Below are 54887 nucleotides of genomic sequence, written 5' to 3'. Positions count from 1 at the left end.
CTCCAGACGAAGACAAGTTGCGTACCTTGAGCGTTACTACCGAACGCAGGACCTGGTGGGAGCAGCGGGTCAGAGAGTGCTACGAACAATTGATGGCCCCAGAAAGCCACAATTAAGGTGTTTACCTCAAGTTAACCTGCACGTCGACGTTGGCTCATTTCCCAATGACAAGCTCAATTCGTTCGTTCCCCTGAACGTGAGCTAAAGAATGAGGAAGTGCCGCAGTTATGAATCCCATCCGTACCTTGTTGCCAATGCTGGGCCACACCCGCGGCGGACGCTCCGCAGCTACCTGCCACTTCAAATGTGGTGATGCTTGCGTCAAACCAGAGTGCAATACCTCGGGTAATAGCTACTTCAAGGATGTCGCAGATCAGGCACTATCTCGTCGAAACGTGCTGGGACTCGGTGCGGTTGGCGCCTCGGCATTGGTCATCGGCCCACAGTTGTTCGGTGCTCCGAACGCTGTAGCAGCACCATTGGTAGACACCGGCCGCGGCAGGGGTGGTCACCTGAAGTTTGACGCTATCGACCCGGTTTCACGTTCCGTGGACAATATGAGCGTCCCAGAAGGTTATGACTGGCACGCAATTATTCGGTGGGGAGATCCACTATTTGCTAACAGCCCGGAATTTGATTCGAAGAAGCAGTCGGCGAAGTCGCAGGCAATGCAGTTTGGTTACAACTGTGATTACCTGGACATCATTGCCGACAAGTACTCCGGACGCACCGGGGTGTTGGTAGCTAACCACGAGTATTCAAATGAAGACATGATGTTTGATGCAGCGTGGTTTGTCGCAAACACCGATGAAGCTCGCCGTATCGCCATGAACTCCCACGGCTTGAGCGTGGTTGAGATCAAACGCAAAAAGCATGATCAGCGGTGGACCTATGTAGTGGGCGGCGAACGTAACCGCCGTATCACGGCAAGCACCCCGTTTGCCGTTGATGGGCCGGCCGCAGGAAGCGACCTGCTCAAGACGGTTGCAGACCCTACGGGCAAGCTTGTCTTGGGTACCTTGAATAACTGCGCCGGCGGTACCACCCCCTGGGGAACAGTACTTTCCGGTGAAGAAAACTTTGATCAGTACTTCCAAGGCCGTGGAACCGCTGAAGAAGCACGCTACGGCATCGGTACCGGGGCAACAGACCGAGGCTGGGAACTAACCGACCCACGCTTTGGTTTGAACCATGCAGGCTACGAGAATGAAGCGAACCGTTTCGGCTGGATTGTCGAAATTGACCCGCAGAATCCGGATTCTACCCCGGTTAAGCACACGAGCCTGGGCCGATTTAAGCACGAAGGCGCGACCGTACGCATTGCCAAAAACGGCAAGGCAGTGGCGTACTCGGGTGATGACTCGCGATTCGAATACATCTACAAGTTCATTTCGAAGGATACCTACCGGAAGAACGATCGCCGGCACAATATGACCCTGCTCAACGAGGGTGACCTATATGTTGCCAAGTTCGCCGGAAACTCGCCGGCATCCGAATTTGACGGAAGTGGCCAGGTTCCTTCTGACGGTGCATTTGATGGCACCGGACAGTGGCTACCACTGGTACGCAACGGAAAATCCATGGTCGAAGGAATGAGTGTTGACGAAGTCTTGGTCTACACCCGATTGGCCGCAGATAAAGCTGGCGCCACCAAGATGGACCGTCCAGAGGATGTTGAACCAAGCCCGGTCTCGGGCAAGGTCTACGTCGCACTGACCAACAACACCGACCGTGGCAAGGACGGCAAGGAAGGCGCCACAGAGCAGAACCCACGTATCGCCAACCGCGATGGTCACGTACTGGAAATGACCGAGGCCGGTAATGACGCAACAAGCACCCGATTCACCTGGAATATCTTGCTTGTTGCCGGAGACCCACGAGTAAATGACTCCACCTACTTCTCCGGTTACCCCACCGACAAGGTATCTCCAATCTCGTGCCCAGATAACCTGGCCTTTGATTCGGCAGGTAACCTGTGGATCTCCACCGATGGTGCTCCCGGAGTCATTGGTCTGTCTGACGCTTTGCACAAGGTCAGCCTGCACGGCAAAGACCGCGGACGTGTTGAGCAGTTCCTCGCCGTTCCAACCGGCGCAGAAACCTGCGGTCCAGTGGTACACGATAAAGACAACTCGGTCTTTGTCTCGGTCCAGCACCCGGGTGAAGGCGGAAGCTTTGCCCAGCCAGCATCACTCTTCCCAGACTTCATCAAGTCGCCACAGTCTGCGGGTAAAGGCCAGTTCTACGGCCCACGCCCATCCGTGGTCCAGGTCTTCAAACAGGGCAAGGGCAACAACGGAAACAACGGCAATGGCAAGGGCAACGACAAGAACAAAGACTAGATAACGCCCTTCTAGACCCCGGTGCAGGAACTCAAGAACATCTTGAGATCCCGCACCGGGGTTTTTGTCTGTCACCTTCGGCATAGACTTGAACCGATACTTTCAAGGGATACTTCAGGGGTGAAGCACGGCGTGAGCGCACGGCACGAGGACGGACAACCAGCAATCGATACGGCCCGCCAAGTATTGGCAGGGCTCATCGTTGCAGGGGTGCGCGAGATTGTACTTTCACCAGGTTCACGCAGCGCACCACTGGCTTACGCCGCGGCCGAGGCTGAAGCCACCGGAGTGCTACGCATTCATGTACGTATCGATGAACGCTCCGCCGGTTTCCTCGCCTTAGGGCTCAGCCAAGGTTCACAGACCCCGGTGGCGCTTATCGCGACGTCGGGCACCGCCATAGGTGAGTTGTTACCTGCCATCATGGAAGCGAACCACACCGCAACACCGCTGCTGGTGCTCTCTGCAGATCGTCCCGACGAATTGTTAGGAACCGGGGCGAGCCAAAGCACCGACCAGAAACAACTTTTTGGTACTCATGTGCGTACAGTGCTCAACGTTCCCGCCGGGGCAGACCCGAGCCAAGCACTGACCGAAGCACTCTCAGCCCTTGCCGGGTCGGCAACGCGCCCAGGTGGTCCGGTACAGCTCAACTTACAGTTCCGTGACCCGCTGACCCCAGGGCCGACAGATACCGTGGCAAACCAGCGCTGGACCGAACTAGACGCTGCGTTGTGGCAACAGTCTGCGCAGCCGGTCAACTGGTCCGTACCTGAGGGGCTCGAAGAGCGACGTACCGTGGTGGTAGCCGGGCATGACACGGGCGGCGAAGCGCAGGCCTTTGCGCGACAGCTCGGACTTCCACTTTTTGCCGAACCATCTTCCAACGCGCGCTTCTCTGCCCACGCCATCGGGCATTACCGCCCCTTGCTCGCAGTGGGGGCAGCACAAATCGAGCGGGTAGTACTATTTGGACGCCCCACACTAAGCCGGCCGGTCGGCAGACTGCTGGCTGACCCGGCAGTGACTACCGCTATCTGGCAACCAACTCCGGTGTCCTGGTATGAGCCTGGCCGTCGCCGCGAAAGAATAATTAGCACTCCCACAGAGTTGCTCAGCTTTGCCGGCAAAGCACCAGAGCATTGGCTGCGCAGCTGGCAGGAACTTGACGCCCAAGCGCTCGCCGTCTGCGAAGAACTGTATGGCAGTGAGCAACTCACCGGGCCAAGCGTTGCTCAGACTGTGTGGAGCACCGTGAACGGGCCGCTGTTGTTGGGCTCATCTAATATCATCAGGGATTTTGACCTTTGTGCTGCCCCTGCTGCGGCCGCTTCAGGGCAGGTCTTTGCTAACCGGGGGCTGGCCGGTATCGATGGAACCATTTCTACGGGCTTAGGACTGGCGCTGGCCACCGGGAAACCAACGGTGAGCATCATGGGGGACATTACCTTCCTGCATGATGCCAGTGCGATGCTCTGGACTCCGGGGGAGCCGGCTCCAGATCTGGACGTGGTGGTCTATAACGATGGTGGGGGAGCCATCTTCTCCACCTTGGAACATGGGCAGGTCGCGGAGTCCGGGCGTTATGGGCAAGCGGTTGAACGGCTCTTCGCCACCCCGCAGAACGTTCAATTGCAGCCGCTGGCAATCGCCTACGGTTGGGACTATCAACAAGCAAGTACCCAAGCGGAATTGCGCCAAGTGCTACGTGCCCCCAAGCCGGGGAAACTGCGACTAATCGAAATCACCGCGGACCGCAGCACGCTGCGTAAAATGAACCTAGAACTGATCAGTCGCATCGCGGAGCTGCGCTGGCCGGCGGGAGCATAAAAAACTGTGGCGTGGAATCGGTAAACACCGATTTCACGCCCCAGTTTTTGATAGTTTCTAGAGCTTAGATATCCACGTGTGTTGGGTCAAGGACGCGTCGCAAGAAGTCCTGCGTACGCGGCTGCTGCGGGTTGCCAATAACTTCCACAGCTTTGCCTTCTTCCACCACTACGCCACCGTCCATGAAGACCACACGGTCTGCAACTTCCTTGGCGAAGCTCATCTCGTGGGTGACCACAAGCATGGTCATGCCGGATTTTGCGAGGTTCTTCATAATTGAAAGTACCTCACCGACGGTTTCTGGATCCAAGGCGCTGGTGGGCTCATCAAAGAGCATCAGTGTTGGTTCCATCGACAGCGCGCGGGCAATAGCAACACGTTGCTGCTGACCGCCGGAGAGCTGGTCTGGATAGCGGCCTCCAAAGTCACCCAGGCCTACCCGCTCCAGATTTTCCCGAGCCGTCTTTTCGGCGTCGTTCTTGCTGCGCTTGAGCACCTTGAGTTGTGCCACCGTGCAGTTTTCCAGCACGGTCAGGTGTGGGAAGAGGTTGAACTGCTGGAACACCATGCCTACATTTTGGCGCATCTTATCCAGGTTCACCTCCGGATCGGTGGTTTCGAAGCCGGCTACGTGGATGGTTCCACCATTAGGCTGTTCGAGCAGGTTGACGCAACGAAGCAACGTTGACTTGCCCGAACCTGAGGGGCCAATCAAACAGACCACTTCGCCTGGTTTGACGGTCAGATCGATGCCCTTGAGGACCTCATTTGAGCCGTAGGACTTGCGCAGTCCGGCAATGTCTACGCCGGAGGCTTTGACCCGAAGCTCATTGTTTGGAGTCGTCATTCTCTATTCCTAACTATCGCTGGGTCCGCGCGCTGCGTGACTCAAGTTTACGGGCAACCAGGCTCAACGGAATGGTGATAACCAGGTAGAACAGGCCTGCGACAACCAGCGGGGTGATACCGGCGTCAAGCGATGAAATGCCGTCGCGACCAAACTTGGTCATCTCGTACTGGGCGAATGATGCACCGAGAATGAACGCCAAGGAGGTGTCCTTGGTCAGCAGGATAATTTCGTTGGTCATCGGTGGCAGCACAATCTTGAAGGCTTGCGGGATCACGATGGTGACCATGGCCCGCCATGCTGGCATACCCAGGGACCGAGCAGCTTCAGTCTGCCCCTTAGGCACTGCCTGCAAACCTGCACGCAGGGTTTCTGCGATATATGCCGACGAGACCAGACCCAACGCGAACATCACGTTGACCGGCTGTGGCCAGTTAGTTCCGAATGCCTGAGGCAGACCAAAACCGAAGGCCAACAGCACCAGAATGGCCGGAATACCGCGGAAGAATTCAATAAATGCCGTGGCAAACCAACGGTAGGGTGCGAAAGACGCCATCTTCATCAATGCCAAAATCAAACCCAGAACGAGGCCGAAAGCAAAGGAGATTATGGTGTAGAAAATGGTGTTCTTTAGACCGATGAGGATCATGTCTGGGAACATCGGTCCCAATTTGTCGAAGGAGAAGAAGGCGTACGCCGTCTTATCCCAGTCCACGGCTGCGATGACGGCAACGATGGCGATGACAAAAATGCCTATTTGGATGGTCTTGCTCATGCGGGCGCGCTGACTCGTGGTCATTGCCATGCTGAATTACCTCTCATAAAGGGAGCGGGGATAGGCCCAACACCGTTGGTTTGCGGCCTATGCCCCGCTCGCTTTGAAAACTGTTAGTGGCGGAGGATTATTTCTCGCCGAACCACTTCACAGTTAGTTCTTCCATGGTGCCTGCATCGGTCAGACGCTTCAGGGTGCCGTTGACGAGGTCCAGGGTCTCGGACTTGTCCTTTGGAACCGCGACGCCTAGCTGCTCGCCGGTCTTGAAGTCGGCGACAACCTTGTAGCCTGGCTTGTCCTTGATGGTGTAGCCGAGCACCGACTGGTTACCCAGTAGTGCGTCAACCTGACCTGCAAGAAGCGCCTGGGTCTGGAGGCCCGCATCCTCGTAACCGATGGTGTCCTTCAGGCCCTGTTCCTTGGCGTACTTCTCGCCGGTGGTTGCCTGCTGAACGCCGACCTTCTTGCCCTTGGCGGACTCGATGTCGGTAACTCCGGACCCGTCGGCGGCGATCAAGACCAGATCATCGTCCATGTAAGGGGTAGAGAAGTCCATCTTTGCCTTGCGAGCATCGGTGATGGAGACCGAGGAGATTGCCACGTCGCACTGGACGCTGAACAAGCCGGATTCGATCGAGTCGAAGCTAGCATCGATGACATTAAGTTCCAGCTTGGCATCCGTGGCGATTTCTGCGGCGATGTCCATGTCGAAGCCGACGTTCTTGCCGTCCTTGACGAATTCGAAGGGCTCGTAAGGAATATCGGAGCAGACGGTGAACTTTCCGGCGTTGACCGGGAAGCCGGAGCTTGCCTCGTCGGAGGAGCTGTCGCTTCCGCCCGAGGAGCCGCATGCGGTCAGTGCTAGTAGTGCCACCGAGGAGACGGCGAGCGTTGAGACGAAGTTCTTCTTGATTCGACGCATAGGATCAGAACCTACTTTCGGTAATGCGAGTGGATCAGTGCGTAGGCACAATCATAACCACGGAGACACTAGACCGAGATTTCCATCACACAAGTCGGCTCAAGCGTAAGTATTACTTATGCTCAGAATCTGTGAAAAAACACCATGCACAAGACTCTATTCGGCCTGTAAGGCTTGACGCATCGGGCGCATTTTTGCCCAAGATTCGGCAAGTTCTGCTTCTGGCACCGAACCGGGAACGATGCCGCACCCGGCGTAGAGCCGCATCATGTTCTCGGTTTCCAGCATGCCGCCGCGCAAAGCGATGCCGAATTCTCCGTCACCACGGCTATCTACCCAACCCACCGGACCCGCGTAAGGCCCACGGTCTAGACCCTCAAGTTCACGAAGAAGCACCCCGGCCCGCTTAGTAGGGGTACCGCACACCGCTGCCGTTGGATGGAAAATCTCCGCGACGTCCAATGCGGAGGGCAGCTGCCCCTCGGCATCCGCGCGCAATTCGGCGCGCACGTCGCTGGCAAGATGCCAGACATTGGGTAGCTGCAAAATGAAAGGTTCTTCCGGGGACTGCATGCCGTGCGAGATCGGGTTCAGGGATTCGGTGAGCGAATCGATGGCCAGCTGATGCTCGTGGCGCTGCTTGGGATCTTCGAAGAGCTGCGCGTGGGCATACCCGGTAGCGTCTGCCCCGGCGGTGGCACGATCCAAGGTTCCAGCCAAGACACGCGCCTCGGCAAGTCCGTTGGTGACACGTACCAGCATTTCAGGGGTCGCACCTACCAAGCCATCTACGGCGTAGGTCCAGCAATTGCCGTACTGCTCGGTCAGCGTGCGCAACACGGAAGCCAGATCAATCGGGGAGCTGCTGCGGGCCACAATATCGCGCGCCAAGACCAGTTTGGAGATACCACGATCTTCAAACTGTCCCAGCGCCTTGGTGACGGCTTCCAAATAGGAACCTGCGGTGAGCTGTCCGGTGGTTAGTTCAATTTCACCCGGAGCGCTGGCCGCAATGGCGGCCTGCGCCAGCTTGACCTCGGCCAGCGCCAACGCGTCGGCAAACTGCATCCCGGCAAGCTTCTCGGCCGTGCCGGTCACGGTAATCCATGCATGCTCGCCATCTTTGCCGAGTACCACTTCGGGGATCACCAAACGTGAGGCGAAAGAGCTAGTGAAAGAAAAAGCGAAGGAACCGAAGGCCACCAGTCCACTGCCCGGTCGGGTGATCGGGTCCGTGATTTGTGCCAGCTTGATGATCTGCGCGAACCACGCCCGTGCCTGAGCGAAGCGCTCTTCACCTTGAGTATGGATTTGGGCGGCCACGCCGAATCCAACGAGGCCATTTCCATTTCGAGTCCACACCATCGCGTGGTGTCTTAAGGAGTCGGAAATAAGTGACTGCGCGGCATCCTGGAATTTGAAGGTGACACTGGTCAAAGCCGGTGCCGGGGATTGGTGCGCGGTGGGGGTGAGTGCGGTCGAATCGGCAGACATGATAGGGCTAAGCCTACCGCGGCGCACCCGCGTTGGTCAGCGCTAGGTGTTGCTGCTCACCCACGTGAGATGTAGCGGGTCGGTGCCGCACACTATGGATCAACCGGTAAACTCAGGGACAAATACAGTTCTGGTGCTCCGCCGGTCATCAACGGCGGTTGCGGAGTGCCCGAAGACGCTCAGTGGTAAGCATCGGCTAGAGTGAAGTTTGCGTGCATTTGGCATGCAAGGAGTCTTCGTTCTTTGCGATGACCAACCCGATGAAAGATAAGTAAGCCGTAAAACAGTGACTGATTCCAAGAGCAACTGGACCGCAGCCGGCCACGAGGTGTCCGACTCGATTGAGCTGAATCCTGAAACCGCGGTACTTGCTGCGGCCATAAGTCTTCCGTCGGGCTTCGCGCTGATTGCCGAAGACCCGGAGTTTGGCCCTGCCATCTCCGTGGGTATGGCCAAAGTTGAGAAGCTACTGCGAGACGCGATAGCCAACTCCGACCCGCTAATTGATGCCACCAGCCGTCACCTCGTCGAGGCCGGCGGAAAGCGTGTGCGCCCACTGTTGGTGCTGCTCACAGCACTTTTGGGCGACGGCATCAACGACGACGTGATCAAAGCCGCCGCAGTGGTCGAATTGACCCATCTGGCGACCCTTTACCACGATGACGTGATGGACTCCGCGCCGATGCGTCGCGGGGCACCCACCGCCCACGAGGTGTGGGGCAACTCCGTGGCGATCCTCGCCGGCGACTTGATCTTCGCCCGCGCTTCGGTCTTCGGATCCGAGCTTGGCCCAGAGGCCGTGCGCTGGCAGTCACGAACCTTCGAGCGGTTGTGCCTAGGCCAGCTGCACGAATCGATTGGGCCACGCGAGAACGACGATGCGATCACCCACCATATTCAGGTGATCAGCGATAAGACTGCCTCATTGCTGGCAACCTCCGGAGCCTTCGGCGCCAAGTTTGGTGGCAGCCCACAGTTTGTTGAGGTGCTGCGCGAGTATGGCGAAAAGGTCGGTGTGGCTTTCCAAGTTGCCGATGACGTCATCGATATCGCTTCCGAAGAATCAGATTCGGGCAAAACCCCCGGAACCGATCTTCGTGAAGGCGTCCCGACCCTCCCGATCCTGCTGTTACGTCAGGCAGCCGAGCACGGTGACACCCAGGCGCAAGCCGCGGTGAAGCTGGTCGATGCGGATCTAAGCACCGATGAAGCATTGGCACAGGCGGTCACCGCCGTAGCCGCGCACCCGGCAACTCAGGAAGCCTGGAACGTAGCCCGCCGGTGGGCAGATGATGCAATTCAGATTCTTGCGCCGCTACCCGAAGGAACTATCAAGCAAGCGCTGATTTCCTTCGCTGATGCGGTTGTCACCCGCGAGGCCTAAGTTTTAAACACCAACGCTGCCTGTTCTTCTTCCGAAGAGCAGGCAGCGTTTGTTTAAGTATTTTTAGCGAACCATGTCGGCGTCGGTCAGCCGGTAGGGGTGCTCGGCGGAGAATAAGGCGCTACGAAGCTCCAGAGCCTTGCGTGCGCGGTCTTCAACCGAGACCCGGTGGCGTAGCTGGCGGTACAGCTCATCGTCTGCGTAGCGCGGAAAAACATGCTGGTGATAATGCCAGACATGCTGATTGCCTGCAGGCTCGTTGTGTTGCCTGGTACTGGTGCCCGCGGGATTCCACGCCAACTTCATCGCCAAGGCAACCCGTTTGGTTTCCCACATGATGGCAGAACCCGTTTGCTCATCCAGATCATAGAGCGCCTCCAGATGGGCGGTGGGAATGATCATCACGTGACCGCCATAATTCCCGAAGCCATCACAAGCCATGATGGCGGCAACCAAGGGCGTGCGATAAATCAGGTCGCTTGGCGCGCACAGATTATCTGGGCTAAAAGGCTGGTCGTTGAGCAATTCGCAAAACGGGCACTGATAGTCCGTTGGTTCGTGGGAGCTATGGAGCACTAGTCATCCAGTTCAGCTGCTAGTTCTTCAAAGACCCAGCTGAACATGTCAAAGGTGAATTCGCTGAAGGTGCCTTCTTCGCTGGTCCATGTTCCCTTCGAGTTATTACGGCGGTAAACGATTGGATCTGGCACCGAAAGCTGGGAAGTTTTGAAACCCCACACGTATTTTTCTTCTTCGTCTTCTAGGAAGAGCAGGTATTCCCCGTCAATTTCTAGTTCTTCGGGATCAAAGAAGAAGTGGTAGGCCTCGGTGAAGTCTTCGTTGTTACCTACCGCGAGGTAGAACTCTTCGAGGACAAACGGAATCGAGACGCCGGACTGGGCTAGGCCCTCGGCCAGCTCCTCGGCGTTCAACCCGTCAGCTTCATTCCACTTGTCCTCAAGGTATTTCGGGACGAGGGAACGGAACTTCTCAAGAAACATGTCAGCCATGTCTTTATCCTATCGAGAATTAGCCCAGTTCAAGTGCGCTCAACGCGATCCACAGCTGGACCCGATCACTGGTGATGTTCGGATCGTATCCGGACAGTTCGGCGATTTGTTGCAATCGGTAGCGCACGGTATTGCGGTGCAACCCTAATGATTCAGCGACTGCGCCGACCGAACCATCACGATTTAAGTACTCGCGCAGTGTTTGTTCTAGATCTGAATCGTGAGTTGCATCAAATTTTCTGATGGGGCCTAAGGCCTCTTCGGCGAGGTCTTGGAGTGGCACATCACGTGCGGCAAGCAAGAGCGAGGTCAATGACAACTTATTTGGAACATTAACACGATCACCATGACTCAGTGCTTCCAAGGCCTCAAAGTAGCTCCAGCGGATGCCGGTGGTGTTTGGATAGCGTCCGCCATAACCTACCCGAGCGGTGATCCCGGCGTCGTCTAGATATGTATCCAAGCGAGCTACCGACGCCTGGAGCTGATTGTGCGCCACAATAATCGCTAGGCGATCCTCCACGATCACCGAAACCTGTGAGCTGAGTTCGGCCGGCAGCGGCAAGGCGTGTAATCGTTCTGGTTGAGCGGTGGTCTGGATGAGGATCACCGCATGCTCGCGCTTTGGGTTCAGCCCCAGGGCCCCGACGCGGACCGCCGCGTCCGCTCCGGTGAGGGTGCCCGCGGCGAGATCCGCTAGTACCTGCCCATTGGACTGACGTTCAGAGGAAAGTAGCCGGGCGTTATTGGCCACTTCCAAACCAACCAATGACTGCGCGTACTCGATGAGCGGGTCTGCCGCATAGGGCTTGGCGAGGTGCAAGACACATTTATCGCGGATGCCGGTGGCTACCGGCAGACTATTCCAATCGCGCTGTGGATCGAAGTCACCGCTGATGCATTCGCCATATAAGGTCAGTGCGACATGGGTATTGAGGATTCGCGCTAGTTCGCCAAGCATCGTTTGCAGATCTGAGGAGAGCAGCGCCCGCGTCAGTTTCTGGTGCGAACGTAGGAGGCGTTCGAGGCGTTTGAGGTGGTCGGCATTCAATGCCTCGGCGATCACCCGGGTGATCGCGGCAAAAGGAATTTGGTAGGGGACCTCAAAGACGGGCAACCCAACTTCATTTGCTGACTGTAGGATTGTGGCTGGAACATTTTTATGTCCCAGCCCGGTGCCGAATCCCAAAGCCACCACATCGTTCTCGGCAAGGGTTCTCACGAACTCGCGTTGACTTGCAGTAGTTTTTTGCCGGACACCCGTGGTGAGGACAATTTCACGGCCTGTGAGAAAATCCGCTGGGTTGAGAAGTTCGGTAACCGCGCCCCAGGTGATTGCGGTGTTGTTGGCTGTGGAATGATCGTTTAGTGGACGTAAGTCCAGCTCGTCAATAGCCAATAGGGCGCGTAAAGTGATTGCCATAAGGCAATTCTAGAGTGCTCGGTAAAGTTCCCGAAAAACTAACTTGTTCAGATACTGGACATTATTATCAAAAAATTGCCCATAATGTGAACTATTTAGGCTAGTTTAGTGCCATGAGCACTCCATCTTTGAAAAAGGGCGCTCCACTCGCTGAAGGCAAGCGCGAGACGTTCTCGTCGCGCAAGCTTTTTATTCTCTCGGCGATTGGTTCAGCCGTTGGACTGGGAAACATCTGGCGTTTCCCCTATGTCGCCTACGAAAACGGCGGCGGCGCATTCCTTATCCCATACCTTGTCGCAATACTTTGCGCGGGTATTCCACTATTATTTCTGGACTACGCGATCGGCCACCGCTACCGCGGTTCGGCTCCGCTGGCGTACCGCCGAGCCAGCCGCAAAGCAGAAGTGCTTGGCTGGTGGCAGGTTCTAATCTGCTTCGTCATCGCGATCTACTACGCGGCCATTATCGCGTGGGCCGCCATGTACTGCTGGTTCTCCATCACGAAGGCCTGGGGCGACGATGCCGCGACCTTCTTCATGGAAGACTTCTTACAGGTTGCCCCGGAGGCCGGTGTCTCCTTGGATATCGTCGGTGGCGTCTTCGGCCCAATGCTCGGCGTCTGGCTCGTGGCGATCATCATCATGGTGGCAGGCGTCAACAAGGGCATCTCGCGTGCCAACGGTATTTTCATGCCGTTGCTGATCGTGATGTTCGTGATCCTCGTAGTTCAGTCGGTCTTCCTGCCTGGCGCAATTGACGGCCTGAACGCATTCTTCACGCCGAACTTCGAAGCGTTGCAGAACCCAGGTGTGTGGGCTGCGGCCTTCGGTCACATCTTCTTCTCGCTGTCCGTAGCCTTCGGCATCATGGTCACTTACTCCTCCTACATGAAGCGCAAGAGTGACCTGACCGGTTCGGGTTACGTTGTAGCTTTCGCTAACTCCAGCTTCGAATTGCTTGCAGGCATTGGTGTCTTCGCAGCTCTTGGCTTCATGGCATACAACGCGAACTCTGCCGTTGGCGACGTAGCCACCAGTGGTATCGGCCTGGCGTTTATCGCCTTCCCGACCATCGTCTCGGCCGCACCATTTGGTTCGGTCATCGGCGTGCTGTTCTTCGGCTCGCTGGTCTTCGCAGGGTTGACCTCGTTGATCTCGATCCTTGAAGTAATCGTTGCCGCGTTCCAGGACAAGTTGGGCTGGAACCGCAAGTCCGCCACTTTGGTGGTTACCGTTCCGGTGGCGTTTATCTCGATGGTTCTCTTCCCGACAACCACGGGCCTCTACCTGCTGGACACCATGGACGCTTTCGTGAACCAGTTCGGCATCCTCGCATGCGCCTTGGTTATCGTGATTGTCTTCGGTGCCGGTCTGGGCATGTTGCCGCGTTTGGCTAAGCACCTGAACCGTCACAGCTCGATCAAGTTGGGTACCGGCTGGATGGTTCTGGTTGGCGGTGTGGGCCCGGCTGCGCTGGGTTACATGTTGATCAATGAAGTCCAGACCAAAATTTCCGAGTCTTACTCGGGCTACCCGGTCTGGTTCAACGGTGTCTTCGGTTGGGGCATGGCTGGTGCGCTGATTGTTGGCGCGGTATTGATGTCCTTGGTCCCATGGAGCAAGAAGTCTAAGCTGAATGATCCAGAATTTGAGGAACACCAGCAAAAAGTTGAGGCAGAAGAGTTGCCAGACCCAGTTGGAAAGGAGTACTAGCCATGAGTGGAATCGCAATTACCTTCATGATCATCTCCATGCTGACCATTTGGGGCGGCTTGGCGCTAAGCCTGTGGAATCTATCCCGCCATCCCGAGAAGCAGGATGACGATATAGAGCTCGCCCCAACGGGTAACGAGTAACCACAAAGTCATCTGGTCTCCACCCCGCGAATTCTAGATTCGTGGGGCGGAGACCTTTCTTGTGCAAGTGCACTATGAAGGTGGTTCATTTTTGTGCCGGTATTGGTAGATCGATACGAATCCCGGCCATAGTGTTCTATCTAGAGTCATACCGGCCGAACTAGAGCCGGATATTTTTTTGAAAGGAATCACGGTGGACGTTACTTACCGCATCGAGCAGAAGCGCCAGATTAATGGCGCCTTCCCAGGTCCAAAGTCCCAGGCACTGGCCGCCCGCCGTGCCAAGGCAGTCGCAGCCGGCGTTGCTTCTAGCCTGCCGGTCTACGCAGCCGATGTAGACGGTGGAATCATCGTTGACGTGGACGGAAATCAGCTCATCGACCTCGGCTCGGGTATCGCGGTCACTACCGTCGGTGCGTCGAACCCAGCGGTAGCCAAGGCAGTTGCCGAGCAGGCAGCTCGATTCACCCACACCTGCTTCATGGTGGCACCGTACGAGAATTACATCGAGTTGGCCGAAAAGCTAGCGACGATCACTCCGGGCCACTTTGAAAAGCGCGCAGTATTCTTCAACTCGGGCGCCGAAGCAGTAGAAAATGCGATCAAGGTTGCTCGCGTAGCCACCGGACGCCAGGCAGTGGTGGCCTTTGACCATGCCTACCACGGCCGTACAAACCTCACCATGGGCTTGACCGCCAAGGCCGCCCCCTACAAGCGTGGCTTCGGCCCGCTGGCTCCTGAGATCTACCGGATGCCAATGAGCTACCCATACCGCGAAGAAAACCCCAACATCTCAGGTAAAGAAGCCGCAGAGCGCGCAATCTTGGCCATGGAGAAGCAGATTGGCGGAGATCAGATCGCCGCGATCATCATCGAACCGATCCAGGGCGAGGGCGGCTTCATCGTTCCCGCCACCGGCTTCCTGCCACGCGTGGCTGAGTGGGCCAAGGAAAACGGCATCGTGTTCATTGCAGATGAAGTCCAGGCAGGCTTCGCCCGCTCGGGCGCATGGTTCGCCTCGGACATCGAAGGTATCGAACCAGATCTGGTGACCGTGGCTAAGGGCATCGCTGGCGGCATGCCGCTGTCGGGCCTGATTGGTCGCGCCGAACTATTGGACTCGGTCCACGGTGGCGGACTGGGCGGCACCTACGGTGGCAACCCTGTGGCCGTGGCTGCAGCGCTAGAGAGCATCAAGTTCATGGAAGAGCAGGATCTGGCCGGGCGAGCCCGCCAGATCGAAGAGCAGTTCTTCACTCGCTTTGGTGTTATCCGAAAGGAAATCTCCGCACTGGGTGACATCCGTGGACGTGGCGCAATGGTCGCCATTGAATTCGTCAAGGCTGGCGGCAAGGAACCAGACGCCGCACTGACGAAGAAGATTGCCGAGGAATGCCTCGCAGAAGGTGTTCTGATCCTCACCTGCGGTACCTACGGCAACGTAGTGCGCCTACTGCCACCATTGGTGATCAGTGACGAGCTGCTCAGCGAAGCATTTGACGTTCTTGAAGCGGCGATTCGCAAGCACGCCTAATTCTTGAGTAAATAATTCGGGGGCTGGTTCTAAACGAACCAGCCCCCGCGTTATTTAATGAATGAATTGTTCAGCTGACTTTTTTGGGTTCAGGCCCCGGGCCAACACGTGGGGTACGCACCATGTCCAAAACAATGAGTACTACCGCTACCCAGACCAGCGCGAAGCCAATCCAACGCTCCGCCGGCATTGACTCACCGAATACCAGTAGGCCCAGGATGAACTGCATAATCGGTGCCAAGAACTGCAAGGAACCTAAGGTGCTCAGTGGAAGACGACGGGCCGCTCCGCCAAAGAGCAGTAGCGGTACAGCCGTGATAATGCCACTGATGGCGAGCAAGGCAAAGGTTGGGACATCTACGGAGGTAAACACCGAGGTGCCGTGGAACATCGTCCAGCCCAAGAAAATGAGTGATAGCGGGGTCAGCAGTAGCGTTTCCATGGTGAGCGCACCCAACGCGGTGCCACTTTTGCCGACCTGATTTTTGACCAGTCCATAGAATCCAAAGGAGAAAGCCAAGCCCAAGGAGATCCAGGGGACCCGGCCCAAACCGACCGTCAATACGATCACTGCAAGCGCGGCAACGGCCAAGGAAAGCCACTGCAGGCGACTGAGCTTTTCCTTCAAGACGATCACGCCCAGGACAATCGCGACGATGGGGTTAATGAAGTACCCCAACGAAGCCTCTAAAACGTGGCCGGTGAGTATCGCAAAGGCGTACAGCGTCCAGTTCACCGCAATCAGAACGCTGGCAAGGCCGAGTCTGCCCACCGTTTTGCCGTCTCTGAACATGCTGATGAACAGACGAATCTGTTTGGTGGCTAGCAACAGCAACATACAGAAGATCAGCGAGAAAACGATCCGCACAGCAACAAATTCAAAGGCTGAGATCTGCGGTAAGAACAGGAAGTACAGGGGGAGTAAACCCCAAATGAGGTACGCTGCGGTGCCTTGGATCAGGCCCAAGGAATGTTCGGAGCGAACTGGTTTATTGCTGCCGGAACTCATGAGTTATTCGTGTCTTCTTCCGCCATGTCTTGAAAAGTTCACGCGATCCGCAGACCCGCGCATTATCTGTTGATCGTATGTCCCGCAGCGCCTCACAGTCACACTAGGTGATAGTAGTCACCTTAGGGCCCGCGCAGCGACTCGTCGGGGAACAAACCTTTCGGGCCGGTCGTTCAAATACACTAAAGGTATCGGGATTACGGACACGGGGAGTGGACCTAAGTGCATAAACATAACAATGGTTTTAAGACTGCGCTATTGCTCGGCGGCATGTTTGCCCTGTTGCTTGCGCTCGGCTCGCTCATTTCCGTCGGTAGCGGCAATAGTTCCTTTATCTGGATCTTTGCGCTGGTCGGTCTGGGTACCACTGCCTACGGATACTGGAACAGCGATAAGATCGCGCTGCGCTCTATGCAGGCCTATCCGGTCACCGAGGCGGACCAGCCAGGCATGTACCGCATTGTCCGTGAGCTGTCGATCAATGCGCAACAGCCGATGCCGCGCCTCTACGTCTCGCCAACTACCTCACCTAATGCTTTTGCCACCGGCCGAAACCCGGAAAACGCCGCGGTCTGCTGCACGGAAGGGATCTTGCAGCTGCTCGATGAGCGTGAACTGCGCGGAGTACTGGGCCACGAACTAATGCACGTATATAACCGTGACATCCTCACCTCCTCGGTGGCCGCCGCGGTAGCAGGCGTCATCACCTCTGTTGCACAGTTCATGTTGTTCTTCGGTGGACGCGATAACCGCAACGTTAATCCCATCGCGTTGATTGCTATGTCCTTGTTGGCCCCGCTGGCCGCCTCGATGATTCAAATGGCAGTCAGCCGTACCCGCGAGTTCGACGCGGACGAAGATGGTGCCAAACTCACCGGTGATCCACTGGCGCTGGCTAGTGCTCTGCGCCGCTTGGAGTCGGGCATCAGCGCCGCCCCGCTGGCACCCCAGGATCAGAAGCTGGTCAACAGCTCACACCTGATGATTGCTAACCCTTTCGGTTCGCGTCTGAAGCAGATGTTCTCCACACACCCGTCGATGGATGACCGGGTGGCTCGACTTCAAGCGATGGCACGCGGGCAGTAATAGCTTGTGAAACAGCAAAGGGCGTCGTTGCCAAGAGTGGCAACGACGCCCTTTATGCGTGTGGCTTAGAAGCCTTACGCGGTGTGCGTCTAGCGGAAGTTCACAAACTGTAGGTCTGCTTCGTCGAAACCACGAAGCAGCGTCATAGTGGCCTGCAAGTCATCGCGGGACTTCGATGATACGCGCAGCTCATCACCCTGAATGGTGGACTTGACTCCCTTGGGTGCCTCATCACGAATGAGCTTGTTGATCTTCTTGGCAACATCCTGAGCAATACCCTCAACGATGGATGCTTCGATGCGGTATTCCTTGCCCGATGCGTAAGGCTCGCCGGCGTCCAAGGACTTCAGGGAGATGTTGCGCTTGACCAGCTTGGACTGGAAGACATCCAGTACAGCCTTGACGCGCTCTTCAGAGTTCGCCTTCATCAGGATCTTCTCGCCGCTGAAATCAACTTCTGCGCCGATGCCCTTGAAGTCGTATCGCTGGACGATTTCCTTCTGAGCCTGGTTCATTGCGTTGGCGACTTCTTGACTGTCTACCTTGCTGACAACATCAAATGTGGAATCGCTAGCCATGTGATTTCTCCTTGGTGTTCTACGGGTCCAATTCGCTTCATAGCCTACCGGTTTAGCGAGAAGAATTTCGGCTGTGATCAGGCTTACATCAAAAATGCCCCTCTCGATTTCACAAGCTACAAAAACTCCTGTAGAGTTATTTCTCGTTCCGACGTGAACAAACATGGCAGATTACCCGAGTGGCCAAAGGGGGCTGACTGTAAATCAGCTGGCAACGCCTTCACTGGTTCGAATCCAGTATCTGCCACAGATAACTCCCAGATCGAAAGATCTGGGAGTTTTTTGCATCCCGGAGACATTACTTAAAAGTCTTGAATTTTGTGCTTTGCTACTGCGTCCAATCTCTCCAAGCTACGTACTTGCGGATAAATTCAGATACCGTGTAGGCATGGCAACTAAAAATGTGAGCGAAGCAGAATTCGCCCAGCTGATTGCAGACAATGACATTGTGCTCGTTGATTTCTGGGCAGCGTGGTGCGGTCCTTGCCGTCAGTTCGCCCCGGTTTATGAACAGACTTCGGAAAAATTCCAGGATGTCGTGTTCGCCAAGGTTGATACCGAAGCGGAGCAGGGTTTGGCACGAGCAGCTAACGTGACCTCGATTCCTACCGTGATGGCGTTCCGTGAAAAGGTCCTCGTCTTTTCGCAGCCTGGTGTTTTGAACCAGGCTCAGCTTGAAGATCTAGTCACCGCGGTGAAGGGCATTGACATGTCTGAGGTACACGCGCAAATCGCCGAGGAAGCTGCACAGGCGGAGTAATACACAAAGCACTATTAATAGCTTCGGGCTGCTAACGACCTCGGTGATCTAACGGGGCGTAGCGTGGCCCGAAGCTTTGTTTTTTCTGTCCCGAAAGCTGCAACAGCCGGATCACCCGTTGCCGATGATCCGAAAAAGGCTGAAGAAGCTCAAGCATCTTCAGATCATCAACCCGACGCCCAATAAGTACTTGGCCGACAAAACCAGCCAGATGGTAATCGCCAACGGAAATATGGTCGGGTGAACCATGCGAACGTTGCAAGGTTTCTGCCACAGTCCACGGTCCGACGCCCGGCAAAGATAACAGTGCTGACTCAATCGTTCCTGCGCCTGAAGTATGGGGCTTTTCTGCTCTCAGATCTCTGGCAGCCCACCATTCTAGACGGCTCGCCGCCACCGCAAGCCTGCCTAGGGCTTGTGCGCGTTGTTGTTCTACTCGGGCGGCCTGCCAGTCCCACCTTTTGAGCCTTGCAAGTTCTTCGGGGCGAGGAAAAAGCGCTAGTCCCTGCGGTGCCGGCCCCGGAGCAGGACGTCCATGGTGCCGGATCAGCCAACGCCAGGCATAGTTCGCTTCGATGCCGGTGACTCGTTGTTCGAGGATAGCCCCGGCGGCGTGGTCAAAAATTCTATTGGTTCGCGGCAGCACCAAGTCGCGGTGTAGTACACGTTGATGCTGGACCAACTCGGGCAAAGAAGAAAAAAAATCCGGCTCATCAAAGCCAGACCAATCATCGGAGGCACCCAGGAGATCCGGTGCGTGCTTGATGGCCCAGGGTGCCCCAGCACCCCACGCTTCACAGTGTGCGGCAGAGTTCAGCGAGTGTTTAGTGATGCGCAACGTGGCATCGCCGAACGGGCTGGCGAACGCCAGCCAGGCCTCGGCTTCGGTTAGCCGGATCGTTGGGTCGCCCAGACCACGACGCAAAATCCCTAACGACTTCTGCAGACTTACCGGACGCTGCGGGTCGTAAGAGCCGGTCATGGCATCAAAGTGCATACTGTCAAAACCCTTCCTCTCACTAACATTTCCCATACTTTCACGCTATTGCATGACGCAAAGCTACGTACCGCCACGACATGTGTGACAAGCGCCGGTAAAGTTCTTGACATGAAGTATGCGTCTACAGTTCTAGATCTGATTGGCAACACGCCACTCGTCAAACTCAATCGGGTGACCGACGGTATCAAAGCCACCGTGTTGGTCAAGCTGGAATACCTGAACCCGGGCGGATCTATCAAGGATCGCATTTCCTTGAAAATGGTTGAGCGTGCCGAACAAAGTGGCGAATTGAAGCCTGGCGGAACTATCGTCGAACCAACCAGTGGCAACACCGGTGTGGGGCTGGCGATGGTGGGTCAGCTCAAGGGATACAAAACAATTTTTGTCACTCCCGACAAGGTGGGCGAAGAAAAACGCGATGTTTTGCGAGCCTACGGCGCCGAGGTGGTGGTGACGCCGACAGCGGTCGCCCCAGAATCTGAAGAATCCTATTACGGCGTCTCGGACCGGCTGGTCCGCGAGATCGACGGCGCATACAAGCCAGACCAATTTTCTAACCCAGCAGCTCCCGATAGCCACTTCGAATCAACCGGCCCAGAAATCTGGAACGACACCGACGGCTTGCTCACCCACGTAGTAATTGGTGCCGGCACCGGCGGAACGATCACCGGCACCGGACGTTACCTGAAGCAAATATCTGCTGACCGAGCCAGCGGCCCGGTCAAGGTGATTGCCGCAGACCCAGACGGTTCGGTGTACTCCGGCGGTACCGGACGGCCATACTTTGTCGAAGGTGTCGGCGAGGACATGTGGCCAGGCAACTATGATCCGGCCGTACCCGATGTGGTGGAGCCGGTCAACGACGCAGAGTCCTTCGCGATGACGCGCCGTCTGGCCAAGGAAGAAGGGCTGCTACTTGGCGGCTCTTCGGGTATGGCGATTGTCGCCGCGCTACGTGTGGCTCAAAACTTGAGTGAAGACGACGTCGTGGTGGTCATTGCTCCCGACGGTGGACGCGGCTACCTGGCAAAGATTTTTAATGACTCGTGGATGCTGACCCAAGGCTTCACCGGAGAAGAAAACATGAAGCTGGCGCAAATTGCTCGCGCATTGGCCACTCAGCCACAGCCAACTGTGAGCGCAGAAACTACCCTGGCCGAAGCCGCAAAGAAGCTGCGCGAGTCCGGAGCCGAAGCACTAGTGGTTGGCACCGCGCAGTTACCTGCACGTATCGGAGAGATCCGTGCGGTGATCGGTGCAGCCACGCTCACCGACGCCCTATTGGCCGGGGCCGAAGCTACCAGCACATTAGCTGAGCTCGAACAGCTTCCCATCCCACTGCTGGGCGTCGGCGAAAGCCTAGACCGTGCCCAGGAACTACTTGCCACGCACCCGGCGGTCTTGTTGACCGACGGTGGCGAAATTCAGGCCGCGCTGACCGCGTCGGACCTGCTGGCCTACGTAACCCGCTAAACATTGACTCAACAGGACAGGAACGTCATGACCGAAAACATTCAGGGATCAAACACTCGTTTCGTACACGCCGGACAGGAATTTGAACCGCACACCGGCGCCGTCGTCCCACCGGTACATTTCTCCACCACTTATGCGCAGGAAGCCATCGGCAAGTTGCGCAACGGCTACGAATACGGCCGCGGAACCAACCCGACCCGTGACTCGCTGCAGGCACAGCTAGCCGGTGCAGAACTGGGCAAGCACGCTTTTTCCTTTAGCTCCGGTCTGGCCGCCGAAGATTCACTGATCCGTGCAATCCTGCGCCCCGGCGATCACATTGTCTTGGGCAATGACGCATACGGTGGATCCTTCCGCCTCATTGACCGCGTCCTTGGTGCGTGGGGCATTGGCAACACTCCGGTGGACATGTCCAATGAGCAGGCATTAACCGCTGCAATTGAAAAGAACAAGGCCAAGCTGGTTTGGGTTGAGACTCCTTCAAACCCAATGATGACCATCACCGACATTGCGAAGGTCGCACAAATCGCGCACGCCGCAGGCGCACTGCTGGTCGTTGACAACACCTTCGCCAGCCCATTCTTGCAGCAGCCGTTGACCCTGGGCGCAGATATCGTGGTGCACTCCACGACCAAGTACATCGGTGGGCACTCCGATGTTGTTGGCGGAGCGGTCATCGTGAAGGATGATGAGCTGGCCGAGAAGATCGGATTCATCCAGTTTGCCGTAGGTGCCGTCTCGGGCCCCATGGATGCCTTCTTGACCACTCGTGGTCTGAAGACTCTGGGTGTGCGCATGCGCGCACACAACGAAAACGCTGAAAAGGTGGCCCACTGGCTACGTGAACGCAAGGAAGTTGAGCGCGTGCTCTACCCAGGCTTCGAAGATCACCCAGGTCACGACATTGCCAAGAAGCAGATGAGTGGTTTTGGTGGCATGGTTTCCGTGCAGTTCTCCGGTGGTGAGGCTGCCGCGCGTAAGATCGCCGAAAGCACCAAGCTGTTCACGCTGGCAGAGTCCCTCGGCGGAATTGAATCGCTGATGAACTACCCATCGGAGATGACCCACGCGTCGGTCAAGGGCACCGAGCTGGCAGTTCCGGTAAACCTGCTTCGTCTGTCGGTAGGAATCGAAGATGTTGCAGATCTGATCGATGACTTGGATCGTGCTTTCGGCGCGTTGTAAGCCATAAAATACTGTGGGGCTCGTGAACCAATTGGTTCACGAGCCCCGCAGTTTTTAACGCCGGAATTATTTTTGTCTGGTTTTCGGTGAGGTGAGTTTGAAGTATTTGATACTTGCCGGGGTCCACATCAGCAGCACCGCGAGAAGCACCACCGCGGCGAGGATCGAATACCGTCCCATGCGCAGCAAAGTGGGTAGAGCCGCGATTAAGCCAATCCAAGTCAGTTGGGCGCGTGCGGAGCGTTCGCCCTTCCACAGTCGTACGGCTAAGAAACAGATAGTTATTCCGGCCACGGCCAAGAGCACTACTAGTGCCAGCGGGCCAAGATCTAAGGGCCGAACATCGAAGACATCGAAGGCCAGATTCGCGGCGAAGCCTAAAAAGAGCACCCCGGCCAAGATCCAAACGAACCGCGAAATGCGCAAGGCACCGGGTGTTGGCAGGGTATTTGGCGGGGGAGTTACGGGCTTTTTCACGTCTCCCAGCCTAGCGTCAAGACCTAGTGTTACGGCCCACTTTGCAAGCGGTGCCCGAACTCACACGGCACCCACGCTGACAAATGAGCCTACTTGTCGATAGTATTAGGTGTTCGCGAACATCAGGGTTTCCTTGCATCTAGCCCAATTTTTGAGGCAAGAGCCTTCTCGTGTTGTATTTCTTCCGCCAAGTGTGTGCGCGGTTTTTATGTCATAGGGGAGCGCTTGATGAGCGTGAGTAGTTTTCTTACTGTGTAGCCTATGCGTCGTTCTTAAATTGGGGACGGGTAGGCCCTCCCCAAACGAATGAGGTAATTCTTCGTGTCATCAGACATGCCCGTAAACACCAATGACGAAAAGACCACCGAAGAGCCGACCGTGCTTTTCAGCGAACTTGGTCTTGACGCCCGAGTGCTTGCAGCACTAGCCGACCTAGGCTACGAGAAGCCATCGCCAATCCAGGCAGCCACCATCCCACTGCTTCTTGAAGGCCGTGACGTAGTTGGTCTGGCACAGACCGGTACCGGTAAGACCGCAGCCTTCGCGCTGCCGGCACTGTCCCGCATGGCTGAGCTTGCAGACCTTAACGGTCCAGCTCGCACCCCACAGATCCTGGTTCTAGCTCCAACCCGCGAGCTGGCTCTTCAGGTTGCTGAGGCTTTCACTTCTTACGCCAAGTACCTGAGCGACTTCACCGTCCTTCCGGTATACGGTGGCTCGCCATACGGCCCACAGCTTAACGGACTGCGCCGCGGCGCACAGGTTGTTGTCGGTACCCCAGGCCGCGTCATCGACCACATCAACAAGGGTTCGTTGGACCTGTCCAACCTTCAGTACGTAGTACTGGATGAGGCCGACGAAATGCTTCGCATGGGCTTCGCCGAAGAGGTCGACAAGATCTTGGAGTCGACTCCAAAGGACAAGCAGGTTGCACTGTTCTCCGCAACCATGCCACGCACCATTCGCCGCATTGCTGCCGAATACCTGCGTAACCCACAGGAAGTTTCGGTCAAGTCGAACACCTCGACCGGCACCAACATCACCCAGCGTTACCTGCAGGTTATGGGAGCTCACAAGCTCGACGCCATGACTCGTATCCTGGAATCCGAACCATTTGAAGGCGTTATCGCCTTCGTTCGCACCAAGATGGCTACCGAAGATCTTGCCGACAAGCTGAAGGCTCGGGGCTTCACCGCCGCAGCTATCAACGGTGACATCCCACAGCAGCAGCGTGAGCGCACCGTCGAGAACCTGCGTTCGGGCAAGATCGACATCTTGGTCGCAACCGACGTGGCTGCCCGTGGCCTTGACGTGGAACGCATCTCCCACGTCATCAACTACGACATCCCACACGACACCGAGTCCTACGTGCACCGCATTGGCCGTACCGGCCGTGCAGGCCGTACCGGCGACGCGATCCTCTTCATGACCCCACGCGAGAAGTACCTACTGCGTGCCATCGAAAAGGCTACCCGCCAGCCAGTGACTCAGATGCAGCTTCCTTCCCTGGACACGGTCAATGACCGTCGTATCCAGCGTTTCACCGATCGCATCGATCAGACCATCAGTGGTCAGGATCTGAGCACCTTCCGTGAAATCGTGGAGCGTTTTGCTGCAGAGCACGAAGACCTAGACCAGCTTGAAATCGCTGCTGCACTGGCACTGATGGCTCAGGGTGGTCGCCCACTGCTGATGACCGAGCCAGTGATCCCACCTTCGAAGAAGGCTCGCATGGACCGCGAAGGCGGACGTGGCGAGCGTGAAGGCGGACGCGGCGAGCGTGCCCCACGTGGTCGTAAGACTGCAGCGGAAGGCAACGCAATGTACCGTTTGGCCGTGGGTCGTCAGAACCGCGTTCAGCCGGGCTCCATCGTTGGCGCACTTGCCAACGAAGGCGGCTTCAACTCCTCCGAAATCGGTGGCATTGATATCCGTTCGGATCACACCTTGGTCGAGTTGCCAGCAGAGCTGACCAAAGACCAGTGGCGTGCACTGTCTAACACCCGCATTGGTGGCGAAGCCATCAACCTGGAGCTAGACAACGGTCGCAGCCCAGCTGAAGATTCGGACCGCGGTGGCTACGGCGACCGTAAGCGTTCCGGTGGCTTCGGTGGCGGACGCGGCGGCGGACGTGGCGGCTTCGGCGGCGGCGGTGGACGCGGCGGCTTCGGTGGCGGACGCGGCGGTGGCGAAAAGCGCTTCGGTGGCGGAAGCCGTAGCGGTGGACGTCGCGACTACTAAGTCTTAAAACCTAAGAGCACTCCCTTGAATCGTGAAAACGGCTCGCGGGAGTGCTTTTTTGTGCCTAAAACGCGACATAGACAATGCCAGGAAAGTTCGCGCTGAGAGTCCCAATAAGGCCTGGACGAACTCTGGGCCTAGCCTCCTCGCTCTAACGCGTGCAGAGGCCACACACAGCGCCTCACAACGTTTGGGCAGGGGGATACCCTGACCATTAGTTTGATCAGTGTTGTCGTCGCAAGTCTGATTCAGGGTAGGCACGGTGATGAAACAGTGGGAGATGTCCCCTGGGCAGGTAGAGAATCTAGGTTCTCCGAGAACTATTCACGTTGCCACCGATATCCATACGGAAGAATCGGAGGGATCACGTCTCGTACTACTCCCGTTGCTGGTGGTGCCAAAGACTGATAAATAGCGCCATCTCCGGGATTGATTCGCATCGAGTGCGGTTGTTCGTGCACCACAATCTCAAACCATCCCGGTTGTTCCTTGGCAAGATTGCACCATTGACACCGACCGTCAGCATTTTTTACATTTGTCGGACCACCAAGATAATGCTGCATCACGTGGTCAACGTTTTCTATGATTCCATCGCAATATGGTGTCCGACAATGAACATCTCGGATCTTGATGAATTCCTTCATTGCGTCCGGGAACTCGCGTGCTTTGGAATCCATGGCAATTAAATCTTGATTTCCAGGGGCTGTATACAACCGCTGGATTTCAGGGAAGGTGAAGATTCGTAACGCTAGGTCGTCGTGTTCCGGATACTCATGGAAGTAATCGTTGACCCGTATCTGCGCCCCCGCCACTAGTTCGCGCGCATATTGGGAAGGAATGATCCCGTACCCGGGTAGATTTGCCGGTTCGCGATCGCCCATGAGCAAACTCTTATCCGTCATGATCAGTTTAATATCAACGAACAAGGGGAGCTTGGGAGGGAAACCCTCAATCTGACTGCAAATCAACATGTCAGCCATCAGCTGATCTTTTGTTCGTGGGTCTCCGCTACGACGCAGTTCGTTGACCCGCTGCTTGATTGACTTACATAAGGCGGTGCCTTCTGCGAGCGGGAGTTTAGCGCTGAGCATGACACAATTTCCGCTCTTGCGAAATCGTGAGTATCGCTTCGACGCTTCATCTTCAGCCTGGAACGCCTTCGTGGTGCTTTCAAAACGTTCGGTGAACTTGCGAACTGTGTCGCCGATTGCCTTGACGCCGAGCCCTTCAAACATTTCCGGATGGGTGCGAAACAGCTGGTCGAACTCCCTGCGATGTTCAGCATTAACTTCTTGCAAAGGGGACGTAGCGGCGAATATCTGTCGCTCCGAGAGATCACCTAGATCAAGAGCTAGTAAAAGATTCGGCATATCTTCTACCAGTATCCGACAAGATTTCATGTAGCTTCGGGCACCTGTCGGTGGCTGACGACGGCTCATTGCCACCGCAGAAGCGGCACCACGTTCGCTTTCATCTATGAAGACGCCGCGTTCCTCATGGTCGCGAACGACTTCTTTTTCGAAAAGGTAAGCCATCTTTATCTGAGCTGCGCAGAAACTAGCTTTGGTGCGTTCCAACTCATTCAGTGCTGCTGAGTATGCGGACCTGCCGCCATGAGCGATGAGCTGGCCCAGATTGTCGTTAACTTTCCCCACCAAGGCTTCACAGCCTTCGTGAAGTCCATTGTCTGGCGGCCACTTAGGAGCCTCGTTTTCGAAGTTATCGCGATCGTCGCATCCGTCTTCGTACATAACTCCATTTTATAGTGCGTTACAGACGTTTTAGAGGTAAATTTTCGACCTGTGGATTACGGAACTTCGAAAGTTTCGCCGGTTCTGGGTCTGGTCGAAAGGGATGTTAAATAAAGCAAGAGGGAGAGAATCTATCAAAGATTCTCTCCCTCTTATCTGAGCCCCCTGCCGGAATCGATCCGGCGACCTCGTTCTTACCAAGAACGCGCTCTACCACTGAGCTAAGGGGGCAACAGATAAATACTTTACACACATTCAAAGGGTTTTCAAAATCGCCCTAGGGTGAGTGCCAGAAGTCACAAAATCGGATCTCATTAGGCGTTCTGCGCCTCGAGCTCGGTGTCGCGGATTCATGGATTCTCGCGAAGTAGAGGAAAGTATTTGTAGCAAAGTTCGACTTTCAATCCATTGACGTTTGCATTTGAATCAATGGCCATCACGTTCCTAAACAAGTAGTGAAGTGTTGACTAACTTCGTGAGTAGCGTCACTGGCCAAGTTTTCTTTGAAGTTCAGAAACGAAGCACCAGTTCGAAATTCGTATCCGCTTCTGACTTGGCTATATAGGTGATTTGATGGATTTTGATTCGACGTGGACTGCGATTTTTCTTTGCTGAGAAATCCGTGTAGAGTATTTACTCGTTGCCCCCTTAGCTCAGTGGTAGAGCGCGTTCTTGGTAAGAACGAGGTCGCCGGATCGATTCCGGCAGGGGGCTCTGAGTGGGAAGTCATCTTGGCTTCTACAGGATGGTTTCCCACTTGTGGCGGCGTAGCTCAGCTGGTTAGAGCGCACGACTCATAATCGTGAGGTCCCGGGATCGAGCCCCGGCGCCGCTACAGCGATCTAGCCCCGGAATCTAGCGGATTCCGGGGCTATTTTTGTTTAACCAAAAGGGTGCCAAGTACCCCCAGAAGTACCCCCGATCTTTTATTTCGTGTGAGCGTAACGTAGCCCAAGCTAGCGCACGTTACAAAAGATTGAACTTCAAAGTGTCGCATGGGGCATGTAGGCTAAGTGCAACCTCTCAATCGAACATACTTTCGAACAATTGGAGAAGAAGTAGTGCCTCAGAGCATCGACGAGAAATTGGCTAAAGTGCAAACGAGAAGGGGAACCACGCTGACGGTTCAAGATCTGATCCGTCATGTGATTCCCCTGGGCGTTTCGGTGAATGAGCTTATTTCATCCGACGATCAGCCGTTGAGATAATGTCCCCCATGGTCGTTCCCAGTGCATCTGCGATGCGCATGAACGTCTTGAAGGGCATTTCTCTTTTACCAGATAGGTAGTTGCCTAAGGCGTCTCTACTTATCCCAACTGACTCTGCAAGCTTCGCCTGCGTGAGTTCATTGGCGGTCATCTCCATCTTGATAGCGGTGGAGATGGCTGCCCAATACGATTCTTCGTTAATAGGCATATGACCACTTTATGCCGTCAAACGTGAGTATGCAACTTACAAGCGAAGCTATTTCTTTTATTTTTGAGTTGACATGCCGTCGTATGACCGCATACGCTGTACATATGACCGCAACACAGAAGCCCACCGAGCTGGGCGCAAGCATCCTTGAAGCAATCAAGCTTGCCGGTGTTAGCCAGACCGAAGCGCACGACGCACTCGGGATCTCTTACGCAACTTGGCGCAAGCGACTGGCCTCCGACAAGTTCACCATGAACGACCTGATGAAAATTTCAGGCCTAACCGGGATTAGCCTCTACGCAATCCTCACCCGAGAAATGATTCAGGTGAACGCAGCATGAGCGCCGAAACCAAGCAAGCGTTTACCATCCAGTCAGCTGCCAAAGCATATGACGTATCAACGGATACCATCCGCGCAGCAATCAAGCGCGGTGATCTAAACGCCAAGTACCCAACCAGTCGGCCAGTAATCGGAGCGAAAGAACTAGACAACTGGTTCAACGCACTGCCGGACGAACCAAGCGCATAACCAGCAGCACCTTCGCCTAACTAGGCATCCCGCCCGATTCTGGGCAAACATCCCGCAGTATCTTTCGAACCCTCCCTTCCGTGTTGTTTGCGGAAAGTAAAGGACTATTTGTCATGCCCAAAAACAACCCGAAGCCGGACTTCCTCACGGAGCTTGCCCGTTATAACGCGATCAACGCCGTTCAGGCAACCTTCTCGGAGATGAAGAAAACTGCACGCCGGCTTGAGCGTGCGTTCAATGATCGCGCTGATAAAGCGGTTGAAGCCGCCGAGTTCTTGGCGCTCGCTTATGAGAAGGAGTACAGCGATATTACCGGCGAAACAGCTGTAGCGCATGCGATGAATCCGAAAGAGTGCGATCACCATAAGTCAGTAGAGAGAAGGTTGATGGCTGCATGAGCACCGAACCTATTGCCCCGCCCGCACGTCTTGTTGATCCGATCATGGCTGGCTATTTTCTGGCACTGCTCGAAAAGAACGGGCAGATCACCGTTGAAGGCTGGAATAAGGGTGTGGCGCTTGGCGAGAAACATTCGCCGGAGCCGCAAGTGCCCGCATTTCGCCCGAGGCCACCGGCTAAACGTAGCGACCTATTCTAATCAAAAAGTAAGGCCACCAGGTGCGAACTGGTGGCCTTTTGCATCCCTCGAAAGGAAAACACAACATGTCTATTCTAGCCCCGCCCGAACCAGTCCTTGATTGGGTGTTCGTTGGTGGTCTTCGGACTGCCCGCGTGAGCGTCAAGCCGACTCGGCATCATGAAGAGTTCGTTCTCTATATTGTCGATGCTGGCATGCGAATGTATGTCGCCGATAACTACATGGCTAAGGATTGGGTTTTTCGTCACCGTCTTTTTGGGCGGTGCGTTGAGAACGCTAAGCGTCGCGCTCGCGCTCATGTGAAGGCTGAGCTTAGGGCCATGAAGTCTAAGAAGACCCTCAATGGTTAGCGGGAAGGGTTTACCGGTTCCGATGCTTTTCGAGTCTTCGAAAGAAGATTTCTTTGAAGCTTTCCTGAACGCGGTTGGCGAGCTTGTGGGCGAGGCTAGTCCGTTCACTAACGATGACATTCGTAAGCGTTTGAGTAGTGAGCCGAGGCATTCGAATTGGTATGGCGCTGCTATGGGGCGCGCTGTTTCTGAGTTCAAGTTGGTTGAGGTTGGTTATAACCGTTCGCGTACTCGGTCGCGTAATGGTGGCCGGCTGATTCTTTGGGCTCCTAGTAAGGAGTCTGCTCGTGGATAACGAAACCCCCACCGGTTACTGGCTGGAAGGTATCGCCGTAGCATCCGCCTTGTTCATCTGGTCGATTCTCAGCCTGGTTGGCGCATGGATTACCTAAAGTTTGACTTCATCCTCGCCGGGCTGTGTTTCGTAGCATTCATGGTTTGGGCACTAATTGAAAGGAGCGCGGCGTGAAAGACCTAACCGAGCTGCGCAAGATCGCGGAAGCAGCAACACCGGGTAACTGGATTCCATTTGAACCTGGCGAAGAGCCCGGCTACTGGTGGGTCTGGCTAGAAGAGAAGTTGCCTTGGTACGGGGGGATCGCGCAGGTTAGCGAGAGCGACCCGGGGAGCGTGTGCCAGGCGATGATTACTGATAGCCGTGATCCGGCACAGGATAAAGCGGACGCAACCCACATCGCCACGTTCCAACCATCAACCGTCCTCGCCCTGATTGAGCGTGTGGAGGCGGCGGAACAGGCGTTGGACTTCCACACCCAGCGTGACCGCGAACTAAAAGCACTCTTGAGCATGTTGTCGGATCGACTGGATGAATTCAGCTACGACGAACTATCAAGCCTGATCGAGGACGAACCTATGAACCAATGGGGCGAGTCGTACAAATCCCGCCTCGAACAGGCTGAGCAGGAACGCAAGAACTTTTCCGATGCGTGCAAGACCCTGGCTCAGGTACTAGCGAAGCATTCCGACTGGGTTGTCGAAGCTACCGATTCGCAAGACATTATCGGAGAGGACGGTGACGGTGACTGGGATGTTGTCTGGGATCGCGTGACCGAACTCGGCGAGAGCAAGCGCAAGGCCGAGGCGTCCGTAGCAAGAGTGCGGGAGTTGGCTTTGGAGTCTCAGGCAGAAGTGGCTCAGATGAACATGCCGAATATTCGCACGTTGTCCGGCGAAATTCTCCGCGCCCTGGACGGTGATGACCGTGTCTGAGCATGTTTTCTGTGATGCGGGGTTTGACGTTTGGGGCTACGACCGGGACGGCAAATATGACTCCACATATGACCGCGCACATTTCCAGAACTCGCCCTACCCAAACGAACACCGCGCACTGGACGGTGAGTCGAATGAGTAACCTCTGGTTTGAGCAGCAGGAGCAGATGACCGAGAAACAGGTCAAGGCACTGTCGGAAGCTGACTCACGAGCCCAGAACATCTGCGGGCAAGACCTAGGCCGCTGGCACGTCGCATTCGAGGCAGAGACTCGCCCCGGACGTGGACAAGACCTAACTGCGTGGGCTACTGACGGCGAGTACATGGCAACCCAGTACCTCGATGTTTACGGCAACGGTCCGCTAATCGTGTCATCTATTGAGCTGATGCATAACGACGCTGACGAAGAACACTTTGACGAGTACGGCGACTGTGAACACGAGGTGCAGCCATACCAGGCTAACTGTGGTTCGTGGGAATGCCGAGCCCCAGAATGTGGAAGGAAAAACCCATGAGTGAGAACGGTCTACACCGCATCCCGGTCATGCGCACCGCGTTGGAGCAGATCCAAGAACTGCACCCAACTCATCTTGAAGATTGGGGAATCTTAGGACGGATGAAGGCATGCAGAACATGCCACACCGCCTACCCCTGCAAAACCCGCAAGCTGGCCGACGCAGCGTTAGACCGTATGGCACGCACCAACCAAGGAGACAAGTAATGACTAGCAAGACGTTCAAGAGCGCGAAAAGCTTACTGGAACTGCACATCGTCAGAACCAATGAAGACCTTGTGCGATTCATAATCTGCACTGAAGGTGAATCTTTCGCTTCACTGGACATTCACCCAGCAACCATCCCCGCCCTGGCCCTCGCAATCCTCGAAGCGGCGGGGGTGGAAGCGCGGTCGATTCCGTCCGCACGGCTTGGAACTTCTGAGCACCTATCGGATACCGCTTACGAGTTGTCCACCTATATCGAGAAGCAACAGCGCGCTACCGCCGAAGCCAAGGAACAAGCCGAACTGGAAGCCGAAGCGCTGGAACTCGCGAACTCTGCGGTGCTAGTAGTAGGCAATCCGCCTTACCGGTCAATTGAGCACATGAGTGATACATCTTTACGCAAATGGCTCGCTGTTGCCCGTAAAGCCCGCGAAATGAGGAAATCATGAACACCCCGCTAAACCCGGACGCGAGTGCCGAAAGTTGCCGGGATTGTTCGGCAACATCTCGGATCGTAGAGCAAAAGGATCAGCACTTCGACAGGTTCTTCGGTATGTCCGAGGACATGTTTAACGTTGCGACTGCATCAGTGCACACGGATCAGGGTAAATGTGCCGAGGAAATCATTCGTATTTGGGAGACAAGGAACCAACGATGAATAACAATCTGCTAAACCCGGACGCTTTTGAACTCGCGTGCAAAGAGCTGTTCCTGACCATCACAGCCCACAAGTCCGCCGCGGATGTTCTCGGCTTTGATTGGAAGTCGCTAAAGGCATCCACGCGTAAGCCGTGGGAAACCGCGACACGGAAAGTCCTGACCGCGTACCTTGAAGCGGAGGGCACGGCAGAAGAGTTGCATGAAATCAATACGCGCCTAGCACGGATTCTGACCGATACCGCGAATGCGCTAAAGGGTGAACCAGAACCGCATGTCATGCATTCATGGCACGACCTCGCAGAAGTGGCCAAGCGTGCAGTCGATGGGCTGAAAGAACAGACAGACGTGCAGTCAGTCGATAACTACCTCGCCGTCGCCCAGCCGGTAGTGAACCGTGTGGAGTCCTTGCCAGCCAAGATGCGGATGCTCGCATGGGAGGGCGGAGAGATCGAAGTCGGGGAAATTCCAGAAGGTCACGTGCTCGTCGGATTCGAAATGGCGACCGACCGCGCATGGTCTATGGCCGACAAGGTGACCATCCACATCGAACGCCCGGAGGTGCCTGGTGCCTAGTGTTGGGCGGCGGGTTATTGCACGTAAGGCGCACCGCTGCATGACATGTGACCGCGCTGGGCGTATAAAGTCCGGCGACGTTTACTATCAGTCCACAATATTTCCCGGTGAAGACCCGAGCGGTTGGGACGTGCCAGTTGTATTCAAAGAATGCGCGTTCTGCTCCGAACGATATGAACGGCTCTACATCCTTGAGCCACTGCCGGAAGATCAAGCGCACGCCGTCTATATAAACGCAATGCAACACGGAAGAGGTTAGACCAATGGGCGCTAATGAGAAGTATGAAGCGGCATACCACGGCGGGGAGTATGGGGAGATCCTAGATAGTAGCCGCTTGAATTACGCCTTATCAAAAGACCCTGGCAATGGCCGAACAACAGAAGAATGGTGGGCAGTCAAGGATGAAGCGTTCAAGGAATTTGACCGTGCCATCGCCAAGATCCGCGCCGAAGCGAAACGAGAAGCACTGACCGATGTGGCGCATGTTCTCGAAGCGGATATTCCTGGGCACGCTCACGAAAACGGCCAGATCATCGCAGGTCGAAACATCATACGGATAATCCGTGCCCGCGCTAACCAGTACAAGGAGGCCCCTAATGCCTAACTCCGGTAAATCACGCAGTTTTGAGACTGCACCATTCATCCCGGTCACTAGCAAATGCGTTGCGTGTGGTGAACAGTTTGAGGCCGCGTTCATGGCGCTCGCGTTAGACCGACTCGCCACACACCAAGACACCAGCAAAGGATGCGGGTTATGAGCAACAATCCATGGATTGACAATCTGACTCGAAAGCATGATCGGTGGCTCAAGATGACCGCTCGCAAGGCTTTCAAGATCAGATCCACCAATGGCCGTATCCCACGTAAACGGAAGAAGTACATGTACAAGGTGGAACGGCAAACATACATTGAACTGTTGCGTTCTGTCGCTGAGCATCTAGCTAGGCAAAAGAGATGAGCAGTTATCCGCACCCCTACCAGAGACACTGCGACCAGAACTGCGGTTGTTGCGCCCCGATCACCGACCAAGCCGAATCAGACGATTCGGCTTTTCTTATGCCAGAAAACCTGACACCCGAAGAACGCCTACTCTGGGCAATCTTCGGAAAACAACCACCCGAAACCAAGGAGAACAAAAATTGAGCACCATCGAATCGCTCGAAATCACCAACTTCCAACGCATCAGCGCAGTGAAGATCGAACCAACCAACAGCGTCATCCTGCTATTCGGGAAGAACGCGGCAGGTAAGACCAGCATCCTAGATGCTATCGAGACCGGGTTCTGCAAGTTCAATGCGAAGTTCATCAAGCGCCCGATCCGAGACGGTGCAGGGCGAGCAGATATCAAGATCAAGCTGACCGACGGCACACAGCTCCACCAGAAGTTCACCCCGTCCGGCCCCACGCTTACGGGCAAGAAAGCTAATGGTGACAAGCTAGGGCAGCGTGACCTTGACCAGGCGTTGAGCGTTCTCGGTGTTGATGCTGCATCGTTCATCATGGCTGGCGAGAAGAAGCAGCTTGAAACGTTGCTGAGTATCGTGGAATTGCCGTTTGTTCCTGCTGAACTTGATTCTGAAATCAAGGCTCTGGAAGCTAAGCGACTATTGGCCGGACAGCAGGCCAAGGTGATCGGTGACTTCGATGTGGACGCGAACATTCCAACCGATGAAGTCAGTCTGAATGAATTGATCATCCAGTACCGCGCCGGACAGGAATCCAATGCACAGCTCGATGCTGCACTTGATGGTGTGGAAGCCGCTACCGAATACGTGACGGTTCTTGAGCGCCAATTGATCAAAGCAAAGGAAAGCTTGAAGACGGCTGGCGAAGTATTGAAAGCCGCCCCTGACCGCGTGGAGCTTGAATCTCTCCAAGCGCAGATCAACAATGCCGAGGCTTCCAACTCGGCTATCCGAGCAAACAACTCGGCTCGTGAACAAGTTGCACGCAAGGACAAATTGCTCAGCGAATGGGCTTCATTCGATGCGCAGATTAAGGAAGTGCAGAAGCGTAAAGCCGATGGACTCGCAACTGCAGAAATGCCCGTCGAAGGACTGTCTTTCGATGAAGAAGGCGTGCTGTACCAAGGCGTGCCGTTCTCGCGGGCATCCGGCGCTGAGCAGATCATTGTCAGCGCGGCAATGATTATCGCCACCGACCCAGAAGTGCGCACGATGGTTATCCGCAACGGCAACGTCATGGATGAGCGCTCATTGCAGGTGCTCCAGTCCATGTGCGAAGAGAACAACTTCCAAGCATTTGTTGAATTCGTGTCTGATTCCGAAGACCACGAGTTCCGACTAGTAGACGGAGAACTAGCGTAATGGTTATCAAGACAGGGGCTCGGGTGGCAACTCCAAAACCGGAGACACCACCCGCAGTCGTATCCAAGACGTTCACCGAACCGAAGCCAGCAAAGGTTGCAGTGAAGTCGCAGCCTGTGCCAGTAGTAGTCAGCCAGGAACCGGTAAAAATGGAACCCGGAATCTACTTGGATATGACGAATGCTGATTACCACTCGCACAAGGACGTAATCAGTTCGACAATGGCGAAAACCATCGTTCAAGATGGTGGCCCCGCATTGTTGCGCCACAACCTCGACAAGGGCCAAGAACACAAAAAGGTGTTCGACATGGGCACAGTTTTCCATTCGTACACGCTCGAAAGCACATTCGGTGCGGTGGTCGAACTCGACTATGAAAACTACCGAACCAAGGCAGCGCAAGAGGAACGCGACGAAGTTATCTCGGCTGGAAATATCCCGATGCTCGCTCATGAACTGACCGTCATCAAGGAAATGCGCGAATCGGTCATGGCTGATTATGAAGCGCGCCAAATCATCGAGAGCGCGGCGCAGATTGAGGCATCAGTATTCGGTGAACTCAACGGCGTGCCGGCTCGATGCCGCCCCGACATTTGGGGCAATGGTTTCCTCGCGGATTTGAAATCAGACAAAGACGCTTCACGCGAAGGCTTTTTGAAGTCCGTCGAAAACTACGGGTACTACCAGCAAGATCCGTTCTACGCCGACATTGTGGAATCAGTGACCGGCGAAAAGCACGCATTCAAATTCATTGTGTGCGAATCGTCGGCACCCTACCGCGTCGCAGTCTATTCAATCACCGAGTATTTCCGAGGACTAGGCCGCGGGATGAACAGGAGAGCCACCGACCTTTGGCAGCAATGCCATGAGTCAGGAATCTGGCCGGGGCATCAGCGGCGCGAACCTCTGGATCCGCGACCATTCACCGAAGCAAAAATTCTAGAAACAGTGGAGGGCTAAATGGCTATTCAGACACGCCAACCAACAGGCAAACCGCCTTGGCCGATCATGCTTATTGCGGGCATCGAAAAGGCCGGAAAATCTTATTCATGTGCTGTAGCGTCCTCATCTCAACTGATCGACCGAACTTTCTGGATCAGCATTGGCGAGGATGATCCCGACGAATACGGTCAACTGCCGGGCGCTCGATTTGAAATCGTTGTTCATGATGGAAGCTACAAGAGCATTCTCGGCGCAGTGCAAGCGGCTGTTGCTGAACCGTCCAACCCGGCTCGACCGAACATGATTGTCATCGACTCCGCTTCAATGATCTGGGAACTTCTCACAGAGGAAGCGCAGCGAGTAGCGGATGCTCGACAGTTCAACACCGGGCAAATCACGATGGAGCTGTGGAACAAAGCTGGCAATAAATGGAAGCGCGTAATCGAAGCTTTGCGCGCTCACAACGGGCCGGTGGTTCTTACCGCGAGGCTCAACGAAGTGACAGTAATCGTGAACGGCAAACCAACCAAGGAAAAAACTTGGAAGCCCCAGGGGCACAAGACCTTGCCGTTCGATGTGGGGGTGATTGTTGAGTTCCTAGCTCGCGGTCGTGCCGAGGTTACGGGCGCTAGATCTCTTCGGCATGACATTCCTTTGGGGGAGCGTCGCCCCATTGAGAACTTTACTCTTGAGGACTTATGGGTGAAGTTCGGATTTGCGGAACCTCAAAACGTGGCACCACGCCAGCATTCGGCTACGGCACCCACTGAGGCCAGCGAAGCCAACGACCCCGACCATTGGTTGAACCGGGCGAACAGTGCCAGCTCAGTTGACGAGCTACGCGCACTCTACGGGGAAGCGCAAGCCGCCGGAGCGACTGGCGATGTACTGCAATCTATCCAAGGGCAGTCAGCCCGGTTTGGAGCAAACTAATGGCTGAAATAGTTGCAACAGGCAACCTTGGCGCGGATTCAGAAATCAGGTATACGCCAAGTGGTTCGCCTGTGTTGAACTTTCGCATGGCTGATTCGAAGTCCAAGAAGAAGGGTGACGATTGGGAAAAAGTTGCCGAGCAGTGGCTAAACGTCACGGTGTGGGGGAGCCTCGCCGAATTCCTTGGCGACAAACTATCTAAGGGCGTTCGCGTCAAGATCACTGGCGAATTCTACATGCGCCAGTACGAGGGCAAGAACGGGCCGGGCGTGAGCTTAGACGTGACCGCGTGGGGTGTCCAAATCCTTACCCCTCCAAGTGGTCGTAGTGCCGGCGCGACTAATCAAACGAGCGCGAACACTCATCAGCCAGGACCCGGCTGGGGCAACAACACGCAACAGCAGCCACAGCAAGGTGGAGGCTGGAACGCGCCAAACAATGACCCGTGGAGCACAGGAGGTGGTCAGTCGCAACCACAACAGAACAACGGTGGCGGTTGGGGCAACCCAGGCGCAAATGAACCGCCGTTCTAACAGCAAGTATTCAAAACCAAGCCGGTCTAAACAGATCGGCTTTCCTTATGCCCGAAAGGCAAAAACATCATGGACATCATCCAAATCATCCTCGTAATCGGCGCAGTCATCGCAGGCCTTTTCATCCTGTGGGCAATCATCGCCAGCGTCTTAGCAGTAGCGGCGAAGAAACAATTCGATCAGGCCGTTGCTAAGCAGGATGCCGAGTACGACGCTTTCCGCAAGCGCCACGGACTCCGCTAAACAACCTCACCTCCACCTCACGCCCGAAAGGCAACCATGAAGAAGAAAAGCATCATCGCAATGTCCGCACTCGCAATCGGCGCGCTCACCCTCGCCGGATGCACCAACGCGGAAACTGCTTCGTACAACCTCAGTAAAGACGCTGACCACTTCGAAGTGAATCGACGAATCGTCATGTTCAACGGAATCACTGACAAGTACCTCCTGAGCATCGAAGGCCGTTGCTCGATCAAGGATGCGAACGAGCAACTTGAAGTGACTTGCCGGCTGGGTGATGACCAGTATAAAAAGCACATTCTTGGTCTGAGCGATAACGTCTCGTACTTCGTTGAACAACTGGAGCCTATCGACGTGAGCGTTTATCACTACAAGGTCATCTTCAAGCCGGAAACGATCGTGCCTGAGTTTGAATTGCAGACCGGCAAGCAGTAACTCCACAATCCCGAAAGAAGGAAAGCATGTCTGAGAACTACATCAAAGCAGAAATTGTTCAACCGCATTGGGAGCCCGAAAAGTGGTTCGCCAAGATTTTCGCCGCTTTCTTCGGCGTGGCATTCCGAACCCTTATTGTGTGGTGGTTTTTCGCCGCATGGTTCCCTGAAATCGGCTTGACATTCTGGCAGCTCGTTTTGCCGGTTTACGCAATCCGAACGCTTCTCGGCAACACGCCATTCACGCCGAGGATGCTAAAGAAATAACACTCCAAGCCAGTGCATAACGTACTGGCTTTTTTAGTACCCAAAACGGGGCTGGCATCCATCACGGATGCCAGCCCCAACCCATCCCCAAAGGAACTTATTTTGCGCGCAATCACCGTACACACCACGGCCTCCTGCCAGAAATGCCGGATCACCAAACGCAAACTCGATGACGCAAAAATCCCATACGCAACCATCAACGCATCAGAGAAAGGCAACGAGCTCCTAGCCGACGCGATCCGGGCAAGAGCAGACGAACTCAACTCACCCGCCGAAATGCCTTACGTGACGGTCTACGACGAACACAACGTGCTCATCGCCGACTGGTTCAGCTTCCGGCCAGACCTCATCAACGAACACATCTTGGAGGCGAACTAGCGTGCCAACCAAGAGGAAAGTCATCACGCCGCGGCCCTCCCACGAAGAAAACCTTCGGAGCGCCAAAGCATTCCAAGACAAGCTGGCCGCAACTCGAAACAAGGATCGACGCAACCAAAAAGTGCGCATGGTGACCAAATGATGACAGACACCCCGCCATGCTGCTCGCTCTGCAAAGGCAGAGCACCCCACATGTTCTGCCGTTCTGGATCCTGCCTATGCCACAGCGCAGCACGACAGAAACAATCCGGGCGCGAACTCTACCGCGACCCAGTAGCCGAACAAGCCATCGGACGCACCATGCGAGACCGCAACGGCATCGGCTACCAAGGCCGCCCCATCTACCTAAAAGGAACCAGACGATGAGCACACCACAACAGCAAGCCGAAGCACTCCGAAAATTTGCCGCCATCCTCGAAGCCGACAACCTACCAGGCCGCGAATACCAAGAAGTGCCCTTGCACATCTGCATCTACTTCCGCACCGAAGCACAACGGCAATCCGCAATCTTCAAACTCAAAATGGCCGGACACCACCTACGAACAAGCGAATCCGGCAAACATTTCAGCATCACCATTGACCACGACATAACCAAAACCGGCTTGGAAATCTCACTCATCGTTCCAACCATCGACCACGAATAGGAAAACGATCATGAAGTTCTCTATCGACCCCGCAGACCTCAAAGAAGCCGTACGCTTCGCACAAACCGCAATCGCCTCCCGGCCCACCTCGCCAATCATGAGCGCCGTACTGCTCGAAGTTCAACCGCACGAGCTACGCGCCAGCGGATCGGATTACCTACGCTATTCAAGAGTTGCCGTGACAGTAGACGTTGAGCAGCCTGGCCGAGCACTTCTATATGGGCAGATGCTTGGACTAGCCGTCAACAAGTTCAAATCGAAGAAGCCGGTGACTGTGCGCGTCGAATCAGACCGTGCGTACCTTTCTCAAGGCTCAATGAAGTTTGAAATGCCAATAATGCCCGCCAGCGAATACCCGAAGAACCTCAACGGCACCCCCGAAGATATCGGCACCATCAACGGCAACGAGTTCTCCAAACTCATCCACGCACTCGAAGGATGCGCCTCAACAGACGAAGCCCTGCCGGTGTTGAAAAGCATCCACCTTGAATTGGGGGAGCGGATCGACGGTATGGCTACTGATCGGTACAAGATCGGTACCGACTACACCAACTGGGAACCAAACGCGGAAATGAAAATCTCCGCAACCGTCTCAACGGACTGGCTCAAAAACATATCCAAAACCATCGCAGGGGAAACCACCCTACACATCAGCATGGACGGCGGCGAGCCATCGCGGATCGGTGTCACCTCTGGCCCGTACACAAGCAGTATCAGCCTACTCAGTGGCGACTACCCGAAGGTTCGGGCGCTCTTCACCAACGCGAGCACCGACACCCACACCATCGACCGCAAAGAACTCATCGACGCTGTTGACGCGGTAAGCGTTATAGCTGAACGAAACACGCCTGTGCGCCTCACTGCCAAAGATTCGATGATCGTGCTCGACGCTGGCGGCGGCGACAACGCCGCGTCAGTAGCTATCGAAACTGACTCTTACGAAGAGTTCATTCTTGCATTCAACCCAAGATTCCTCCTGACCGTTCTTCGATCCATCGACACGGATCAGGTGAAGCTTTCGCCAGCAGGCGCGAAGCCAGCGACTATCGAGCCAGGCGACGGCACTAGCCGATACCTACTCATGCCGATACGCCTACCAAACCAATAGGAGCTTCTAAGTGTCCAGAGATACGCGGCCATATATTGCGGTCACCAACGAACTCTTTCGACACCCAAAGTTCCGGCGACTCAACTTTGAAGCACGTGTGACGTTGCTGGAACTTTGGGCGCATTGCAACGAGTTCATGACCGATGGGCACGTGGACTCATGGGTGTTCGACGAATACCCGCAGAAGGTGAAAGAGCAGCTTCTCAAAGTGGGTTGGGTAGATAAAAAGGGCGAAGACTACGCAATGCATGACTACTTGAAGCACCAGAAATCGAAGAAGGAAATTCTGCAACACAAGTCGAACAAATCTGTTGCTGGGGCGCTTGGTGGGCACACGAAAAACCATACAAATCAAGGGATCGTGAAGCCTGGGTGTTATTGGTGCGAGAACCCTCAAGCCTAGCAAACGTCTAGCAGGTGCTACAGCAGGACTAGTAGCAAGCCACGTAGCAAACGTCTAGCAAAAAGTGGCACCAACACCAACACCAACACCAACACCATTAACTACTTACGTAGCGTCGATAGCTTAGTAAGTTTTTTGGTCATCAATTCAAAGAAAGTCAGCAGCAAATCGTTGCGTAAGTTAACGCGACGGACGCAACAAATTGCTGCTGATTATTGGAGACAAAAATGATACTCACACGCTCACAAGGCGAACGGCTGGCAGTGATCATCAATGCATCAAGACCTGAATGGGCAATCGCAAGCATCTCGAAAATCCTGCAAACCGCCAACCAAGGAAACGGACTACCCGCACACGATTTCAACCATGCGATCAGAGCGGCAGTTGCATACGCCACAGCAACCAGCGGTGGAGGTGAATACGTCAAGCAGACACCGGGATTCATCCACGAGCCCTCGCGGTTCTGGGATGACACTGCACCCGCTGGCAAGGGCTACCAGAGCGCACCTCGCCCATTGTGCGAAGAACACTCAACGTTCGAAGCGCATAGCTGCCCATGCTGCTGGGCCGACATAAAAACCGGCCTACGCCCCGACAACATGCTAGGCAAACGGATGACCCCGGCAACGCCAGCGAATCCAGCGGGAGTCGAAGCTGTAAAGCAAGCAATCAAATCACTGCAAGCCGCTCAACACTGAGCAGCTTTTCTTATACCTAGGAGACAACAAATTGAGCATCACAATCACGGACATGTTTTGCGGCGCGGGAGGATCATCCACCGGCCTACTCGAAATCCCCGGCGTGACCGTGAAGACCGCGATGAACCACTGGGAACGCGCAATCGAAACGCACAGCCTGAACCACCCAGCAACGGATCACGTGCTAGCTGACATTCAGGTAACCGACCCACGCTACATCGCCAGCTCAGATATCCTCTGGGCCTCCCCAGAATGCACCAACCACTCGGTAGCCAAGGGCAAGCGCCGCATCACAAACCAGCCAGATATCTTCGGTGATTCCATCGCCGACGAAGCTGCCGAGAAATCACGGGCAACCATGTGGGATGTGCCCAGGTTCGCAGAACAGCACAAGTACAAAATCATCATCACAGAGAACGTCGTAGACGCAGCCAAATGGATCATGTTCGATGCCTGGCTCATGGCAATGAATTCACTCGGCTACGAACACCACATCGTGTACCTGAATTCGATGCACGCCCAGCTCGGCGGTATGCCGGCCCCACAATCACGTGACCGCATGTACGTCATGTTCTGGCTGAAAGGTAGCCGCAAACCAGACTTCGACCGGCTACGCCCAATGGCCTACTGCCCAACATGCGACGAGACAGTGCGAGCATTGCAGGTCTTCAAGAAGCCAAACGAACGTTGGGGCCGCTACCGTGCCCAGTACAACTACCGCTGCCCAAACGCCAAGTGCCGAAACGAAATCATCGAACCGGCATGGTTGCCAGCATCATCCGCAATCGACTGGTCAATTCGTGGGCAGAAGATTGGCGAGCGTCCGCGACCACTGGCCGAAAAGACCATGGCGCGAATAAAGATCGGCTTGGAAAAATACGGTGCGCAACGAATGGCGCTTGATGCTGTACGTAGCGCACCAATAATTTCAGCGGTCGATCGTCAGCCCTTCGCGACACAAACCACAAGCTACACGCGGAGCCTACTTACCCCACCAGGTGAACACATGATGATGGAGTACTACGGCAACGGGGTTACCCACCCTGTATCGAAAGCGATTCCAACGATCACCACGACAGACCGTTTTGCAATGATTACGACACTACGCGGCACAGCGCCCGCGCAGGTTGCGAATAGCACGAAGCTGACTAGCGAACCTTTCGGCACTATTACAGCCGGGGGAACTCATCATGGCCTGGCCGAATGGACTGCAGCGGACATCAACGAATGCGAATTCAGGATGATCGCACCGCACGAATACATGGCAGGCATGGCATTCCCGAAGGACTACATCATGACTGGAAACAATCGAGAAAAGGTCAAGCAGTCCGGGAACAGCGTCACCCCGCCAGTCTCACGCGACCTAGGAATGATCGCAGTAGAAAGCCTGATCGCCGCATGATCACTTTCCATGTAGCCGGTATCCCTGCCCCTCAAGGATCAAAAACGGCGATGCCGGTTAGGAAGAACGGGAAGCTGATCGGCAAAACGAATCTAGTTGAGTCATCGAAGGCGCTGAAACCTTGGCGAACACTTGTCACACACCAAGCCCGCCGCGCTAAACCGAAAGGATTCACACCATACGCCGACGCAGTTCGTGTCGAAGTGATATTCAGATTCCCACGACCCAAAGGCCACTACGGCACCGGACGCAATGCCGGAACACTGAAACCATCAGCGCCAGAGCACCACACCACCAAACCGGACGTAGACAAGACCCTAAGAGCAATCCTCGACGGGCTAACCGCTGCCGGGATCTACCGCGACGATTCCCAAGTAATCGAAACCTACGCAGCCAAACGATACGCACACGGCGACAACCCAGGCGCAACGATCAGCGTGCAATCCATCTAGCCCCACCCCGGGGCTTTTTTTATGTCCAAAAACGAAAGAGGAAACCGCGATGGCAACCATCGACTATGAAGCGCAAAGGCAACTTGAGTACGCGGTTGCTTGCCTCAACGGACTAAACCCAAGAACCACGCTCAGGGGCAGTCTACATATCGACTACGAGGCGAATGTCATCACGGCTGAGGAAATCATCGTAGATAACTTCGCGATGTTATTCGGCAACGGAAAACCGGAAATCAAGACACGAATCGTCACCCGCGAAATCATCGCTTTACCACACCAGCTGAGAGGGATGAGGAAGTGACCGCACGATTCTTCTGCCGACGTGACCCGCTCGGCTACTTCACCATTCGATACCGCGACGGTGGACTACTCGCACAAGGCGAATGGCCCGACATGCTCGCGATCATTCGGGCGATACATGGGAGATCTATCCACTCAAAACCGCACCTGACAAGCCCAAAAGCTTGTGAAACAAAGTACAAGGGCAGTCGATGATCCACATCTACTCAATCATCGACGAACTACTAACCGCCGAACGCATGATGCGCGAATCCTTCCGGCGCTCATTCAACGATTACGCGATTGCATACCAGCTCACCCGAAAGGCAATAACCCCAAATGGCAAACATCACCCGCACCGCGGCGCTAACAGTAACAAGCAAGCTCACCGCCACCGAAATGCAAGAGTTCCTAACCGGCGTTCCCGATGGCGCTGAAATCTCATTCAGCCACCAACAAGGCGACCGACGCGACCTCCGCGAAGCAGGACGCTCAGCAACCACAATCAAAGCCACCTGGACGGACAGCAAATCATGAAACATGACCCGCGCTATATCAAGCGAATCGGATTAGCCGTCGAAATGGCTGACGGAGAACAGATCATGTTCTTCACCGAAAGCCCAGGCGCTGAAATCCAGATCGAAACCAACACCGAATTTGAGCGCTTTTATGACGGCATGATCGTCAGACCCATGCGCATCGACCAGCAAACCAAAATCACCATCAGCGGCATCCGCGGATACCAAATGCACACCCGCGCACCCGAATCCACCGCGCAATCCATTGACCGCATCCACGAAATCACAGGAGGCAACCCCGATGACTACCGATGAACTGATCACCCAAGCGATCCACTCGATCAAAACGAACCAACCCCGCATGGCAAACCTCTACATGAAAAACGCCCTCGAACAGACCGACAAGCACCGTCGCGAACTCAACCCGCTCGCATGGCAGATCCGGCAGATGGGGAAATCTTTCGCCATGATCGGCGCGAGCCTATCCGGAATCTTCAAATCATTCGAACTTGGGATCGCCCGAGCAATCGAGCTAGAAGAAACGCAACGCAAAATCGACTACGCACTAGTGGGGCCGAGCAAATGACCTTGCCCCCAGTTCTTGACCCAGCATCAGGCAGCCGAATGTTCTACTTCGATCCCAAGGATGAACGTGTGCTGTTCGGTGACATTCGAAGCGAAGAACATGTGCTGTGTGACGGGCGTGCACTCAATATCAACCCGGATGCGTATACGGATTTTCGTGACCTTCCGTTCCCGGATGAATCGTTTCGGGTTGTCGTATTCGACCCGCCGCACCTTGTGAACGCTGGCCCTAATTCATGGCTGGCTGCAAAGTATGGACGGCTTACGAAAGAGACTTGGCGTGACGATTTACGCGCCGCGTTCGCTGAATGCTTCCGCGTACTTCAACCATCAGGCGTGTTGATCTTCAAATGGAACGAAACGCAGATCAAAGTCCGCGAGATCTTGGCGCTAACCGATCAAAAGCCACTCGTTGGGCACATGTCCGGAAAAGCCATGAATACCCACTGGATCACATTCATGAAGGATGCCAAATGATCTTCACCCGCCGCACGTACCGGGTAGCCATCGCAAGGTCGATCCGCAAAGAAAGCCGACTGCGCGCCAGCTGGCATCGAGCAACACCCGGGTTTGAATCAACCGACGCTCACTTCCGATGGCTCGACCAAACCAACCACACCCGCCGACTACAGCAACGAAAGCGCAGGGAACGGAAATGAAGTTTAGCCAACTACTCGCGCCACTCATCAACCTATTCCGCAAACCAGACCCACCCAAAAACTGGACAATCGTCGAATGGATCTACGACGGCGGTATTGAACAGGAAGTTCATGTAATCCCAAACAATGACCACATCATCCACGAAATCCCATCAGACCACTGCCCATGCGGAGTGCACTGGGAACGCGAAAACGGAATCAACCTCTACACCCACCACTCACTCGACGGACGGGAAAAACACGAATGACCCAATGCACAACCGCCGACTGTGGCATGGATGCGATTCTCTACCTGTGCCCGCAATGCATCCGTGACCTTGACGCATGGATTGAAAAGTGCCGGGAGATCCTGCCTGAGCTTGATACGACCATCGCCCGACTCGACAACGTACGAGTAGGAAATGTGGAAGGAGGCAATGGCTCCAAGAGCGCAGGGAGTTCGGCACCCCTCAACCTCGACGCGATGCAGTTGAAGATCAACCTCGCATCCCTCACACAGTCGGCTGAGCATTACGCACACGACCAATTCGCAGCCGGTATCGCCTGGACAATCCAAGACTGGTACACCAAAGCCGAACTCTTGATCAGCGGGCCGGAAGAAGAACACATCAATCATCAGGAGATCCGCGAAAGGATCGAAAAGCAAGCACCACCAATGGTCACAAAAGACCTGCGAAAATGGCTGCGAGAAAACGCAAAGATCACCGTAACCAGCATGGACATACGAAACTGGGTACGGCGCGGAAAACTAAGGCCAGCCGAACGAGAACCACAACCAACCTACTGGCCGCATGAGGTCCTACAAGCGCGCCGAGAAGTTGGAGATAGGAGATTTTAATTTAGGAAAAAATCATGTAAAGTGTGTCAAGAACGGCGTACAACTGTACCCAGACACTGAGTCAACCTTTATCAGGTGGCTCATTTTTTTATGCCCGAAAGGCGGCCACTCCCCAAAGTGACCGCCTTTCTTGCGTTAACGCCCTCGTAGCTCAACGGCAGAGCGGGCATCAATAAACTTTCAAAGAATCCCGAGGTAGCTCCTCGGGTTAGAAAACCTCGGCGTACTCCTGCGCCGGGGTTTTCGTGTTTCAGGAGACAAAATGGATTGGAAAACAGCCGAAGGACGTTCGGCATATCGCGCACGACGCTATCAAAGCCGAATGAAAGCAATGATTCGCTTACTCGGCGGGCATTGCGCCAAATGCGATTCCCAAACGAATTTGCAATTCGATCACATCGACCCGCGAACAAAGAAATTCACTATCGCCGAGCGATGGGATGCAAGCCCCCTTGTCCTGATTCCAGAGCTCGCCAAATGCCAATTGCTTTGCGAACCCTGCCACATTCAAAAGAGCGCTGAGGAAAAATCGGTAGAACACGGTGGCGGCGAATCTGGCAAGCGAAATTGCAAGTGCGCGCCTTGTCGAGCTCGCAAAAACGAATACATGCGCCGCTGGAAAGCGGAGAGACTCAAACAGCTCATAGCAGCGTAAAACTCAGCCTGGGCAAGCTGCCAATCTGCCCAATGCCCTTGTAGCTCAATTGGTAGAGCAACCGTTTCGTAAGCGGTAGGTTCCGTGTTCAAATCACGGCATCGGCACGGCGAAAGCCCCTGCGTACTTGTCTGGCAACGGGCAAGGGCAGGCAAGGCAGTAGAAGAGTCGGAGTGACAGGGCTGACTGTAAATCAGTCCACGGCGGGTGCAACTCCTGCTGCTGCCACGTTGAGGAATGAGCGACACCTATCGCTGGGTGCATTCCTCAGCTCCAAGGTTATTAGCTCAACGGCAGAGCGCGGGATTGTTAATCCTGAAGTTGCAGGTTCGAATCCTGCATAACCTGCGACATCGTATAGAGCTGCTACCCGCTAGACGGATAGCCGAGCCACTTACCCGAACGGTGAAAGTCCGTCGATGCGATGCCAGCGCTGTAGTGCAGAGGCCAAGCACACTGTGATCGGAGCAGGGATCGAGGCCCGCTGAAAAGCAAACGGCACCCCTCACAGTAACGTCGGTTCGAATCCGACCAGCGCACGATGTGGAGTCAAGCATGCCAAGACGTGCAAGGCATCCAAGACGCTGTGGCTGAGCAACTGCTCAATCTTCAAACAGCCGAGATCAACCTGCTCCACACACCGACCTGATAGCACCCCCTGGCCAAACCTCTATGCGAGCAGGGCGAGGTGCTATCACATACTTACACCCCCAGGGGCAACACAAAACAAGCCCCCCAACCCCACACTGAGCCCGCACCCCCAGTGCAAGCCCAGCCCCCACAAGCCCCCGGTCAAAGCCACTGCCAAGCGCCCTGATGACACGCAACCGCAGAGCCAAGGAAGCACAGTCCAAGACAAGCCCACCAACTCCTTACGTGGTGAGCGTGCAACCTGCCGGGAACAACTCAGCAAGCGGTGATCCAATGCCACGCGCACCACGCAAATGCTCCATCATCGGATGCGAAAACAGGATCACACACGCACGCTACTGCCCAGAGCACACAGTGCATGGATGGACAGGACGCTCACACGCACAAGGCGCAGAGCACCGAGCATGGCGAACAGCAGTACTCAAACGCGACAAAGGCTTATGCCAAATCAAACATGCCGGATGCACACACAGAGCCACCGAAGCCGACCACATTACCAACGTCAAAAGCGGTGGAGCCCAATACGACGTGGACAACGGACGCGCAGCATGCACACACTGCCACAAAATCGAGACACAACAGCAATCAATCGAAGCGCGACGCAAGATCAGACGAGCACAACCCGAATGACCCGAAGTTATCCACACCTTAGGGCGGCTTATCCACAAGGGGAGGCCTCCATCCCCCTCCCCGGGGGCTCGCACGGATCGCCGTAGAGGTGCTGTTCATTTTGTTCTGCGAGAGTCTGGGGTTTTTGGCCTTAGGGGCTTTTAGGGCTTGATTTGAGGGCGTTTTGAGCTTTTGGGGATCATTTGTAACCCGGTTTCGCTAGATCGAATTCTGTGGGTTCTTTGTTTAGGTGAAACCTCATACTTCCGCGTAATATCAATGATTATCGCGTACAACTCGTGATAAAATTGAAGCATGGAAAAGAAGTCTTGCCTGTATTGCGATGGGCCAATGAACATGCCGAGGCGTGATGCTAAGTTTTGTTCGCAGAAATGTGGCACCTACTACCGTCGAGAGTTGAAGCGTTCTTCGATTCCTGCAGAGTTGACCTCGCGTGCGCGCTGGGTTCGTCGTAGTGCCCTCAAGCGTCCTTTGACGGTTTCTGGCAAGGCTGCTTCTTCTACGGATTCGCGAACCTGGTCCACTTATTCAGAGGCTTTGGCTTCTAAAGCCGGCGTTGGTCTTGGCTTCGTGCTTGGTGACGGTATCGGCTGCTACGACTTGGATCATTGCTTGACCGGTGGCGTTCCTGATTCTTGGGTTCCTGAGTTCATTGCTTCCATCCCTGAGCGCGTGATCTTCGCGGAGGTCTCGCAGGGTGGCGATGGCGTTCATTTGTTCGTTGAGGCTCAAGAGGGGCCGGGGCGAAAGATTCGTGATGGCCGAAATATTGAGCGTTACACTGCCGGTCGGTATATAGCCATGACTGGCAAGAGTTTCATTATCTAGTTTTTCTTCGGAGGTGGTTTCACATGGCAGGACGTGGGCCAGCTCCTACGGGCCGAGGTGGCCGAGGTAGCAACAATGGAAACCTTCGGGTAATTGTTGCTGAGTCGGTGGATCAGCCTGACCTTCCCGATTTTGATGTGCAAATCGAAATTGACGGGGAGATGACTTATCAATCCTTTGATTGGCCTGCGCGCACGCGTGAGTGGTGGCAGATGTGGGCTGATTCGCCGTTGTCGAAAGAGTTCACGTCTACGGACTGGTCTGAGCTTATGGATACGGCTTTGCTTCACGCCAAGTTTTGGTCTGGTGATACGAAGCTTGCTGGCGAACTTCGTTTGCGTGTCGCGAAATTCGGGGCTACTCCGGAAGACCGGGCACGTTTGAAAATACAGTTTGCTGCTGCTGATGAAGCAGAGGATCGGCGGGATCGTCGCAAACAGGGTGTTCGTAAGCCTGATGGCGATGATCCGCGTTTGAAGCTTATGGGGTGATCTGGTGGCGGTATTGATTGTGCCGCCGCTGGATTTGTCTTATCCGACGCTTGGCCCTGCTGTTGCGCAATTCATTGAAGAGCGTTGCGTGTTCGGCCCTGGCTCATTGAAGGGCGAGCCTGCCGTTCTTGATGATGAGTTCGTAGGAGCGCTGTACCGCCTGTATGAGGTTTATCCTCAGGGTCATCGGCTTGAAGGTCGTAGGCGGTTCTCTCGTGGCGCTATTGAGTGGCGCAAGGGCATGGCGAAGACGGAGAAGGCTGCTTGGATTACTTTTTGCGAGTTGCATCCGGAAGCGCCGGTTCGGTGCGATGGCTTTGATGCTTATGGGGAGCCGGTTGGTCGTCCTGTAACTCAGCCATATATTCCGATGATGGCGGTGAACGCTGAGCAGGTTTCTGAGCTTGCTTATGGTGTGCTCAAGACTGTGATTGAGGAAGGTCCGGATTCGCATCTGTTTGACCCTTCCTTGGAGCGTATCGTTCGGTTGGATTCTCGCGGTCGTGAGGATGGCAAGGCTGTTCCGGTTGCTAACTCTCCTGGCTCTCGTGACGGTGCTCTAACGACTTTTCAGCACTTTGATGAGCCTCACCGTTTGATCTTGCCGTCTGCTAAGGCGGCGCACGAGACGATGAGCGCGAACCTGACTAAGCGTCCGATGGAAGATCCGTGGGCGTTCTATACGTCAACGGCTGGTGCTCCGGGTGAAATGTCCATTGAAGAGGACGTGCGCGCTGAGGCTGAAATGATCAGTCGTGGCGAAATGGAAGCGCCGGCCTTGTTCTTCTTCGCTCGTTGGGCGGGGGATGAGCACAAGGATTTCATGCCGCGGCCTGCTGCGCCGGGCATTGAGGAAGTCACCCACGCCAAGGCGATGGAGAATCGTATTGCGGCGGTGACTGAGGCTACGGGCCCGGTTGGTGAGTTTGGTACTGGCCAGTTTGAGAGTATCGCTAAGCTGTGGGATCGCCCGCGTGCGGACACTGCTTATCTTGAGCGTGTTTGGCTGAATCGTTGGCGGCGCTCTGGTTCGATGTTCTTTGATTCGATCAAGCTGCATGGTTTGGCTAAGCCTGGGCTGCGTATCCCTAAGGGCGCGTTTGTGTCTCTTGGTTTTGACGGTGCGCGGTTCCGTGACTCGACGGCCATTGTTGCTACGGATATCAACACGGGTATGCAGGAACTTATCGGGTTGTGGGAACGCCCAGAGTTTTCGGATGATTGGGAAGTTCCCGAGAGTGAAGTTACGGCTACTTTCGAATGGGCCATGACTCATTACCGCGTCTACAAACTCTATGCCGACCCACCGCACTGGACTGAAACTATCGGCTCTTGGTATGCGAAGTACCCGGATCAGGTTGAAGAGTTCTATACGAAGCGTCACGCAATGATGGCGTACACGTTGCGCGAGTATCAGGAAGCGATTGATGCTCGTTCAATCTCGTTTGGCGGTTATCAAGATCCATTGTGGAAGCCTGGCGAAGTGGTGTCACCTCACGATGACCTTTTGAGGCATCTGGGTAACGCTGGCAAGAAGAAATTGAACATGCTTGATGACTTTGGCGAACCGCTGTATGTCATGCAGAAGCAGGACGGCAAGATGCATCTGAAATTCGATGCTGGCATGGCTGCTGTTTTGTCGTGGAAGGCGCGCCTTGATGCGATCAAGGGTGGCGCTAAGCCGAACAATGAACGCAAGAAGAAGCGCGTTATTCGTCGCTTGACACCGAGAGGGGGGTCTAATGCCGCTGGCTATAGATAGGGTAAATTCTCCCGGATGGTGGCTCGCTAAGGCCTTTGCTAAGCGCGAGGATCGCCTAGATAGGCTTGATGATCTGAACGCTTGGCATATCGGAGAACCTCCGACGCCTGCTGCTGTACGCGAGGCTCGTGAAGCATTTCGGGAGTTTGAAGCAGAAGCTACGACTAACTGGGCTGAGCTCATTGTGGGGTCGATGCGAGAGCGCCAAGCAGTTCGCGACGTACGAACTTCGGTGTCCGGCGATGATCCTGATGATGTTGCGTGGAAATACTGGCTGGATAACAATCTTGACGTTGAGTTTTCGACGTTCGTTGAGACTTTCCTTTGGGCCGGCGACGCATACGCGATGATCATTGACGATGAAGATGGGCCACTGGTAACGCATGAAGATCCGCGGGAGTGCGTGACGTTCCACGATCCCGTACGACAGTCTCAGTTGCGCGCCGCTGCAAAGTTCTACTCCGACCCTGACGAAGATCGCGCCTACGCAGTTGTCATGGTGGCCGGGTCTTACTATGACGATGGTTTGGCGCGCACGTACACGGCTTCGATGGATGGCGAAGGTGAGCTTGCGACTTCGTTTGATCCAGAATCCTGGTCTTGGGATGAAGATTCCGGTGGAGTCAATGGCATGGCTTTGAAGCATGGGCTTGTGCCGGTGGTTCGTTTGCGTAATCGCCGAGGTATGGGTGAATTTGAGCCTCATTTGCCTCACATGCGCCGCATCAACCGACTGACATTTCAGTTATCCGTAATTGTTATGTATCAGGCATATAAACAACGTGCCATCATTTCCGATGTTGACGATCCCGAAGATGCGGCTCAGGAGGAACTTGCCGAGGCATTCAATGCCGACAGCTTGGAAGATGTTCTTACATCAGACCCTGGTTCATGGTTCATGCTTCCATCTGGCACGAAGGTGTGGGAGTCCACGCCAACTGATATTCAAGGACTACTAAAGGCCCTTCATGATGAGCAGCTGGCTTTGGCTGCTGTTGCTCGCCGTCCGATGGGTATGTTTGCCCCGGATAATCAGTCTGCTTCGGGTGCGAATTTCACGCGTGAAGGTTTGCAGTTCGCGGTGGAGGATAAGCAAGCGCGTTTGCGTCGGTTCTTGGTTGATGTTTTCCATCTGGTGTTCTTGACTGCTGATGATTCAGAGCGTGCCGAGAAGTCGGGTATCAACGTTTCGTTTATGCCGGCTGAGCGCTACACGATCACGGATAAGGCTTCGGCCACTTCGCAAGTGTCGCAAAAGTTCCCGTTGCGTACGATTCTCCGTGAAATTTGGCAGATGACTCCAACTCAGATTCAACAGGTGGAGGCAGAAGCGGACACTGAGGCGTTGATGCTTGGCGAGTTTGCGGAATACCAAGGCGCGGGGAATGAACCACGAACTCCGGCGATTGAGTCCTGATGGTAACTCGCTTGGATCTTGCATATGACCGCGAGGTGCACAATGTGCGCACTCGTATTATTGCGGTTGCTGAGCGGACGTGGCGGGGGCTTGGCTCTTACCGTGATGCCGACTTTGATCGGATGCTTGCGAGTCTGATTCCTCGTGTTGAATCGGCTCAGCAGAAGATCTCCAATCTGACTGATGCGTATATCCGAAAACAGGCGCTCGCCGAGTTCGGTACTGCTCGTGACGGTGCGGTATTCAATGCGAGTACACGGAATTTGCGTGGTGTTGATACTGAGACGGTTTATCATCGTCCGTTCGCGTCAGCTTATACGGCGTTGTCTTCCGGCAAGGCTGTTCAGGCTGCGATTGCGGAGGGTGAGCGTCGGCTGGTTGACATTGTTTCCAGTGGTGTTCAGTTGTCGAAAACTCATTCGGCGGCCAACGCTTTGGAGAAGTCAAAGTTTACGAAGTTCATGCGAACTTTGACTGGTCGTGAGAATTGCGCGATGTGCACGATTGCTTCGACTCAGCGTTATCACCGCGGCGACTTACTGCCGATTCACCCCGGCTGTGATTGCGGGGTAAAACCATTCGTGGTTGATCCTGGCGATGATTATCAGATCATCAACGAATCACTACTTGAATCCGTGCATGATCAGATTGCCTCTAAGCTTGGCGACTCTGACCGTGGCGCACGACTTCTCGGCATTGGGAAATTTGAAAAGAATCAAATTTCCGAATACACCGACCTCATCCTGACTCGCGAGCATGGCGAACTTGGCCCTGTGCTGACATGGCGCACTGACAAATTCACCGGTTCAAAAGAAATCAACTAACAAACTTCCCCTTCGCTTTCTGGCGTGGGGGTTTTCTCGTCATGAGACCTTTTCCGACAAGGAGCAAATTAGATGCGCAAGCGTTTCACTAACCCATACCTGCTTTTGAACCAGTCCAATGACGAAGGCGGCGGGGGCACTCCGAACCCGCCCGCTGGCGATGAGGACAAGGGCAAGCAGGAGCCATCCTTTCCAGCCGACACGGCATTGAAAGACATGACCGCAGATCAGCAAGCAGCTTATTGGAAACATCAAGCTCGAAAGCATGAGAACCGCGTCAAAGAATATGGCTCGCTAACCCCCGAGCAGGCCCGAAAGGCCGCGGAAGATGCCGAAGAGGCGCGTAAGAAATCTCTTTCTGACTCTGATCGGGCCAAGGAAGAGGCTACTAACGCGGCGAACACTGCATCGGCTAAGCGCGAGGCTGAGACAGCTTTGAAGGTTGCTCTGCGTGGCCGCGTCATTGATGGCGAGGCCGCATTCAACCGCCCTGATTTTGTCAAGGATGGGGCAGCTGACGTTGACGCGATCCTTGCATGGGTGGATGACAACAGCGAGCTCTCCGGGGCACCTGCTGGCGGTGGAGGCAACGAGGCATTGCGCCGCGCTGCCGGTGATCGCGAACGCATCAAAACCAGTGGCCGGGCTACCGGCCGTGCCGAGGCCGAAAAGCGTTTCGGTAAGAAATCTTAGAAAGGCTAAACCAAAATGACTTCGTTGAACGTCAATCGTTGGTCTGCCCAGTCGGAAAATCGTTCGTGGCTTCGCGGCCCGCATGGTACCGAGCCGGGCGCTAACGCAAATATCACTCTTGACATTCCGGCGTTCGCTGGGCTTCACCCAAACGGGTTCATCCCTTCGGGCATCCTGGTCGGAAAGATCACCGCGTCGGAGAAGTTCGGCCCGTATGATCCCGCTGCCGTCGATGGCACCGAG

General features: G+C 55.1%; 69 protein-coding genes and 8 tRNA genes (2 of these 77 running past the window's edge). 63 read left to right on the top strand and 14 right to left on the bottom strand.

Features of this window, described 5'->3' with window-relative positions:
- From IEX04_RS08735 to menD, 3 genes are all read left to right on the top strand, one after another.
- On the top strand, positions 1 to 116 hold the 3' end of the coding sequence (locus IEX04_RS08735) for an o-succinylbenzoate synthase (RefSeq protein WP_188685145.1). Its footprint begins 892 nt before the window's first position; the window shows 116 of its 1008 coding nt (coding positions 893-1008); its start codon lies beyond the left edge, outside the window; the stop codon is at positions 114 to 116.
- A gap of 111 nt (positions 117 to 227) precedes the next feature.
- Positions 228 to 2342, top strand: coding sequence for a PhoX family protein (locus IEX04_RS08730; RefSeq protein ID WP_188685143.1), 2115 nt, complete (start codon positions 228 to 230; stop codon positions 2340 to 2342).
- Between the two features lie 132 nt (positions 2343 to 2474).
- On the top strand, positions 2475 to 4172 hold the full coding sequence (gene menD, locus IEX04_RS08725; protein WP_229677073.1) for a 2-succinyl-5-enolpyruvyl-6-hydroxy-3-cyclohexene-1-carboxylic-acid synthase: 1698 nt from the start codon (positions 2475 to 2477) through the stop codon (positions 4170 to 4172).
- 64 nt (positions 4173 to 4236) lie between these two features.
- Here menD and IEX04_RS08720 read toward each other — a convergent pair whose 3' ends face one another.
- The 4 genes from IEX04_RS08720 to IEX04_RS08705 all read right to left on the bottom strand — a co-directional run bounded on the left by IEX04_RS08720 (position 4237) and on the right by IEX04_RS08705 (position 8210).
- Positions 4237 to 5019, bottom strand: coding sequence for an amino acid ABC transporter ATP-binding protein (locus IEX04_RS08720; protein ID WP_188685142.1), 783 nt, complete (start codon positions 5017 to 5019; stop codon positions 4237 to 4239).
- A gap of 13 nt (positions 5020 to 5032) precedes the next feature.
- Positions 5033 to 5824, bottom strand: coding sequence for an amino acid ABC transporter permease (locus IEX04_RS08715; protein ID WP_096256971.1), 792 nt, complete (start codon positions 5822 to 5824; stop codon positions 5033 to 5035).
- A gap of 97 nt (positions 5825 to 5921) precedes the next feature.
- Positions 5922 to 6716 (bottom strand): ABC transporter substrate-binding protein, encoded by a 795-nt coding sequence (locus tag IEX04_RS08710; RefSeq protein ID WP_188685140.1) that lies wholly within the window; start codon positions 6714 to 6716, stop codon positions 5922 to 5924.
- A gap of 156 nt (positions 6717 to 6872) precedes the next feature.
- Positions 6873 to 8210: an isochorismate synthase gene (locus IEX04_RS08705; RefSeq protein WP_188685137.1), complete on the bottom strand. Its 1338-nt coding sequence runs from the start codon at positions 8208 to 8210 to the stop codon at positions 6873 to 6875.
- Positions 8211 to 8496: 286 nt separating this feature from the next.
- On the opposite strand from IEX04_RS08705, the gene IEX04_RS08700 reads away from it, so the two are divergent.
- A complete protein-coding gene (locus IEX04_RS08700) occupies positions 8497 to 9594 on the top strand; it encodes a polyprenyl synthetase family protein (protein ID WP_096256968.1) in 1098 nt (365 codons plus the stop codon).
- Positions 9595 to 9657: 63 nt separating this feature from the next.
- On the opposite strand, the gene IEX04_RS08695 is transcribed toward IEX04_RS08700, so the two are convergent.
- The gene (locus IEX04_RS08695) at positions 9658 to 10035 is read right to left on the bottom strand and encodes an HIT family protein (protein ID WP_308422410.1); all 378 of its coding nucleotides are present in this window, start codon (positions 10033 to 10035) and stop codon (positions 9658 to 9660) included.
- Here IEX04_RS08695 and IEX04_RS19085 point away from each other — a divergent pair.
- A complete protein-coding gene (locus IEX04_RS19085) occupies positions 10000 to 10173 on the top strand; it encodes a hypothetical protein (protein ID WP_308422411.1) in 174 nt (57 codons plus the stop codon). The genes IEX04_RS08695 and IEX04_RS19085 overlap by 36 nt on opposite strands.
- On the opposite strand, the gene IEX04_RS08690 is transcribed toward IEX04_RS19085, so the two are convergent.
- Together IEX04_RS08690 and IEX04_RS08685 are read right to left on the bottom strand one after the other, a co-directional pair.
- Complete coding sequence (locus IEX04_RS08690; protein ID WP_096256966.1) at positions 10170 to 10604, bottom strand: hypothetical protein; 435 nt, start codon at positions 10602 to 10604, stop codon at positions 10170 to 10172. The genes IEX04_RS19085 and IEX04_RS08690 overlap by 4 nt on opposite strands.
- Before the next feature lie 19 nt (positions 10605 to 10623).
- Positions 10624 to 12027 (bottom strand): PucR family transcriptional regulator, encoded by a 1404-nt coding sequence (locus IEX04_RS08685; RefSeq protein WP_188685133.1) that lies wholly within the window; start codon positions 12025 to 12027, stop codon positions 10624 to 10626.
- A 113-nt stretch (positions 12028 to 12140) separates the two neighbouring features.
- Here IEX04_RS08685 and IEX04_RS08680 point away from each other — a divergent pair, with 113 nt between their 5' ends.
- From IEX04_RS08680 to gabT, 3 genes are all read left to right on the top strand, one after another.
- Entirely contained in the window at positions 12141 to 13739 is a 1599-nt protein-coding gene (locus IEX04_RS08680; protein ID WP_188685131.1) for a sodium-dependent transporter, read from the top strand.
- A gap of 2 nt (positions 13740 to 13741) precedes the next feature.
- On the top strand, positions 13742 to 13882 hold the full coding sequence (locus tag IEX04_RS08675; protein WP_096256963.1) for a methionine/alanine import family NSS transporter small subunit: 141 nt from the start codon (positions 13742 to 13744) through the stop codon (positions 13880 to 13882).
- A 193-nt stretch (positions 13883 to 14075) separates the two neighbouring features.
- Positions 14076 to 15416 carry a 4-aminobutyrate--2-oxoglutarate transaminase gene (gene gabT, locus IEX04_RS08670; protein ID WP_188685129.1) on the top strand — a complete coding sequence of 447 codons (1341 nt, stop codon included), beginning with the start codon at positions 14076 to 14078 and terminating at the stop codon, positions 15414 to 15416.
- Positions 15417 to 15486: 70 nt separating this feature from the next.
- Here the strand turns inward: gabT and rarD are convergent, their stop codons facing one another.
- On the bottom strand, positions 15487 to 16425 hold the full coding sequence (rarD, locus tag IEX04_RS08665) for an EamA family transporter RarD (RefSeq protein WP_096256961.1): 939 nt from the start codon (positions 16423 to 16425) through the stop codon (positions 15487 to 15489).
- 222 nt (positions 16426 to 16647) lie between these two features.
- Between rarD and htpX the strand changes: the two genes are divergently transcribed.
- Positions 16648 to 17511: a zinc metalloprotease HtpX gene (gene htpX, locus IEX04_RS08660; protein ID WP_096256960.1), complete on the top strand. Its 864-nt coding sequence runs from the start codon at positions 16648 to 16650 to the stop codon at positions 17509 to 17511.
- Positions 17512 to 17600: 89 nt separating this feature from the next.
- Here the strand turns inward: htpX and IEX04_RS08655 are convergent, their stop codons facing one another.
- Positions 17601 to 18089, bottom strand: a complete 489-nt coding sequence (locus tag IEX04_RS08655; protein WP_096256959.1) for a YajQ family cyclic di-GMP-binding protein — start codon at positions 18087 to 18089, stop codon at positions 17601 to 17603.
- 165 nt (positions 18090 to 18254) lie between these two features.
- On the opposite strand from IEX04_RS08655, the gene IEX04_RS08650 reads away from it, so the two are divergent.
- Together IEX04_RS08650 and trxA are read left to right on the top strand one after the other, a co-directional pair.
- Positions 18255 to 18336 (top strand) — tRNA-Tyr (locus tag IEX04_RS08650).
- Between the two features lie 141 nt (positions 18337 to 18477).
- Positions 18478 to 18849 (top strand): thioredoxin, encoded by a 372-nt coding sequence (trxA, locus tag IEX04_RS08645; RefSeq protein WP_096257081.1) that lies wholly within the window; start codon positions 18478 to 18480, stop codon positions 18847 to 18849.
- 31 nt (positions 18850 to 18880) lie between these two features.
- Here the strand turns inward: trxA and IEX04_RS08640 are convergent, their stop codons facing one another.
- Positions 18881 to 19846: a DNA-3-methyladenine glycosylase family protein gene (locus tag IEX04_RS08640; RefSeq protein ID WP_188685128.1), complete on the bottom strand. Its 966-nt coding sequence runs from the start codon at positions 19844 to 19846 to the stop codon at positions 18881 to 18883.
- Between the two features lie 111 nt (positions 19847 to 19957).
- On the opposite strand from IEX04_RS08640, the gene IEX04_RS08635 reads away from it, so the two are divergent.
- Positions 19958 to 21322 (top strand): pyridoxal-phosphate dependent enzyme, encoded by a 1365-nt coding sequence (locus IEX04_RS08635; RefSeq protein WP_188685126.1) that lies wholly within the window; start codon positions 19958 to 19960, stop codon positions 21320 to 21322.
- A 27-nt stretch (positions 21323 to 21349) separates the two neighbouring features.
- On the top strand, positions 21350 to 22507 hold the full coding sequence (locus tag IEX04_RS08630; protein WP_096256957.1) for a cystathionine gamma-synthase: 1158 nt from the start codon (positions 21350 to 21352) through the stop codon (positions 22505 to 22507).
- A gap of 66 nt (positions 22508 to 22573) precedes the next feature.
- Here the strand turns inward: IEX04_RS08630 and IEX04_RS08625 are convergent, their stop codons facing one another.
- Positions 22574 to 22984: a hypothetical protein gene (locus tag IEX04_RS08625; protein ID WP_096256956.1), complete on the bottom strand. Its 411-nt coding sequence runs from the start codon at positions 22982 to 22984 to the stop codon at positions 22574 to 22576.
- 333 nt (positions 22985 to 23317) lie between these two features.
- Here IEX04_RS08625 and IEX04_RS08620 point away from each other — a divergent pair, with 333 nt between their 5' ends.
- Positions 23318 to 25225 (top strand): DEAD/DEAH box helicase, encoded by a 1908-nt coding sequence (locus IEX04_RS08620; protein WP_096256955.1) that lies wholly within the window; start codon positions 23318 to 23320, stop codon positions 25223 to 25225.
- A gap of 320 nt (positions 25226 to 25545) precedes the next feature.
- On the opposite strand, the gene IEX04_RS08615 is transcribed toward IEX04_RS08620, so the two are convergent.
- Together IEX04_RS08615 and IEX04_RS08610 are read right to left on the bottom strand one after the other, a co-directional pair.
- A complete protein-coding gene (locus IEX04_RS08615; RefSeq protein ID WP_188685124.1) occupies positions 25546 to 26976 on the bottom strand; it encodes an HNH endonuclease in 1431 nt (476 codons plus the stop codon).
- Between the two features lie 159 nt (positions 26977 to 27135).
- Positions 27136 to 27207: transfer RNA gene (locus tag IEX04_RS08610), tRNA-Thr, on the bottom strand.
- Positions 27208 to 27618: 411 nt separating this feature from the next.
- Between IEX04_RS08610 and IEX04_RS08605 the strand changes: the two genes are divergently transcribed.
- Both IEX04_RS08605 and IEX04_RS08600 read left to right on the top strand, forming a co-directional pair.
- A tRNA-Thr gene (locus IEX04_RS08605) sits at positions 27619 to 27690 on the top strand.
- Positions 27691 to 27737: 47 nt separating this feature from the next.
- Positions 27738 to 27811, top strand: a tRNA-Met gene (locus IEX04_RS08600).
- Positions 27812 to 28152: 341 nt separating this feature from the next.
- On the opposite strand, the gene IEX04_RS08595 is transcribed toward IEX04_RS08600, so the two are convergent.
- Complete coding sequence (locus tag IEX04_RS08595; protein WP_188685122.1) at positions 28153 to 28392, bottom strand: helix-turn-helix domain-containing protein; 240 nt, start codon at positions 28390 to 28392, stop codon at positions 28153 to 28155.
- A gap of 104 nt (positions 28393 to 28496) precedes the next feature.
- Here IEX04_RS08595 and IEX04_RS08590 point away from each other — a divergent pair, with 104 nt between their 5' ends.
- From IEX04_RS08590 to IEX04_RS08360, 47 genes are all read left to right on the top strand, one after another.
- Complete coding sequence (locus tag IEX04_RS08590) at positions 28497 to 28733, top strand: hypothetical protein (protein ID WP_194446441.1); 237 nt, start codon at positions 28497 to 28499, stop codon at positions 28731 to 28733.
- Entirely contained in the window at positions 28730 to 28921 is a 192-nt protein-coding gene (locus IEX04_RS08585) for a hypothetical protein (protein ID WP_188685118.1), read from the top strand. The genes IEX04_RS08590 and IEX04_RS08585 overlap by 4 nt, the downstream gene beginning before the upstream one ends.
- 113 nt (positions 28922 to 29034) lie before the next feature.
- Complete coding sequence (locus IEX04_RS08580; RefSeq protein WP_188685116.1) at positions 29035 to 29319, top strand: hypothetical protein; 285 nt, start codon at positions 29035 to 29037, stop codon at positions 29317 to 29319.
- Positions 29316 to 29519: a hypothetical protein gene (locus tag IEX04_RS08575; protein ID WP_188685115.1), complete on the top strand. Its 204-nt coding sequence runs from the start codon at positions 29316 to 29318 to the stop codon at positions 29517 to 29519. The genes IEX04_RS08580 and IEX04_RS08575 overlap by 4 nt, the downstream gene beginning before the upstream one ends.
- Before the next feature lie 65 nt (positions 29520 to 29584).
- On the top strand, positions 29585 to 29869 hold the full coding sequence (locus IEX04_RS08570; RefSeq protein WP_188685113.1) for a hypothetical protein: 285 nt from the start codon (positions 29585 to 29587) through the stop codon (positions 29867 to 29869).
- Between the two features lie 465 nt (positions 29870 to 30334).
- Positions 30335 to 31099: an ead/Ea22-like family protein gene (locus IEX04_RS08565; protein ID WP_188685112.1), complete on the top strand. Its 765-nt coding sequence runs from the start codon at positions 30335 to 30337 to the stop codon at positions 31097 to 31099.
- Entirely contained in the window at positions 31092 to 31241 is a 150-nt protein-coding gene (locus IEX04_RS08560; RefSeq protein ID WP_188685110.1) for a hypothetical protein, read from the top strand. Before IEX04_RS08565 ends, IEX04_RS08560 begins: the two co-directional genes overlap by 8 nt.
- Entirely contained in the window at positions 31234 to 31614 is a 381-nt protein-coding gene (locus IEX04_RS08555) for a hypothetical protein (RefSeq protein WP_188685108.1), read from the top strand. Before IEX04_RS08560 ends, IEX04_RS08555 begins: the two co-directional genes overlap by 8 nt.
- The gene (locus tag IEX04_RS08550; RefSeq protein WP_188685106.1) at positions 31611 to 31820 is read left to right on the top strand and encodes a hypothetical protein; all 210 of its coding nucleotides are present in this window, start codon (positions 31611 to 31613) and stop codon (positions 31818 to 31820) included. The genes IEX04_RS08555 and IEX04_RS08550 overlap by 4 nt, the downstream gene beginning before the upstream one ends.
- The gene (locus IEX04_RS08545) at positions 31820 to 32269 is read left to right on the top strand and encodes a hypothetical protein (protein WP_188685104.1); all 450 of its coding nucleotides are present in this window, start codon (positions 31820 to 31822) and stop codon (positions 32267 to 32269) included. Before IEX04_RS08550 ends, IEX04_RS08545 begins: the two co-directional genes overlap by 1 nt.
- Before the next feature lie 205 nt (positions 32270 to 32474).
- Complete coding sequence (locus IEX04_RS08540) at positions 32475 to 33053, top strand: hypothetical protein (protein WP_188685102.1); 579 nt, start codon at positions 32475 to 32477, stop codon at positions 33051 to 33053.
- Between the two features lie 263 nt (positions 33054 to 33316).
- Positions 33317 to 33658 (top strand): hypothetical protein, encoded by a 342-nt coding sequence (locus IEX04_RS08535; RefSeq protein WP_188685101.1) that lies wholly within the window; start codon positions 33317 to 33319, stop codon positions 33656 to 33658.
- A 150-nt stretch (positions 33659 to 33808) separates the two neighbouring features.
- Positions 33809 to 34012, top strand: a complete 204-nt coding sequence (locus tag IEX04_RS08530; RefSeq protein ID WP_188685099.1) for a hypothetical protein — start codon at positions 33809 to 33811, stop codon at positions 34010 to 34012.
- Positions 34013 to 34193: 181 nt separating this feature from the next.
- Entirely contained in the window at positions 34194 to 35381 is a 1188-nt protein-coding gene (locus IEX04_RS08525; protein ID WP_188685097.1) for an AAA family ATPase, read from the top strand.
- Positions 35382 to 35404: 23 nt separating this feature from the next.
- The gene (locus tag IEX04_RS08520) at positions 35405 to 36340 is read left to right on the top strand and encodes a PD-(D/E)XK nuclease-like domain-containing protein (RefSeq protein ID WP_194446440.1); all 936 of its coding nucleotides are present in this window, start codon (positions 35405 to 35407) and stop codon (positions 36338 to 36340) included.
- Entirely contained in the window at positions 36341 to 37255 is a 915-nt protein-coding gene (locus IEX04_RS08515; RefSeq protein ID WP_188685093.1) for an AAA family ATPase, read from the top strand.
- Positions 37255 to 37788 (top strand): single-stranded DNA-binding protein, encoded by a 534-nt coding sequence (locus tag IEX04_RS08510; protein WP_188685090.1) that lies wholly within the window; start codon positions 37255 to 37257, stop codon positions 37786 to 37788. Before IEX04_RS08515 ends, IEX04_RS08510 begins: the two co-directional genes overlap by 1 nt.
- Positions 37789 to 37857: 69 nt before the next feature.
- Positions 37858 to 38031: a hypothetical protein gene (locus IEX04_RS08505; protein WP_170947932.1), complete on the top strand. Its 174-nt coding sequence runs from the start codon at positions 37858 to 37860 to the stop codon at positions 38029 to 38031.
- Between the two features lie 36 nt (positions 38032 to 38067).
- Entirely contained in the window at positions 38068 to 38463 is a 396-nt protein-coding gene (locus IEX04_RS08500) for a beta-sandwich lipoprotein (RefSeq protein WP_188685089.1), read from the top strand.
- A gap of 26 nt (positions 38464 to 38489) precedes the next feature.
- Positions 38490 to 38729, top strand: coding sequence for a hypothetical protein (locus tag IEX04_RS08495; RefSeq protein ID WP_188685087.1), 240 nt, complete (start codon positions 38490 to 38492; stop codon positions 38727 to 38729).
- 102 nt (positions 38730 to 38831) lie between these two features.
- Positions 38832 to 39107, top strand: a complete 276-nt coding sequence (locus IEX04_RS08490) for a thioredoxin domain-containing protein (protein WP_188685085.1) — start codon at positions 38832 to 38834, stop codon at positions 39105 to 39107.
- Between the two features lie 362 nt (positions 39108 to 39469).
- A complete protein-coding gene (locus tag IEX04_RS08485; protein ID WP_188685083.1) occupies positions 39470 to 39751 on the top strand; it encodes a hypothetical protein in 282 nt (93 codons plus the stop codon).
- Between the two features lie 10 nt (positions 39752 to 39761).
- Complete coding sequence (gene dnaN / locus IEX04_RS08480) at positions 39762 to 40859, top strand: DNA polymerase III subunit beta (RefSeq protein WP_188685080.1); 1098 nt, start codon at positions 39762 to 39764, stop codon at positions 40857 to 40859.
- Between the two features lie 10 nt (positions 40860 to 40869).
- Entirely contained in the window at positions 40870 to 41262 is a 393-nt protein-coding gene (locus tag IEX04_RS08475) for a hypothetical protein (RefSeq protein ID WP_188685078.1), read from the top strand.
- Between the two features lie 227 nt (positions 41263 to 41489).
- Positions 41490 to 41960, top strand: coding sequence for a hypothetical protein (locus IEX04_RS08470; RefSeq protein WP_188685076.1), 471 nt, complete (start codon positions 41490 to 41492; stop codon positions 41958 to 41960).
- A 31-nt stretch (positions 41961 to 41991) separates the two neighbouring features.
- On the top strand, positions 41992 to 43362 hold the full coding sequence (locus IEX04_RS08465) for a DNA cytosine methyltransferase (RefSeq protein WP_229677072.1): 1371 nt from the start codon (positions 41992 to 41994) through the stop codon (positions 43360 to 43362).
- Between the two features lie 50 nt (positions 43363 to 43412).
- Positions 43413 to 43814: a RusA family crossover junction endodeoxyribonuclease gene (locus IEX04_RS08460; protein ID WP_188685074.1), complete on the top strand. Its 402-nt coding sequence runs from the start codon at positions 43413 to 43415 to the stop codon at positions 43812 to 43814.
- Between the two features lie 49 nt (positions 43815 to 43863).
- On the top strand, positions 43864 to 44115 hold the full coding sequence (locus IEX04_RS08455; RefSeq protein ID WP_188685072.1) for a hypothetical protein: 252 nt from the start codon (positions 43864 to 43866) through the stop codon (positions 44113 to 44115).
- Positions 44116 to 44432: 317 nt separating this feature from the next.
- A complete protein-coding gene (locus IEX04_RS08450) occupies positions 44433 to 44630 on the top strand; it encodes a hypothetical protein (RefSeq protein ID WP_188685070.1) in 198 nt (65 codons plus the stop codon).
- Positions 44627 to 44926: a hypothetical protein gene (locus IEX04_RS08445; protein ID WP_188685069.1), complete on the top strand. Its 300-nt coding sequence runs from the start codon at positions 44627 to 44629 to the stop codon at positions 44924 to 44926. The genes IEX04_RS08450 and IEX04_RS08445 overlap by 4 nt, the downstream gene beginning before the upstream one ends.
- Positions 44913 to 45197, top strand: a complete 285-nt coding sequence (locus IEX04_RS08440) for a hypothetical protein (RefSeq protein WP_188685067.1) — start codon at positions 44913 to 44915, stop codon at positions 45195 to 45197. The genes IEX04_RS08445 and IEX04_RS08440 overlap by 14 nt, the downstream gene beginning before the upstream one ends.
- Before the next feature lie 38 nt (positions 45198 to 45235).
- Positions 45236 to 45673: a class I SAM-dependent methyltransferase gene (locus IEX04_RS08435; protein WP_229677071.1), complete on the top strand. Its 438-nt coding sequence runs from the start codon at positions 45236 to 45238 to the stop codon at positions 45671 to 45673.
- A gap of 178 nt (positions 45674 to 45851) precedes the next feature.
- Positions 45852 to 46103, top strand: coding sequence for a hypothetical protein (locus tag IEX04_RS08430; protein WP_188685280.1), 252 nt, complete (start codon positions 45852 to 45854; stop codon positions 46101 to 46103).
- Positions 46100 to 46693 carry a hypothetical protein gene (locus IEX04_RS08425; RefSeq protein ID WP_188685063.1) on the top strand — a complete coding sequence of 198 codons (594 nt, stop codon included), beginning with the start codon at positions 46100 to 46102 and terminating at the stop codon, positions 46691 to 46693. Before IEX04_RS08430 ends, IEX04_RS08425 begins: the two co-directional genes overlap by 4 nt.
- A 262-nt stretch (positions 46694 to 46955) precedes the next feature.
- Positions 46956 to 47348 carry a hypothetical protein gene (locus IEX04_RS08420; RefSeq protein WP_188685061.1) on the top strand — a complete coding sequence of 131 codons (393 nt, stop codon included), beginning with the start codon at positions 46956 to 46958 and terminating at the stop codon, positions 47346 to 47348.
- 34 nt (positions 47349 to 47382) lie between these two features.
- Positions 47383 to 47455, top strand: a tRNA-Thr gene (locus IEX04_RS08415).
- Positions 47456 to 47503: 48 nt separating this feature from the next.
- Positions 47504 to 47576, top strand: a tRNA-OTHER gene (locus IEX04_RS08410).
- Positions 47577 to 47624: 48 nt separating this feature from the next.
- Positions 47625 to 47696 (top strand) — tRNA-Asn (locus IEX04_RS08405).
- Positions 47697 to 47777: 81 nt separating this feature from the next.
- Positions 47778 to 47888, top strand: a tRNA-OTHER gene (locus IEX04_RS08400).
- A 276-nt stretch (positions 47889 to 48164) separates the two neighbouring features.
- A complete protein-coding gene (locus IEX04_RS19130; protein WP_194446439.1) occupies positions 48165 to 48629 on the top strand; it encodes an HNH endonuclease in 465 nt (154 codons plus the stop codon).
- Between the two features lie 294 nt (positions 48630 to 48923).
- Positions 48924 to 49457, top strand: coding sequence for a DNA primase (locus tag IEX04_RS08390; RefSeq protein WP_188685057.1), 534 nt, complete (start codon positions 48924 to 48926; stop codon positions 49455 to 49457).
- Positions 49458 to 49480: 23 nt separating this feature from the next.
- Positions 49481 to 49948 carry a phage terminase small subunit gene (locus IEX04_RS08385; RefSeq protein ID WP_446685351.1) on the top strand — a complete coding sequence of 156 codons (468 nt, stop codon included), beginning with the start codon at positions 49481 to 49483 and terminating at the stop codon, positions 49946 to 49948.
- 4 nt (positions 49949 to 49952) lie between these two features.
- Entirely contained in the window at positions 49953 to 51710 is a 1758-nt protein-coding gene (locus tag IEX04_RS08380; protein WP_188685055.1) for a terminase large subunit domain-containing protein, read from the top strand.
- Positions 51691 to 53127, top strand: coding sequence for a phage portal protein (locus IEX04_RS08375; RefSeq protein WP_188685053.1), 1437 nt, complete (start codon positions 51691 to 51693; stop codon positions 53125 to 53127). Before IEX04_RS08380 ends, IEX04_RS08375 begins: the two co-directional genes overlap by 20 nt.
- A 35-nt stretch (positions 53128 to 53162) precedes the next feature.
- The gene (locus IEX04_RS08370; RefSeq protein ID WP_188685051.1) at positions 53163 to 53951 is read left to right on the top strand and encodes a hypothetical protein; all 789 of its coding nucleotides are present in this window, start codon (positions 53163 to 53165) and stop codon (positions 53949 to 53951) included.
- A gap of 72 nt (positions 53952 to 54023) precedes the next feature.
- Positions 54024 to 54644 carry a hypothetical protein gene (locus IEX04_RS08365; RefSeq protein ID WP_188685049.1) on the top strand — a complete coding sequence of 207 codons (621 nt, stop codon included), beginning with the start codon at positions 54024 to 54026 and terminating at the stop codon, positions 54642 to 54644.
- 15 nt (positions 54645 to 54659) lie between these two features.
- Positions 54660 to 54887, top strand: partial view of a head decoration protein gene (locus tag IEX04_RS08360; RefSeq protein ID WP_188685047.1) — the 5' portion only. Its footprint extends 174 nt past the window's final position; only the first 228 of its 402 coding nucleotides appear in the window; the start codon lies at positions 54660 to 54662; its stop codon lies beyond the right edge, outside the window.

This window comes from Glutamicibacter ardleyensis (genome assembly GCF_014644555.1).
Classification (GTDB): domain Bacteria; phylum Actinomycetota; class Actinomycetes; order Actinomycetales; family Micrococcaceae; genus Glutamicibacter; species Glutamicibacter bergerei.
Note: the sequence above shows the minus strand (reverse complement) of the source record. Positions and strands in the feature narration are given on the sequence as shown.

Coding starts and splice junctions, on each gene's coding strand:
- IEX04_RS08505 (WP_170947932.1), top strand. CDS start 37,858: ATGGACATCATCCAAATCATCCTCGTAATCGGCGCAGTCATCGCAGGC.
- IEX04_RS08685 (WP_188685133.1), bottom strand. CDS start 12,027: ATGGCAATCACTTTACGCGCCCTATTGGCTATTGACGAGCTGGACTTA.
- IEX04_RS08550 (WP_188685106.1), top strand. CDS start 31,611: ATGAGTGAGAACGGTCTACACCGCATCCCGGTCATGCGCACCGCGTTG.
- IEX04_RS08640 (WP_188685128.1), bottom strand. CDS start 19,846: ATGCACTTTGATGCCATGACCGGCTCTTACGACCCGCAGCGTCCGGTA.
- IEX04_RS08485 (WP_188685083.1), top strand. CDS start 39,470: ATGAGCACACCACAACAGCAAGCCGAAGCACTCCGAAAATTTGCCGCC.
- IEX04_RS08635 (WP_188685126.1), top strand. CDS start 19,958: ATGAAGTATGCGTCTACAGTTCTAGATCTGATTGGCAACACGCCACTC.
- IEX04_RS08365 (WP_188685049.1), top strand. CDS start 54,024: ATGCGCAAGCGTTTCACTAACCCATACCTGCTTTTGAACCAGTCCAAT.
- IEX04_RS08535 (WP_188685101.1), top strand. CDS start 33,317: ATGGGCGCTAATGAGAAGTATGAAGCGGCATACCACGGCGGGGAGTAT.
- IEX04_RS08570 (WP_188685113.1), top strand. CDS start 29,585: ATGTCTATTCTAGCCCCGCCCGAACCAGTCCTTGATTGGGTGTTCGTT.
- IEX04_RS08710 (WP_188685140.1), bottom strand. CDS start 6,716: ATGCGTCGAATCAAGAAGAACTTCGTCTCAACGCTCGCCGTCTCCTCG.
- IEX04_RS08450 (WP_188685070.1), top strand. CDS start 44,433: ATGGCAAACATCACCCGCACCGCGGCGCTAACAGTAACAAGCAAGCTC.
- IEX04_RS08460 (WP_188685074.1), top strand. CDS start 43,413: ATGCCGGTTAGGAAGAACGGGAAGCTGATCGGCAAAACGAATCTAGTT.
- IEX04_RS08540 (WP_188685102.1), top strand. CDS start 32,475: ATGAATAACAATCTGCTAAACCCGGACGCTTTTGAACTCGCGTGCAAA.
- IEX04_RS08545 (WP_188685104.1), top strand. CDS start 31,820: ATGACTAGCAAGACGTTCAAGAGCGCGAAAAGCTTACTGGAACTGCAC.
- IEX04_RS08555 (WP_188685108.1), top strand. CDS start 31,234: ATGAGTAACCTCTGGTTTGAGCAGCAGGAGCAGATGACCGAGAAACAG.
- IEX04_RS08595 (WP_188685122.1), bottom strand. CDS start 28,392: ATGCCTATTAACGAAGAATCGTATTGGGCAGCCATCTCCACCGCTATC.
- IEX04_RS08455 (WP_188685072.1), top strand. CDS start 43,864: ATGGCAACCATCGACTATGAAGCGCAAAGGCAACTTGAGTACGCGGTT.
- IEX04_RS08470 (WP_188685076.1), top strand. CDS start 41,490: ATGATACTCACACGCTCACAAGGCGAACGGCTGGCAGTGATCATCAAT.
- IEX04_RS08580 (WP_188685116.1), top strand. CDS start 29,035: ATGCCCAAAAACAACCCGAAGCCGGACTTCCTCACGGAGCTTGCCCGT.
- trxA (WP_096257081.1), top strand. CDS start 18,478: ATGGCAACTAAAAATGTGAGCGAAGCAGAATTCGCCCAGCTGATTGCA.
- IEX04_RS08440 (WP_188685067.1), top strand. CDS start 44,913: ATGACTACCGATGAACTGATCACCCAAGCGATCCACTCGATCAAAACG.
- IEX04_RS08675 (WP_096256963.1), top strand. CDS start 13,742: ATGAGTGGAATCGCAATTACCTTCATGATCATCTCCATGCTGACCATT.
- IEX04_RS08445 (WP_188685069.1), top strand. CDS start 44,627: ATGAAACATGACCCGCGCTATATCAAGCGAATCGGATTAGCCGTCGAA.
- IEX04_RS08705 (WP_188685137.1), bottom strand. CDS start 8,210: ATGTCTGCCGATTCGACCGCACTCACCCCCACCGCGCACCAATCCCCG.
- IEX04_RS08715 (WP_096256971.1), bottom strand. CDS start 5,824: ATGGCAATGACCACGAGTCAGCGCGCCCGCATGAGCAAGACCATCCAA.
- dnaN (WP_188685080.1), top strand. CDS start 39,762: ATGAAGTTCTCTATCGACCCCGCAGACCTCAAAGAAGCCGTACGCTTC.
- IEX04_RS08500 (WP_188685089.1), top strand. CDS start 38,068: ATGAAGAAGAAAAGCATCATCGCAATGTCCGCACTCGCAATCGGCGCG.
- IEX04_RS08590 (WP_194446441.1), top strand. CDS start 28,497: ATGACCGCAACACAGAAGCCCACCGAGCTGGGCGCAAGCATCCTTGAA.
- IEX04_RS08655 (WP_096256959.1), bottom strand. CDS start 18,089: ATGGCTAGCGATTCCACATTTGATGTTGTCAGCAAGGTAGACAGTCAA.
- IEX04_RS08690 (WP_096256966.1), bottom strand. CDS start 10,604: ATGGCTGACATGTTTCTTGAGAAGTTCCGTTCCCTCGTCCCGAAATAC.
- IEX04_RS08630 (WP_096256957.1), top strand. CDS start 21,350: ATGACCGAAAACATTCAGGGATCAAACACTCGTTTCGTACACGCCGGA.
- IEX04_RS08680 (WP_188685131.1), top strand. CDS start 12,141: ATGAGCACTCCATCTTTGAAAAAGGGCGCTCCACTCGCTGAAGGCAAG.
- IEX04_RS08510 (WP_188685090.1), top strand. CDS start 37,255: ATGGCTGAAATAGTTGCAACAGGCAACCTTGGCGCGGATTCAGAAATC.
- IEX04_RS08425 (WP_188685063.1), top strand. CDS start 46,100: ATGACCCAATGCACAACCGCCGACTGTGGCATGGATGCGATTCTCTAC.
- IEX04_RS08390 (WP_188685057.1), top strand. CDS start 48,924: ATGGAAAAGAAGTCTTGCCTGTATTGCGATGGGCCAATGAACATGCCG.
- IEX04_RS08495 (WP_188685087.1), top strand. CDS start 38,490: ATGTCTGAGAACTACATCAAAGCAGAAATTGTTCAACCGCATTGGGAG.
- rarD (WP_096256961.1), bottom strand. CDS start 16,425: ATGAGTTCCGGCAGCAATAAACCAGTTCGCTCCGAACATTCCTTGGGC.
- IEX04_RS08620 (WP_096256955.1), top strand. CDS start 23,318: ATGCCCGTAAACACCAATGACGAAAAGACCACCGAAGAGCCGACCGTG.
- IEX04_RS08585 (WP_188685118.1), top strand. CDS start 28,730: ATGAGCGCCGAAACCAAGCAAGCGTTTACCATCCAGTCAGCTGCCAAA.
- IEX04_RS08720 (WP_188685142.1), bottom strand. CDS start 5,019: ATGACGACTCCAAACAATGAGCTTCGGGTCAAAGCCTCCGGCGTAGAC.
- IEX04_RS19130 (WP_194446439.1), top strand. CDS start 48,165: ATGACACGCAACCGCAGAGCCAAGGAAGCACAGTCCAAGACAAGCCCA.
- IEX04_RS08515 (WP_188685093.1), top strand. CDS start 36,341: ATGGCTATTCAGACACGCCAACCAACAGGCAAACCGCCTTGGCCGATC.
- IEX04_RS08530 (WP_188685099.1), top strand. CDS start 33,809: ATGAGCAACAATCCATGGATTGACAATCTGACTCGAAAGCATGATCGG.
- IEX04_RS08420 (WP_188685061.1), top strand. CDS start 46,956: ATGGATTGGAAAACAGCCGAAGGACGTTCGGCATATCGCGCACGACGC.
- IEX04_RS08730 (WP_188685143.1), top strand. CDS start 228: ATGAATCCCATCCGTACCTTGTTGCCAATGCTGGGCCACACCCGCGGC.
- IEX04_RS08615 (WP_188685124.1), bottom strand. CDS start 26,976: ATGTACGAAGACGGATGCGACGATCGCGATAACTTCGAAAACGAGGCT.
- IEX04_RS08575 (WP_188685115.1), top strand. CDS start 29,316: ATGAGCACCGAACCTATTGCCCCGCCCGCACGTCTTGTTGATCCGATC.
- IEX04_RS08385 (WP_446685351.1), top strand. CDS start 49,481: ATGGCAGGACGTGGGCCAGCTCCTACGGGCCGAGGTGGCCGAGGTAGC.
- IEX04_RS08430 (WP_188685280.1), top strand. CDS start 45,852: ATGAAGTTTAGCCAACTACTCGCGCCACTCATCAACCTATTCCGCAAA.
- IEX04_RS08435 (WP_229677071.1), top strand. CDS start 45,236: ATGTTCTACTTCGATCCCAAGGATGAACGTGTGCTGTTCGGTGACATT.
- IEX04_RS08695 (WP_308422410.1), bottom strand. CDS start 10,035: ATGGCTTGTGATGGCTTCGGGAATTATGGCGGTCACGTGATGATCATT.
- IEX04_RS08375 (WP_188685053.1), top strand. CDS start 51,691: ATGCCGCTGGCTATAGATAGGGTAAATTCTCCCGGATGGTGGCTCGCT.